We start from the raw sequence: 47,672 nt of genomic DNA, 5'->3' as shown, positions 1-47,672 counted from the left end.
TTTATGAAGGAAGTCTAATATTAAGCTTTAATATGCCATCGATCATTGGCAGAATAATGCATGTCATATAAGTATAAAAATATCACCTGCTTAGGAAGTTTATGTCTAATTTACGTAATGTCTATCTTATTTTGTTTTCATTATATTGGGCGCAAGGTTTACCAGTCGGTTTTATGACACATGCTTTGCCCGTTATTTTAAGAGCGCAAGGTGTTTCACTTGCACATATTGGTGGTTTTGGACTGCTGATGTTGCCATGGTCAATCAAAATATTTTGGGCACCCTTAGTCGATAAATTTGGATATCAAAAATTAGGTCATTACAGATCTTGGATTATTCCAACACAGTTACTTACTATTTTTGTGTTGATCACACTTTCGTTTATCCCAATAGAATCTTTAAATCAACCTGCTTACTTATTCATGTTCTTTGCTGTTTTACTGAGTATGAATTTAATTGGTGCAACGCAAGATGTCGCAACCGATGGATTAGCTGTAAATATCTTAAAAAATGAACAACAGCATTGGGGAAATACCTTTCAAGTGGTAGGTTCTCGCTTAGGTTTTATTGTGGGTGGGGGAGCAATTCTGTGGGCTTTAGATTGGTTCAATTGGCAAATGACTTTTCTAGTACTAGCAGGATTGGTCGCTTTGAATACACTTCCCATTTTATTCACAAAAGAACCTTTGCATACAAGCAAGCTCAATCAAAATAAAAAAATTCAATTTGATTGGGGCGGTATTAAAGCTTATCTCGCATATTTCACAAATACACCATTACTCTTTGCGTGGTTGATGGTGCTAATCACGTTTAAAATTGCAGATGGATTATCGGGTCCATTACTCAAACCTTTAATGGTTGATATGGGGTTAAGTTTTTCGCAAATAGGTATATATGTCACTATGCTTGGCGCATGTGCAGCCTTGTTAGGTGCGGGTTTAGCGGGATTAAGCTTAAAATTTATATCTCGTGCAAAAGCATTACTAGTTTTTTCAGTTTTAAAAATTTTAAGCTTAGCTGCGTATGCATGGTTGGCTGACCAGTATGAAGCAAAAGCACACATTTCATCGTGGATTATTTATCTCGTAAATGCTGTAGAAGATATGGTGTCTTCGATGCTTTTAGTGGTGATATTAACCTTGGTGATGCAATATAGCCGCAAAGAATATGCAGGAACAGATTTTACTTTTCAGGTTGCAATTATGGCTACGGTGAGTGGCCTCTTATATAGTTTTAGTGGTTTTTTTGGTGATGTATTTGGCTATAAGTCATATTTATGTTTAATATGCATTATTGCAGTGTTTGCAATTATTCCAATTATAAAATGGTTAAAACTAGATAAATCTCATAATTAAAAGATCATTCAGTTATCAGCATTTTTATAAAAATCAATCATTCTAATAATAGTTTATGTTTAAAAAATAAGTAAATTTACTATATTGCGATAAAACGAATATGTAATTTAAGTGTTTTTTAAGCTTTAAATATTAATGTAAGGCATTGGGTTTAACCCGTGATCTAACTGTTATGCAAAATTTAAAAGCAAAATTTAAAAATTTAAAAAATCAAATTAAGCCCATGAGTTTAAGTACATTTAATGTATGGGTGGCGTTATGGCTAAGTATTATCTTAAATATTGGTTTTTATGAAAAAATAAAAGAACTTACGCCGTATAGTGGCTTTAAAGCAGGATTGTTTTTAGCTGCCACAGTTTTTATTGTAATTGCAGCTTATAACTTACTTTTGCAAATTCTTGGATGGAAGTGGACTGCAAAAGTCACGGCCATTTCATTGATTATCATAGGTGGTTTTAGTTCTTACTTTGTGAATAGCTTAGGCGTAGTGATTACATCAGATCAAGTGCAAAATATGATGCAAACCGATCTTCGAGAAGCAAATGATTTATTGTCATTGCATCTTTTAAATTGGGTGTTTTTCATTATTATTTTACCCATTATGGTGATATTTTTTGTTCGAATAAAAGATGAATCTATAATTCGAATGATGCTTAAAAAAGTCATTTATAGCGTGGCATCATTGGCGATTATTGGTGGTTTATTATTTAGTTTCTATATCGATTTTGCTTCAATTTTTCGTGAAAATCGTGATTTGAAAGGGATGATCTCACCACAAAATTCCATTGCATCGACCATATCATATTTTCATAAAAAAGCGCCGAAGAAAGATTTACCTTTGGTGACTTATGGTGAAGATGCACAGCTCATTAAAAAATTCAGTGAAAAGAAAGTGCCTAAACTTATGGTTTTGGTGGTAGGTGAAACAGCACGTGCTGAAAGTTTTTCTCTTAATGGGTATGCAAAAAATACCAATCCTCAACTATCTCGACAAGATATCATTAATTTTAGCCAAGTCAGTTCTTGTGGTACGGCAACAGCCGTTTCAGTACCTTGTATGTTTTCTGGTATGCCGCGAACATCATACGATGAGCAGTTAGCAAGTCATCGAGAAGGTATGCTCGATATTGCGCAACGTGCAGGATATAAAGTTACTTGGATTGATAATAATTCTGGATGTAAAGGTACGTGTGATCGGGTTGAACAATATGAAATTCCAAAAGAATTAAGGGAAAAATGGTGTGATAGTTCAGGTGAATGTTTAGATGGGATTTTAGTCGATAGTCTAAAGCAGTTTTTATCAAATATTCCTGAATCAGATGAAACTCCTCGTTTAATTGTATTGCATCAAATGGGAAGTCACGGGCCTGCATATTTCAAACGCACGACGGATGAACTTAAACATTTCAAACCAAGTTGTGACACGAATGCAATTCAAGGGTGTAGCCAAGAAGCTTTAATTCATTCATATGACAATACTATTTTGTATACAGATTATATTTTAAGTGAACTCATCAATACCTTAAAAGAGAATAAAAAGTTTGAGACAGGTTTTTGGTATTTGTCTGATCATGGAGAATCTACGGGTGAAAAAGGCTTGTATTTACATGGTGCACCTTATGCCATTGCACCAAGTCAACAAACCCATATTCCAATGTTAATGTGGTTTTCACCTGAATGGAAACAGTCAAATTCACAGGAAATTGCTTGTTTAAATCAACAAAAAAATCAACAATTAAGTCAAGATAATTTATTCCCTTCAATGTTGTCATTATTGGGCATTAAAACAAAAGTAATCGATTCAAAAGTTGATATGTTGAATCTGTGTGATGGAAAACCTAGAGCATAAATTATGAGTAAAATTCTCATTATCGAAGATGATTTCATGATTGCAGAATCAACCATGACTTTATTGAAATATAATCAATATGAAGTCGAGTGGGTGAATAATGGCATAGACGGTCTAAAAAAACTGCAACAAGAGCTGTTTGATATTGTCTTGCTCGATTTAGGTTTGCCTATGATGGATGGTATGCAAGTTTTAAAGCAAATTCGTCAACATCATGGAAATTTACCCGTATTGATTATTTCCGCAAGAGATCAACTTAAAAATCGAGTAGATGGTTTAAATGAAGGTGCCGATGATTACTTGATTAAACCTTATGAGTTTGATGAGCTACTTGCACGAATTTATGCCTTATTACGACGTTCTGGTGTGGTTTCAACATCAGAAAAGAGCTCTATTCTCAGCTGTGGTGAATTGGTTTTAGATGTTGAGCAACATCTTGTAAAATTCAAAGGGGAGTATATTGAGCTTTCAAATCGAGAATGGGCGATATTATTGCCCTTAGTTAGCCATCCAAATAAAATTTTTTCTAAAAGTAATTTAGAAGATAAGTTATATGACTTTGACAGTGAAATTAACAGTAATACGATAGAGGTATACGTTCATCATTTACGTAATAAATTAGGTAAAGACTTCATTCGAACCATACGTGGTTTAGGTTATCGTTTAGGGCAATTTCAGGATAAATAAATGCAGGCTCATTATTCTTTAAAAAAGCGCCTTATTATTTATGTTTCAGTTTTTAGTGTTGTTTTAGGGTGCTTATTAATTTTTTCAGCCTATCGAATTGCACTTGAAGAAATTGATGAAATTTTGGATGCTCAAATGCAAAATTTAGCAGAAAGAGTGTCTGAACATCAGCCAAAGCCAACAAGAAGTGATTTCAATTCACATGAACATTACCATGAAGAAGATTTGTTTGTTGATGTCTGGGAGTACGCTCAACGAGACCACTTGAAAGATGAAGCAAATTTATTGGTGGGTCCAGTAAAAAAAGCAGGTTTCTATACACACAATACTGCTCATGATGAGTGGCATACATATATTTTACCATCGGAAAAATATCAAATTCAGGTCAGTCAACAAAATTCGGTTCGAAAAGGTTTGGCTTTCGAGCTGGCTTTGAATATGTTTATTCCGTATGTGCTTTTTTTACCTTTTGCCTTGTGGGGATTAATTTGGTTAATTCGTAGGAATTTAAAACCACTTGATGATTTTAAAGATGAGCTGATTAAGCGTGGGGCACATGAGTTAACTCCAATTCAAGCCAATCAATATCCTGAGGAAATCACCCCAACCATTCGTGAAATGAACCATCTTTTTGACCGAATTTTGCTGTCACAGCAAGAGCAGAAACAGTTTGTTGCAGATGCTGCACATGAGTTAAGAACACCTATTACTGCTTTAAACTTACAGACTAAAATTCTTTTGCAGCAGTTTCCAGAAGATCCGTCCATTAAAAATTTAAGCAAAGGTTTAACTCGCGTTCAGCACTTAGTCAGTCAGTTGTTGAGTTTAGCCAAACAAGATGCATCTGTGCATCATTTGGAAGAAAAACAAGAGTTTAACCTTGCTCAGGTTGCCGTGAATTGCATAGAACAGTTAATGCAATTTGCAATGCAAAAAGAAATAGACTTAGGGATGGAAGAGCAACACTCGATTATTCTATATGACCAAGAATCTACCGTTCATTCTATATTATTTAACTTGGTCGATAATGCGATTAAATATACCCCCGAAAAAGGGATCATCAATGTTTCTGTCATTCAGAATAATCAATTTGCATTTATGATTGTTGAAGATAGTGGTGCAGGTATTGATCCTTCACAATTCGAGAATATTCGAAAGCGATTTTACCGAATTCATAATCATGCTGAAATTGGCAGTGGTTTGGGTTTATCTATTGTAGATAAAGCGATTCAACACTTACACGGAACTTTAGAGTTCTCAAAAAGTGAAAGCTTAGGTGGCTTAAAAGTCATTGTAAAACTTCCAATAAGTATTTAATGACTATTGAATAAATAAAAAAATCGGGATTTCTCCCGATTTTTTAACTTAAATTTGCTTCAATTAGTGCTTCTGATCCAATATTTTTAATAGATAAATACATTTTTTAAGGCGCTTACCATCACTTCCGAGTTTTTCTGGTTTAAGTGCTAACAGCCACGTTAGTTTACGTCCAACACGACAAATATCATTGAATGCTTTTGGATGTAATTTTAAAGCATTTGCCAGTAAATCTGCTGCTTGATCAAGCTCGTGTTCTTCAAAACGGTGAGAAGTCGAAAAAATAAAGCATAGCCAATCACGTGTATGACAATCTTCTAAACTGAGATATTGACCAGGATCTGTTTCAAAATCGATGAATGAAAAGTTCTGTTCAGTATCGACTAGAATATTACGTGCAAATGCTTCACTTAAATAGCTATTTTGGAGGTGAATATCTTCAAGTGCATCAATGGCTTTGTGAAATAGGTCTAAGCGTTGTAGCGTTGTTGGCTGAATAGAAAGTGCATGCTCAAGTTGTATGACAGGCTCTCCATTTGGGGAAGCATCCTTTAGTAAAAAAGCATCATTTTGTGAAGCAAGAACATCGGGTGCATGAACACCTAATTTTTTTAAAGCAAGAATGCGTTTTACTTCACATGAAATAGCTTCTTCTCCACCTTGGTTGGGTACAGGTGCAAGCATGCTCAAACCAAGTAGCTTAGAAAACCATTGTAAAGGTAGATAAATCCAAGTTGAATGTCGTTTAGCTGCTTTTTTTAACCAAACTTTTTGACCATTAACTTCGTAAGATTCAACAGATTCTGTTTGTTTTAAAGCATTATCCTTTAAAAAATCAGCATAAATATTTGACACTATTTTGCTCTATATTTTTAGATTAAATACTATTCTAACGAAATTGTGCTTTCAGGTCATAGAAATATACAAACTCACTGTAGTTGACAGAGTGGCGATGTGAATTATTGAGTCTGACATTTATGCTTTAAAGCTTTGTACAATTGAATAGTTATATAGACCACAACATTAATAAACCAAGTGATCCAAGCTGTCCATAAGTTATGACTTAGGAAGTGAGCACCACGCATCATTTGGGCCCATCCCATAGTAAAACCTAAAATAAAACCTGAGATTAAGAAAAAATAAGCACGTTTAGTATTGGATTTTAAATATACAAAATAGCCAGTCATGAGTGCGAAACCAGAAGATGCATGTCCACCTGGGAAGCAATGACCATCTTGTGCTGAAAAGTCCCATATATAGCCAGTAGAGGTTGGAATGGTCATAGACCACGGGCAAGCTTGGCTTGAGTGCGATTTAATGAAGCCAATTGAAAGAGTACATAGCATTGAAACAAAGAAAAAATAGGCATACTCATAGCGTTGGGTTTGGGAGACCTTAAATTTAAATGATGCAAGCCAAGCAAAAAAATAAAATAAGTAAATATAGATAATAATATCTTTGACGTAGCTATGATTAAGCTTGGCAAGATACCAATTATCTTTAAAGGGAAAATCACCTGTTTTGTTTATCCATGGGGAAATGAGCGCTAAATCTATATGACCACCAACTGGAAAATAAAGATAAAGAAGTACAAAGCTTGTTAATAAAAATAGACATTGATTAAAGTAGAATTTCTGGAAAGTTTTCATAAGCGCCAATGAAAGAAACCTCAAAGCTTATTACACAAAACAAGGCTTAAAATTGGCTTAAAGATAAGAAATATCATTGATAAGAATATAGATATCAAACATCTAGAATTAGGAATATCTTCAGCAATGTTAAATTAAGATCGAATAAATTCGAGCACCTTATATGACGATTCAAGCGGTCTTATTCGACTTAGATAATACTTTAACGCATCGAGAAAAGAGCATCTTTGCTTATAGTCAGGCGCTAGCAAAAACATTTGAACAACTTCTACTTGATGTGGATTTGGCAAGAATTACATCAATTATTCATCGAATAGATAATGGCGGGTATCCGAAAAAGGAATTGCTCACACATCCAAGTATTGGGGCATCTGTTGCTTATGCTTTAATGAATGAACTGAACTGGAAAGAACAACCGAAACTTGATGATTTAACAGCATTTTGGTTTAACCAATTTGGTGAGCATGCCGTAGAAATGTCGGGTGCTCGAGAACTACTTACATCATTAAAAGAAAAAGGATATAAGCTTGCTGTGGTTTCAAATGGTGGGCATCAAACACGATTGAATATTTTAAATGGATTAGGTTTGAGTCAGTTTTTTGATGAAATTATCAGCTCGGAATGGGTAGGAGTAAGTAAGCCAGATCCTGAGATTTTTATTAAAACAAGTCAACGTTTAGGTGTGAAAGTTGAACATTGTTTATTTGTTGGAGATCATCCAATTAATGATATTCAAGGTGCAAAAAATGCAGGTATGAATGCTATTTTTATGGAGGGGTTTAATCAATCTGAAATGAGGATTGAGCATAAAATTCAACATTTAAATGAGTTATGGAAATTTCTTTAATTTGTCTCAAGCTTTTCAGTTTACTCATTTGCATAAAATGCTGAATATGAAAAAGGCAGATCAAGTGATCTGCCTTTTTCAGAAAAAATTCGATTAGTGAAGAATTTTATCTAAGAACTGTTGAGCACGATCACTACGTTTTGTTGTAAAGAATTCGTCTTTAGTACAGTCTTCTACAATTTTACCCTGATCCATGAAAATGACGCGGTTGGCAACTTGACGAGCAAAGCCCATTTCATGTGTTACACACATCATGGTCATACCTTCTTTAGCAAGTTGAACCATTACATCAAGTACTTCATTAATCATTTCTGGGTCTAATGCAGATGTTGGTTCGTCAAACAACATTGCAATAGGGTCCATACTTAATGCACGGGCAATAGCAACACGTTGTTGTTGACCACCTGAAAGTTGAGAAGGGAACTTATTGGCATGAGCGCTTAAACCAACACGGTCTAAATACGCCAAACCTTTTTTCTTCGCTTCTTCTTCAGAACGACCAAGTACTTTTACTTGAGCGATGGTTAAATTTTCCGTAATGCTTAGGTGAGGGAATAACTCGAAGTGTTGAAACACCATACCTACACGGCTACGTAATTTAGTAAGATCTGTTTTAGGGTCATTGATAGCAACACCATCTACCCAAATTTGACCTTCTTGAAATGGTTCTAATCCATTTACTGTTTTAATGAGTGTTGATTTACCTGAGCCAGATGGTCCACAAACAACAACAACTTCACCTTGACGGATTTGTGCTGTGCAATCAGTTAAAACCTGAAAGTCTTTGTTGTACCACTTGCTCACATTTTGGAGGTCAATCATTACTTTACTATCTGTCATACACTTAACCTCCTTTGTAATTTTTTAACGGCATAAGTTGCGATCATACTTATAGTGAAATATACCAAGCCCGCAAAAAGAATATATTGCGTAAGTAGTGCCATGAGGTCACCACGGACATAGTTTGTGCGGAAGAAATCAAGCAAGCCAATAGCATAAACCATTGTAGAATCTTGGAATAAAATGATGGTTTGCTGTAAAAGCAAAGGTGTCATTTTACGAAATGCTTGAGGGAGGATAATTAGACGCATAGATTGACCATAAGTCATACCTAATGCTTGGGCTGCTGCTGTTTGTCCACGTGGGATAGATTGAATACCTGCACGAACAATTTCAGAGAAGTAAGCAGCTTCAAATAGCATGAATGCGACAATACTAGATACCAAAGCGGTATCAATGGTTAAGTAATTTCCAGTAATTGCGGTGTATAAAAATGGAACTGCGAAGTAGAACCACATTAAGACCAAAAGTAATGGAATAGAACGGAAAATATTGACATAGCTTTGTGCAATAAAATTTAGCAGTTTATTGGAAGACAAGCGCATTAACGCAAGAATAGTACCAATAGCAATACCACCAATTGTTGCGATTACAACAACTTTTAGGGTAATAGATAAACCATGCCATAAAGCTGGTGCTGAAAGTTGAAGGTCAGTTAAAAATGCAGTGAGCCATTCCATTATTTATCTCCTGCAATTAGACCTGGTACACGCAAGCGCTTTTCAAGCATTAACATTCCGCGCAGAAGGCAAACATTAATTACAACGAAAATGATGGTGATAAAGGTATAAATTTCGATGGTATTTTGCGTGTATTCACTGATGGTTTTCATTTGAGAAATAATTTCAGATACACCAACCAAAGAAGCAACTGAAGTGTTTTTTACGCAGTTGGTAAGTTCAGAACTTAGTGGTGGCAAAATAGTACGAAATGATTGTGGGAGAATAACATAGCGGTACAACTGAAATGTACTGAAACCCATGGCATAACCAGCATTGATTTGACCCTGAGGTAAAGCTTCAATACCTGTACGCACTTGTTCGCATACACGAGCAGCCGTAAACAAACCTAAGCCAATACTGGCAGAAATAAGTGCAGTTGTATTTGCACCTAGGTCACTAACCCACCAAGAGTGAATTGGACCTGGTAAAAAATTTGGAACAACATAGAACCAAATAAATAATTGTATTAATAAGGGTACGTTACGAAAAATCGTGACATATGCCGTTCCGATATTTCGTGCAGTTTTATTGGGTAAAGTACGCATGATACCTAAAATGCTACCAAGCACCATAGCAATTGACCATGCAACAACAGCAATCACGAATAACCAACCAAGCCCTGTTAAAACCCAATCGAGATATGTTGTGTTGCCAATGCCAGTGGACTGAAATAAAACTCCCCAGTTCCAGCTATAATTCATAATGACTCCGAAAATAGTCAGGCAAAAATTCCTTTTTGCCTGAGGTCTTTATTTATTGTTTTAAAATTTATTCATCTCGGTCATGAGGATTGCTGATTAATGCTTTTAATTGATCAGACATTGCGAAGTTTAAGTTGATATTTTTTGGTGGCACAGCTGATTGGAACCATTTTTTGTACATGTCGTTAATTTCACCAGACTTGTACGTTTCAGTGATTGCACCATCAACAACTTTCTTGAAGCCTGTATCACCTTTACGAAGCATACAGCCGTAAATTTCTTGAATTGGTGCTGTACCTACAATTTCCCATTTTTCAGGATTAATTGCTTTAGATTTTTCACCAGCAAGTAAGATGTCATCCATCATAAATGCAGCAGCACGACCGCTTTGAAGCATTAAGAATGATTCAGCATGGTCTTTAGCAGAAATGATTTCGCCAATGCCTAACTCTTTTTCATGTTGACGGATATAACGTTCAGATGTTGTACCAGCCGTTGTAACTAACTTTTTGCCTTTAAGATCTGCGAAATCTTTAACACCTGAATCTGTTGCAGTAAGTAAACGTGAACCTACTTGGAAGAAACCTACAGAGAAATCAACTTGTTGTTGGCGTTCTTTATTGTTTGTAGTAGAACCACATTCTAAGTCAACAGTACCATTTGAAACCAAAGGAATACGGTTTTGGCTAGTTACAAGGTTGTAGCGTACTTTTAGATCAGGAAGATTCAGTTCTTTTTTAACTGCATCTACAACTTTTAATTGTAGGTCGTGTGCATAACCAACAGGTTGTGTTGGATTGTCTGCGATATATGAGAATGGAATAGATGAGTCACGGTAGCCAAGAACAATAGTTCCTGATTTTTTAATTTTTTCTAATGTACCTGATGTAGCAGAAGCATCTGATGCAGCTGATTCTGTTGCCGCTGGAGCTTTGTCGTTGCTACATGCGCTTAAACCAAGCATGAGTGCACTTGTACAAAGAACAGATAGTGTGGTGTGTTTGAACTTCATGTATAAACTCCGTTTCTATAATTATTGCTGTTTTGGTTTTAGAGTATTAAATACACTTTTTGTATAAAAGATGTATTTAATATTGCAAATAAGTAACCCGTATTTATCTTATGCGAGTTATAGCTCTTTGCTCAAGGAAAATAATTTCAAGGATTTTTCTGGGCTAAATAGTGATCAAGTTGTCATTTTGTTTGGTAATAACCCTTAATTTATATGCCTTCCGTGACAATTATTTTTCAAAGATTGTTATTAAAATATACATAAATTTGTGTATAAATACACCATTACAGTAGTGTGGTTACATTTTGTAACTATTATCTTTTTAACGATGACGCTGATTTGGTGAAGCAAAAAACAATATTTTTATCTGAAATTAGATAGATAGCTTTTTACTTAATGCTGTTGTTATCGTTTTTTAATATTAATAAAAGATTAAAAAGTATTGGAAATAGATGCTTTATTTAATATTTTTTACCAAGTTTGAGCTCTAAATTTTAAGTTTACTACCATTGATATCCTATTGAAGCAGCACCACCAGAATTTCGATTGCTGTCAAAAGACGCTCCTATTTTCCAAATTACTTTGTCATTTTCCGTTACAGAGCTAAAACCGAAAGCAGCCGCTGAGTGACCTTTATAGGTGCCCATACCGCCACTAATCATATTTTTTCCTGGCGTACTTGGTTGAGGGAGGTTACCAATAGCCATTGCACCAGCAATGCCTGCATATGCGCCTTCTTTTAGTTGATCTATATCTTGATTAATTTGTTTGATTTCTGAGTCATATCCAGCCATTTGTCTTTGATATATTGATTCAATTGCATTATATGCTGCATAAAGTTGAGAGCCGTTTATAGCATCGGTTGATGTTGCAGAAATTTGACCTGCTGCAACATTTTGTATAACACGCTCGTTGTTAGAGTTTCCAACAGAGACTGCATTGGTTGGATTTGAACCTGCATAGTTATAGGTAGTACCAGCTAAAGTTACAGGTGTGGATGAAGATACAGCTCGTGTTTTGGAATTGTTACCAAGTGCGACATCGCCATTATTCAGAGCTTTACTGTCTTTACCAAGTTCAATATATTCTGAAGTTATTTGTGCAATTTGATTTCCATTTATTGTGTCTTGAATAGTGCTACTAGATACAGAATGTTGTGAAGAAATTGTTAGGCCATTGGTTGTCGGTTTAATACATGTTGCTGTTGTTAAGCTAGGTGATGGTTGATCCGTAATACAAATAGAACCTTCTGATAGATTAGGGCCTCCTAAACTACTTAGTGGTCCTGTTTGAATTGCGGCATTAATTTCAAAATTTATAAATGCACAAAATGATAATACGATGATTCTTGTTATTTTAGATGCAATCATACTTCACCTTTCTTTTGTTTTTATGTGATTTAATTTTATTTATTAATACAATAAAAAAGATATCATATGCAATAATAATTGTTAAAAATAATTAATTGATTTGGAAGTAAATATTAATAAAAACCACTTTAATTATGCTCAACCCTAATGGTTGTAGGTATTTTCAATAAACTGGATTAAATCTGTACTGATCACTTGAATATTCTGACTATGTTTAAGTAGTTGATCTTGATGTATCAGCAATTTTGAATCATTCGGAAGTAATAGGTGTTGTTGCAGAATTTCTTCTGAATGGAAAAGTTCAAATGCGAGTTGATTGAGTTTTGCATCATAAATTTGGCTATGTACAAATATATGGAGTTCTTTTGCAAATACAGGAATGAGTTCTAAATATTCCGTTTCTAATGTATGCAAAATATTCTTTGTATTTACAGAATTTATTTGAAAATGCTGATTAAAATCTTGGCTATAGCGTTGCATACGATACAAACTTGGTAAGAGCGTTACGAAGTACTTTTGTTTTTGTTGCTCTTGTTGTGTTTTAGCTTGTTTTTGATCTAATCGATTTAAATACAATGGAATACTAATGGCGACAAAAATGGCAATGACTGAACCCACGCTGCCAATTCTTGATTAAAAATTAAATCTGCTTGTGTTGCCATTTGACTCATCCTTTAGTTAAAACATTGTTTTCCCTTAAGTAGCATAGCTAAACCGATTGTGGTTATCCGTAGCGATTTGTATGAGTACTTAGCTGTGGATTTTGTTAAAAAGCATTAAACTGAAGTGTATTTTTGAATATTTGCCGATTATGTCTTTTGAGCTTAAAACCACATTTCCAACTGTTCTTGAAGTTTCTCCACAGCATAAAAAGCTGAATGGTTTGATTGATGAAATTGAGCAGCAAAAGTTATTGCTTGAAGCTTGGAAACAGGCACAGCATGAGATTCGTGCATATAGTCAAAAAGCGCTAATGCCAGCATATCGAAATTTATATGCAACATTGTTTGACCAAATGCAGACGCTTTGGAATAGCCTAAGTATTTATGATTTAAATAAGACTGATAGTGCAAAAGTGGAAGAGAAAATTCAAGCCCTTGCTCGTTTGCTTCAAGGCTCACATCTATTAAATCAAATACAAATTGATGAAGTCGAAAAGATGCATGCTTATTATCAGCAGGCGAGCGAATATAACAATAAGAAGAAAGTGAAAAACAAAGAAGAGCGGTTTTTTGATGAGCCTGAAAATATCGAATTTCAAACTGATAATGATTTTGAAGATTGGAACAGCGATGAATATGCTCAAGCACGTGAGCAAGCCAAATTAAAACGTCAACAAGATAAACAAACTAAAGCTGAAAAGTTAGTGAATCAGTCGCTTAAAACTGTGTATTTAAAAATAGCCTCGATTATTCACCCTGACCGTGAACAGGATGAAGCGAAGAAAGCGGAAAAAACAGAGCTTTTGCAACGTGCCAATGAAGCTTATGAGCAGGAAGATTTATTCTTTTTACTGAAGCTTCAGCTAGAAGTAGAACAAAGTAGAAATGGTTCAAATAAAGGTTTAAGTACGGAGCAAGTAAAGTTCTACCAACAGGCGTTAGAAGCGCAAAGCCAAGCTTTAAAAAGCCAAATTCAGGAATTGATTGATTCATTGGTTTGGTCAAATAAAGCCAAAATTGCAGTGCAGAAGTCGAAAGGGCAACTGAATATTGAGCAACTCTATAAGCAGATTGATGCGGATGTATCTGCGGTAAAGCAACAGTTAAAAGCTGAAAAGCAACGGCTCAGTTTTATGGGTAAAGAGAGTGGGTTGGAGATGTTATTGGAGCATGGGGTGCTTTAAGGGTTTTCTCCCTCTCCCTATGGGAGAGGGTCGGGGTGAGGGTAATTTGTTAGATTTACTTCTCTAGTTTCACCTCTCCCTAGCCCTCACTTGCGCTTCGTTTTAAAGCAGTACTTTAAAACTTGCTCAGGAGAGGGAACCTCTTTGTGTATCGTATAATGACAATAAATTTTAAGAGGGCAAATAAAAATGAAAATAGACCCTGCATTATTAGAATTCGCTAAATCCATGCGGCACACGGCTACCGATGCTGAACACCTGATGTGGCAAATTCTACGTGCCAAGCGTTTTATGAATCTTAAATTTCGTCGTCAGCATGTGATTGCACCTTATATTGTGGATTTTTACTGTCATGAAATTGGTTTGGTGATTGAGTTGGATGGTGGTCAGCATGGAATGAATGATGCGATTGAATATGATGCTGAACGAACCAAGTTTTTAGAGGCTTTTGATTTAACTGTTGTGCGATATTGGAATCATGATGTGTTGGGGTGGACGGATGTAGTGTTGGAGGATTTGTGGCAGAAATGTATTGAACTAAAAAACACCTCTCCCTAACCCTCTCCTAAAAGGAGAGGGAATTTCCATTGAGTATCAAGCAACAGTGAAATTCATAAAGGTTGCTCCATCTCCCTATGGGAGAGGGTTGGGGTGAGGGAATTAGATACAGATGGACATAGCTCGAATTCTAACAGCAGGACCTTGAATCTTTAATTTAAGAACTTGATTTAATTTTTGCATAATAATTTCTTTTACAAATAAAAATTGAACAGCTTTTTGATGTTCTTGCCAAGCTATAAAACCTTGTTCAAGAATGCGAAGTAATGGAGAAATTAAACTACGTTGAATTAAATCAATTTCACCATCAGAGCTAACTATTTTTGTTATTTTTCCATAAATGTGAAAGTATCCATCAGTAAGTTGAGCTTTGATTCTTTTTGGGTCTTGATTGTTAATGTCTAAATCAACAATACCGATACATTTCCCTTGATCATCTAGAATCATCATTTCAAGTAAATTAGATTCTAAATAATTTTTTTCTAGTTCATTGATAACACCAGTTAAAATTTGAATACCATTTTTTGCATTTATGGCTTGATTATTTGGTTTATTACCTTTTTGAGGAAGTGTTTTATTACTAAAGATTTCGTTACCAAATAGATTGAAAATGGTTTCAAAGTGAGGTGTTAAAGACTTAATTATTTGTATAATTTCGAAAAAGTCTACAGGTTGTAAAACACCCTCAATTTTCTTGTAAGGTGTATCGCTTGCTATCTTAGTAAGGTCTTTAATTTCATGAACATATTCATTTAAATATAATTCCTTTAGAACTTTCATATGAATAGCACCGAGGGTTAAATACTTTGTTGAACTCTTAGAATAATTATTATGGCTTTGATTATCTAAGTTGCCCTCAAAATTTCCTTCAGCTTTCGCTAACCATTCAAGAATGCCATTTGTACCGATATTAGCAGTACCTTTTAGGCTCTTATTATTTTGATCAGAATTAGTCTGAGATATATTGGTTGAGGTTTCGACTCCATCAAATAAATATCCAGCACAGTTGAGAAGCATTTTTTCATTAAGATATATTGGCTCTAATAAGTCTTTCATATTTATAAAAATAAAGGGCTGAATAATCAGCCCTTTATACTATGAATTTAAGTGAGTTATCAACTTATTAAAGCGCTGCAATCTGCTCCATATTCGCCTTGATCTTCGCTAACTGATCAGCAAATTCAGCAAGTTTCACTTTTTCACCTTCAACCACAGCAGCAGGTGCTTTCGCCACAAAACCTTCATTACCTAGTTTAGTTGCAATTTGATCATGCTGTTTTTGAACTTTATCAAAGTCTTTCTGCAAACGACCAAGCTCCGCTTTCGGGTCAATTAAACCCTTCATTGGAACAAATACAGACGCATGACCCACAACACTTGAAGAAGACAAAGGTGGTTGTTCGTTATCTGCTAAGAACGTAATGTTTTCAACTTTAGCCAATGCTTTAAACAAAGGCTCAATACGTGAAATTTGAGCTTTTTCAGCATCAGTAATGTTCTGCATTAATACAGGAAGTAAACGTGCATTACCTAAGCCCATTTCACCACGAATATTACGAACCGCACCAATTAAACCTTGAAGCCATTGCATATCTGCTTCAGCTTGATCATTAATAAGCGCGTTATCTGCAACAGGGTAAGCCGCGGTCATAATCGTTTCGCCACCAAGACCAATCATTGGTGCAAGCGTTTGCCAAATTTCTTCAGTCAAGTACGGCATAATTGGGTGAGCTAAACGTAAAGACTCTTCCATTACAGCCAATAACACACGACGAACTTCAGCTTTACGCTCTTCAGAAACATTTTCATCATTTAGAACAGGTTTAGTTAGTTCTACATACCAGTCACAGTATTCATTCCAAATGAATTCATAAATGGCTTGAGCAGCTAAATCTAAACGATACGTTGCAAATGCTTGTTGAACCGCAGCAGTCGCTTTTTGTAAACGACTCACGATCCATTGTTCAGGCAATTCCCAAAGATCAGGACGAGCCGTTTGACCAACAGTTTGACCTTCAACATTCATAAGAACGAAGCGAGTACCGTTCCAAATTTTGTTACAGAAGTTACGGTAGCCTTCAACACGTTTCATATCAAACTTAATGTCACGACCTGTGTTTGCAAGCGCGCAGAAAGTAAAACGAACTGCATCTGTACCGTAAGATTGAATGCCTTCAGGGAATTCTTTACGAGTCGATTTTTCAATCTTCGCCGCTTGTTTCGGGTTCATTAAACCTGTAGTACGTTTTTGTACCAAAGTTTCTAAATCAACACCGTCAATTAAGTCTAATGGGTCAAGTACGTTACCCTTAGATTTAGACATTTTCTGACCTTCGCCATCACGTACCAAACCATGTACATACACAGTTTTAAACGGAACTTGTGGCGTACCATCTTCATTTTTCATGAAGTGCATGGTCATCATAATCATGCGGGCAACCCAGAAGAAGATGATGTCGAAACCAGTAACCAATACATCCGTAGAATGGAAAGTATTCAGGAAGTAGTTTTGTGCATCTTTTTCAGCGTCACCAGTCCAATCTAAAGTCGAGAATGTCCATAGACCAGATGAGAACCAAGTGTCTAATACGTCTTCGTCTTGTTTTAACGCAACGTCATCGGCAATGTTGTTTTCTGCACGAACTTCTGCTTCGTTACGACCTACATAAATGTTGCCATCTACGTCGTACCATGCAGGAATACGGTGACCCCACCACAATTGACGTGAAATACACCAATCTTGAATATTGTTCATCCAAGCCATGTACATGTTGCTGTATTGTTCAGGAACAAATTTGATGTCGCCATCTTTTACAGCTTTAATTGCAGGCTCAGCAAGCGGTGCAATTTTCACATACCATTGATCTGTCAATAATGGCTCAACGATTACGCCTGAACGGTCACCGCGAGGTGGCTTAAGCGTGTACGGTTGAATTTGATCTAACCAACCTTCAGATTCAGCTTGTTCAACCAATTGCTTACGAGCAGCAAAACGCTCTAAACCAATGTAGTCCGCAGGTGCAGGAATGGTTTTAGAAATTTGTTCGCCTGCTTTTGCGATGTATTCAAATTCAGCAAGAACTTCAGCATTTTTATTGAAGATGTTGATGATTGGTAATTCGCAACGTTTACCTACTTCATAGTCATTGAAGTCATGAGCAGGGGTGATTTTTACACAGCCTGTACCAAATTCTTTTTCAACATACTCATCTTTAACAATTGCAACAGCACGACCTGTAATCGGTAGAATAATGTTCTTACCAACAAGATGTGCATAACGTTCGTCGTCTGGTGCAACCGCAACAGCTGTATCACCTAACAATGTTTCAGGACGAGTTGTTGCAACAACGATGTAATCTTTACCATCGTGTGTACGAAGTGATTTGTCTTCAAAGAAATATTTGAAGTGCCATAAAGAACCTTGTTCTTCTTTATCTGACTCAACTTCTAAATCTGAAAGGGCAGTTTGTAATTTAGGATCCCAGTTTACAAGGCGTTTGCCGCGGTAAATTAAACCTTCTTTATGTAAACGTACGAAAACTTCTTTTACTGCATTCGATAAACCATCATCCATCGTGAAGCGTTCACGTGACCAGTCTACAGAAGAACCTAAACGACGAATTTGACGGGTAATGTTACCGCCAGATTGTTCTTTCCATTCCCAAACTTTTTCAATGAACTTTTCACGACCTAAGTCATGACGGCTAATGCCTTGAGCACCCAATTGGCGTTCAACAACCATTTGGGTCGCAATACCCGCATGGTCTGTACCCGGTTGCCATAAGGTGTTTTTGCCTGACATACGGTTATAACGGGTCAATGCATCCATAATGGCATTGTTAAAACCGTGACCCATGTGCAAGCTACCAGTGACGTTTGGTGGCGGAATCATGATAGAGAATGAATCGCCTTTTTGAGAAGGCTTAAAGTAGCCGTTTTCTTCCCAAGTCGTGTACCATTTTTTCTCGATCTCGGTAGGATCGTAGGTCGTAGCAATATTTTGCGCTGAATCAGTCATAGTTCAAACAGTTCAAAAGTGGATAAAAAATTAGCTCCATTGTAGCAAAAAAAATGACATTGTAGGCAGCTTCGCAAACGCAAAATTTATGCAATTGGAACAATTTAAAAATCGTTCTATGATGGTGTGAATGCAATGATGCGATTGTTTTATTTAAAACAAAAATATGAATGGATGATGTTGATGCAAAATTTAGTTTATCTAGGAATAGAAACCGAAACTTTTAGAAAATTTCAAAAGATTCATCAACAACTTAATGAAGGTCATACAGAATCTATTTCAAAGGAATTAGGTGAAGTTTTGGCGACCATTTCTTGTGGCGTGGTTGAGCAGGTTTTTGGTGAAATTGAGCGTTTAAGGTCGACCACAGAAATTGAAACTGAAAATACCTTGCAACAAATTAATGAGAGTTTGCAAAAATATATGCCTTGGTCTGTGTCATTATTTAATAATGATCGATTAAAACCAATCGTGAATTATCTCGACCAACACATCTATAAGCATGAACATCAAAGCTTTTTAACCTATAAAGTTGACCCAAATTTATTGGCAGAGGCGGAAAATTGTTTATTGCAAATCAAACAGGGCAATCGTGCATATATTCAGCCTGCATTTAAGGCTTTTACACAAATTGTCGATCAAGGGATTCATCAACTTATTATTGAACCAAAGAAAATGTTGAAGTTTAACTTTGTCGTAGATAAGACCTTAACGGGTGTGATTCACTTAACAACGCAGTTGGGTTATAAGCGTATTGAGAAATTAGCAACACAATTCGATTTAGCTCATTCAGAAAAAACCTTAGTACATTTTTTTAGTTTTTTAGATGAACCAAAACACGAGTGACGAGTGAATGTTGCTTAAAATAATGAGTATGGATGTAGTGCAATGACAAAATTAAATGATTTAGACAATAAAGTGGTGTGGATTACAGGGGCATCTTCAGGTTTAGGGAAAGCTTTAGCACTTGAGTGTGCAAATAAAGGCGCGCATATAGTTTTAACCGCACGACGTTTTGAAGAACTTGAAAATGTTCGTTTAGCTTTACCAAATGCTGAACGCCATTTATCTGTTGCTGCAGATATTAGTAATGAAAAGCAGGTGAACTCTGCTTACGAAACCGTTTTAAAAGAAAAAGGTAAAATTGATTGGCTGATTAATAACGCAGGTTTAAGTCAGCGTGCATTAATTAGCGAAACGACCATGCAAACTGAACGTGCCATTATGGAGTTAGATTACTTTTCTCAAGTGTATTTAACCAAAACAGTATTACCTACATTTCTTGCACAAAAATCAGGTCGCATTAGCTTTGTATCGAGTGTAGCAGGCTTGTTAGGAACGCAATATCGAGCATCTTATTCTGCTGCAAAAGCAGCTATTCACATGTGGGCAAATAGTTTACGTGCGGAAGTTGCAGATGAAGGTGTAGATGTTTCTGTTATTTTTCCGGGTTTTGTAAAAACCAATGTGTCGATTAATGCCTTAAATGGTGAGGGGAAAGCTCAAGGTTTTGATAATGAAGTCACGGCTAATGGCTTAGAAGCAGATGAGTTTGCCAAAATTGCAGTTAAAGCATTGTTGAATGGTCAGGAATATATTGTGATTGGTGGTCAAAAAGAAGTTCTAGGCACTTGGATTTCACGCTTATCGCCAAGCACTTTATACAAAATGATTCGTAAAACGAAAGTGAAGTAATATTTTTTAAATGAGGAATACTTCTAAAGCATGATGAGAAGTCGATTTTGAGCATGATAAAAATGAAAAAATTTAATTTTTTAGCAATATTTTTACAATTGTTTATTTCATCTTTCGTTTATGCATTTGATTGTAAAAATGAACAAAATATTGACCATGTGCTTAACCAAGTTGATTTAGAGTTTAATCTAAGTCATTTAATAAGTTGTAAGGTTAATCCTCAAAATGAAAATCAATTGTTAATAGCCTATGCAGTTCAGCAATATGATGAGGAAAGAGAAATAGGAGATTATCAACTTTATATTTTAGGTGTGAATCATAAAAATAGAAAAGTTGATTACTTTTATGCCATTGAAGATAGATTACCTTCAGATGCAGTTGAACTTTCTAGTATTACTTGGGATTTTGCTTCTTATTTTGTGAAGCCTAGTTATCGTGTTGTTGGATTGAGATTAAACTATTCTCTGAGATCTCAAGTTCATCCATATCATTCGACTGTCTTAAATTTATATGATTTAGATAATAAAAAACATATTCTAGATAATCTGATTGTGAATGAATATAGTGTGGATACTGATACGCGTTGTAATGCAGATATTGAAGAAAGAAATTCAGTCTTAGTTATGCGACCAACGACAACACATGGATATTTTGATATTCATGTTCGTAGTCGGCTAGAGCATTATGAAATGAGAGGGGATGAAAAAAATTGTTTTGAAATAAATAGAAAGACTTCAAAGCAAAATTTCTTACTCAAATTTAAAGGAGCAAGATATGTTATTCCAAAGTCTTATGAAAAAGATTATCAATATTAGATGTATTTCATTTTATTGGGATTTATTAAAAATTGCCGTTCCATAAGCAATGACTTCAACTATACCGCCTTGTTCTTTTAATGATGTGTTTGTGATACGAAAGCCTAAGATTTCCTCAGAATTTAAAAGCAATGCTTTTTGTTTTAAACGAACGATAGCCTCTTTCCTTGCAAGCTCAGTGATATTTAAATCATGGAGTGATTCTAAACCGAATATGCCTTTTGTCTGAGCTAATACGCTATTGAAATAGTTTTGGGATATGACCACACTTGCATGTATGAATTCAGAGGCTTGATTCGATGTTTGGAATTTACTTGTTGTTATAGATATATGAGATAGTTTTTTTTCAATTTCGATTAATTTAGTCAGCTGTTTAGTTGAATATTTTTTCCCAAAGAGCCAACCCAAGCCCAATTTGACTAAAAACTTAACAATTAACTCTCTATCTAGGTCGATTATATCAATAAGTTTCATAAATTATTCTTTAACTGGTTCAACAATAACAGCAGTCCCATAAACAAAAAGCTCAGATGCCTCATCAGCGATATTGGAGCTTGAAAATCGTATTCCAACGATTGCATTTGCGCCTAGTTTTTCTGCTTTTAAGATCAAGCGTTGTATTGCTTCTGTACGGGTTTCTTCCAATAAATGGGTATATGAATTGATTTCACCACCAAAAATATTTTTTATTGAAGCGAATGTATCTGTAATAATATCTTTTCCTCGAACTGTACTACCAGAAACTAGATTTAAATATTGAATTATTTTATGACCTGGAACGGTTTCTAAATTACTTAATAGCATTAAAATTATTTCTTAAAGTTGTTGTATTTGAAGATAGGAAAATTTGATTAAAAAAGCAATAAAAAAGCAATAAAAAAGCCCACCGAAGTGAGCTTTTATAACAGAACTAAAAATTACTTTTTATCTACTTTGTTGTATTTAACTTCTGAAGAAGAGGGTTGTTTTACCACTTCATCAGTTGTTTGAGTTTTTACACCGCCACCAAGCGTTTTATACAATTCAACTTGGTTGTTAAGGTTTGCTTGCTCTAGTAACAATAAACCTTGTTCAGCAGAATAAGATGTACGTTGTGCATCTAATACACTTAAATAGCTATCGATACCTGCACGGAAGCGAGCATTCGAAAGTTTATACGTTGTATTTGTTGCATCGACTAAGCGACGTTGAGCCGCTAAACGATCATCAATATTTTGACGAACGGCAAGTGCATCATTCACTTCACGGAAAGCAGATTGAATAGATTTTTCATAATCAGATAACGCGATTTGTTGATCTGTTTCTGAAATTTTAATATTCGCTTTACGTGTTCCCCAATCGAAAATTGGAAGATCTAGGCTAGGACCAATAGACCAAGCAAAATTACCAGATCTAAATAAATTATTAAGATCTGTTGATGCATAGCCAGCAGTGCCAGTCAAACTAATAGTAGGGAACAAACGCGCTTTTGCAGCACCAATATTGGCACCTGCAGCAGAAAGTTTATATTCAGCAGCACGAACGTCGGGACGATTATTTAACAAGTCACTTGGTAAGCCTGAACCAATTGAAGTTGTATTGGTAATACGTGTTACACGTTGAGTTGGTAGCAAGCTAGCAGGAACAGGTTCACCTACAAGTAGGTTTAATAAGTTCTTTGCTTGAGCAACTTGAGTTTTATAATTTGCAACATCGTTACGTGCAGTTTCAACTGAAATTTGTGCCTGACGAACAGGAATTTCACTGTCGATACCTACATCAAAACGTTTTTTGTTGAGGTTGTAAGACTCTAATTGTGCTTTTAACGTTTGGTCAGCAAGCTTTAAGTTTGCACTTGAATAAGAATGGTTTAACCATGCTTGAGCAACTTGACTAATTAAAGCAATTTGCGTTGCATCACGTGCACTTGCTGTCGCTAAATAAGTGTCTAAAGCATTGTCTTTTAAGCTACGAACACGACCCCAAAAGTCGAGTTCATAAGCAGTAACGCCTAAACCAACATTAAAAGATGAATACGGATTATTCGGATCTCTTGTTGGAGTTACTTGACGTAAAACACTGCCGCTTGCACCAATTGTTGGAAGCTGATTATTTTCTGTAATTTGATACTGTTGTTGAGCGCGTTGAATGTTCAAAGCAGCAGTACGTAAATCACGGTTATTTTCCAATGCCATATCTAACACTTGTAATAAGCGTTGATCTGCAAAGAAATTTTTATAACCTTGTTCAGCAACAGAAGTACCAGAAGCATTGGTATAGCTACTTGGAATGCTTGCTGAAACTACGGGCTCTGGGCCACGCATGCTTTGACATGCAGTCAAAGCAAGCGCAAGTGCAGATACCGCAATGCTACGACCTGAAATAGACCATACTTTTTGCATCACGATGATTGCTCCTGATTATTTTGTTGTTTTGGTTTGTACTTAAAGATACTTCGCACCCAAATAAAGAATACAGGGATAAAGAAAATACCAAGAAGTGTTGAACTGATTACGCCACCCAATACACCATAACCTACAGAGTGTTGGCTACCAGCACCAGCACCTGAAGCAAGTGCAAGAGGAAGTACACCAAAACCAAAAGCTAAGGTTGTCATAATGATTGGACGTAAACGCATTTTTGCTGCATGCAGAGTCGCATCGAAAAGTTCTTCACCTTTTTCTTGAAGTTCTTTTGCAAACTCAACAATCAAAATCGCATTTTTCGCAGAAAGACCAATAACTGCAATTAAGGCAACTTTAAAGTAAATATTATTCGAAAGGTTTGGATCTTTCGTTAATAGCATGCCAAGGAACGTCAGTACAACCGCACCAATAATACCAAGTGGAATAACCATAATCACAGAGAATGGAATAGACCAGCTTTCGTATAATGCAGCTAAGCAAAGGAATACGATAAGAATAGAAAGTGCCATAAGGAAAGGAGTCTGAGAGCCAGAATCACGTTCTTCTAAAGACAAACCAGTCCATTCATAGTCGAAGCCTTGTAAGCCCATAGATGGCAATTTAGCAGCGATCTCTTCCATTGCAAGCATTGCATCACCAGAACTGACACCAGGAGCAGGTGTACCTTGAATGTTCATCGATGAAATACCGTTGTAACGTTCAAGACGAGGTGAACCATATGTCCATTCGCCAGTAGCGAATGCTGAGAATGGAACCATCGTACCTTGATTATTACGAACGTACCATTTGTTCAGGTCTTCAGGCATCATGCGTGAATCTGCTTCGCCTTGAACATAAACCTTCTTAACACGACCACGATCGACGAAGTCATTAATGTAAGATCCGCTCCAAGCCATGCCCATAGTCGCATTGATTTCAGCAATACTAATTCCCATAGCACCCGCTTGCGCTTGATCTACAACAATTTTGTACTGTGGTGTATCTTCTTGACCATTTGGACGTACGCCCATTAAGCGTTTATCTTGTGCAGCCATACCTAAAATAGCATTTCGTGCAGCAAGTAAAGCATCGTGACCTTTACCACTTGAATCTTTAAGCTGGAAGTTAAAGCCGGCACTTACACCTAATTCAGGCATTGCAGGAAGCTGTAATGGCATGATGTAAGATGCATCTTTTACAATCATGTTGAGTGCCATACCACGTTGGATGATTGCACCCACTTGTGATTCTGGAGACGTACGTTCACTCCAATCTTTCAATTTAATGAAAGCAAGGCCCGCATTTTGACCAACACCTGTGAATGAGAAGCCCGCTACACTAAATACAGATTCGACATAATCTTTTTCATTGTTCATGAAATAGTTTGTCATTGCTGTAACGGTCTTATCTGTACGATCTAATGAAGCATTTGGTGGTAATTGAACTAAAGTCATTACAACGCCTTGGTCTTCATCTGGAAGGAATGAAGAAGGTAGTTTCGTGAACAATAGTCCCATGACTGCAATAACAGCAACATAGATCACGCCAGAGAATACTTTAGCGTGCGTTAAGCGGTTTACACCACCTTGATATTTAGTTGCAATTTTGTCGAAACATGTATTAAAGCCACGGAAGAAACGAGCAAAGATACCGTTGCTTTCAGCTTTGCTTGAATCATGTTCTTTCAACATGGTTGCACAAAGTGCAGGGGTAAATGTTAAAGCAACGATTAATGAAAGAATCATTGCTGTTACAAGTGTTACCGAGAATTGACGATAAATTACACCTGTTGTACCACTCATAAATGCCATAGGTACAAATACAGCAGTCAATACAGAGGTAATACCAATTAACGCGCTTGAAATTTGTTTCATTGATCGTTCTGTTGCAGTAACAGGGTCAAGATGATCTTCAACCATCAAACGTTCAACGTTTTCGACCACAACAATCGCATCATCCACCAATAGACCAATGGCAAGAACCATTGCGAACATGGTGAGCGTATTAATTGAGAAACCGAAAAGATTAATAACAGCAAATGTACCCAAGACAACAACTGGAACAGCCATTGTTGGAATAATGGTTGCACGCCAGTTTTGTAAGAATAAGAACATCACAAGGAATACAAGGATGACTGCTTCAATTAACGTGTGTACAACACTTTCAATAGAAAGTTGAATAAATGGTGTTGTATCAAATGCAAGTTGGTCTTTCATACCATCTGGGTAATTATGACGTAACTCTTTTAAACGAGCTTCAACAGCTTTTGCTGTATCAAGCGCATTTGCACCTGTTGCAAGTTTAATTGCAACACCACCGGCAGGTTTACCGTTAAATTTAGAATCAAATTGATAGTTATCTGCACCTAATTCAACACGAGCAACATCACTTAAGCGAACTTGAGCGCCATTTGCTGTGTTTTTAAGAAAGATTTTCTTAAATTCTTCAGGTGTTTGTAACAAGCTTTGAGCATTTACAGTTGCGTTAAGTACTTGACCTTCAACAGCTGGCGCACCACCTAATTGACCAACTGCAACTTGAGCATTTTGAGTACGTAAAGCAGTGGCAATGTCACTTGGTGTCACTTGCAAGCTTGCCATTTTGGATGGATCCATCCAAATACGCATTGCATATGAACCACCAAATACTTGTACTTCACCCACACCAGCAACACGACTAAGCGGTTCTGAAATGTTTGCGTTTACATAATCTTTAATGTCGTCTGCAGAAAGGCTGTCATTCGTAGAATAGAATGCTAAAACTTGTAAAAAGCTTGCGCCAGATTTCGTTACTTTTACACCTTGACGTTGAACATCTTCAGGTAAAAGTGCAGTTGCAGATTGTAATTTGTTTTGAACTTGAACTTGTGCAATATCAGGATCGACACCTTGTTCAAAGTTAATTGCGATAGACGCTTGACCATTACCTGCACTATTTGAAGAAATATAGCGTAAGCCATCAAGACCATTCATTTGTTGTTCAATGATCTGGGTTACGGTATTTTCAACAGTTTCAGCAGATGCACCAGGATATGTCGCAGAGATTGTGACAGTTGGTGGGGCAATCGTCGGATACTGTGCAATTGGCATTTTTGTTAGCGTAAGAATACCTGCCAACATAATGACCAATGCAATCACCCAAGCAAAAATTGGGCGATGGATAAAGAATTGAGCCATTCAGTCTACCCCTTATTTATTTGAAGTAGCTTTTTGTTCAGTTTCAGCCTTTGCCGCAGGTTGAGCACCTTGTGGTGCAGCAGCTTGTGGCTGATATGGTTTAGCAACAACAGCTTGTTCAGGTTTTACTTTCGCAATACCATCTACAATAACTTTGTCGCCAGCTTTTAAGCCTTCAGTAACAATCCAGTCTTTACCTTGTGTACCTGCAGTTGTTACAGGACGAGCTTCAACTTGTCCTTTTGCATTTACAAGCATTGCAATCGCTTGACCTGTTGGTGTACGAGTAAGCGCTGCTTGTGGAACAAGATAAGCATTTGGAATGACACCTTGTACAATTTGCGCATTGGCAAACATACCAGGAAGTAATAAATGATTTGGGTTCGGGAATACAGCACGTAAAGTTACAGTACCTGTATCTGGATTCACGCTTGCATCAGAGAATGCTAAACGACCTTCAACGCCATAATCACTGCCATCTTCAAGCTTTAACTTCACTTTTGTGTTGTTGCTGCTGTCTAGGCTACCTTTACTTAATTGTTGACGTAAACGAAGTAGTTCCGCACTTGATTGATTAATATCAACATAGATTGGATCTAGACGTTGTACAGCCACTAAAGGTTCAGCTTGATTTGCTGTAACCAATGCACCAGCAGTAACTGTTGAACGGTTTGTTTGACCAGAAATTGGTGAGCGAACTGTTGAATAACCTAAGTTAATTTCAGCATTTTTCACTTCAGCACGAGATGCAGCTACATCGGCTTCCGCTAATTTCACTTGAGCGACAATATCATCATATTCTTGTTTAGAAATTGCGTTTGAGCCAACAAGTTGACGGTAACGACCTTCTTTAACACGTAACATATTTAAGTTTGCTTGTTGACGTGTTAAAGCAGCACGAGCACTGTCAGCGTTAGCACGGTTTGTACGTGCGTCAATTTCATAAAGCGCCTGACCTTCACGTACATAGCTGCCTTCAGCAAATAAACGCTTAAGTACAACACCGCTTGTTTGTGGACGTACTTCTGAAATTTCAAATGCAGTTGTACGACCTGAAAGTTCTACAGACTGTTCTACGCTTTGAGGTTGTGCAATGATGACACCAACTTCAGTCGGTGGCATTTTTTGGGCTGCAGCAGCTTGCTGAGCATCCTTTGGATCTTTGCTACAACCAACAAGTGCAATACTTGTTGCTAATGCGCAAGCAGTCAGGGCAGGTGCCCAAAGCTTTGCAGACATCATTCTTCCACCTCTAGTAGATTTTCTATCTAAATTATAAATTTTCTTACACTACAATATTTGATGAAAATCAGATAAAGCAGCGATGTCCAAATTAAACCTATGCCCCAACCGGATAATACGTCCGAAGGGAAGTGCACACCTAGGTATACTCTAGATACGCCCATAATCATCATCCATAATAAAGCAAATGAAATAAATACTTTATATTTAGGATGTTGCAAATTGGTGTATATCAATAAGCAACCTAAAGTAGCAGCATATACGCTATGCGCACTTGGATACGAAGTACCAAAGCTTTCTACTAAATGTAATTGTTCGGGTGGTCGTGGTTTTGAAACTAAATATTTTAGTGTCCAAGCAATCACGATGCTCCCGAAAATTGCAGAAAAGAAGAAAATAATTTCAATGTATTTTTTAAACCATGCCATGTATATAGCACATAATGTGGTTATAAATAATACAAAAATTGTGCTTCCAATAGTTGATAAGCCGATTGAAATTTCACTCAATAGATCTGTTCTATAAGTACTTAAGCCTTTCAAAATGTAAGTTTCAAAATGATTGAGACTAGGTGTATTTATAACTAAGATACTGATAAATAAAAAATAACAACCGCAGATAGTCAACTTTTTGGGCATGTTGAAATCCTTGCTATTTCAACCGATTAAAGCGAGATTATTGAATGAAACAAAGTGTACCCGTCAGTACACTTTATTTCAAGCGCATATAATTTACGCTAATTTTATTTTCACTTTTTTATGATCTGTAAAAATAATTAATATTTAATGATGGTTTTTTTGGTGATCAGTAACATCATTAATTTCTAAATTTTGTTTGGGTGGCCAAAAGAAATCACTTGGACGAGTTAAAAAATGGGTTAATACAAGTTTCGCCAAGGGTTTCCATTGTTCAAATCGAACACGACGGGCACGTAAGGCAACAATAATTGTGAGTGTAAAACTCACAAATAAGTTGGTTAAACCAATTAGTAGTACACCTAAAAAGGACACAATAATTAAGCCAATTTCTGGCGTACCATTAATGAGCATTAAGCCTTGAATAAAGTTTGCAGAAGCAAAGGCAATATGGCGGATATCTAAAGGTAAGCCTAAAATATAACCAATGGTTCCCATGCTACCCAGCATAATACCAAACAAGAAGTTACCTGCTAAAGCACCTAAGTTACGCTCTATATAGTTGGCAAATTTATCTAAACGTTCCTTTTTAATGTATTTCTTTAGCTTAGGATGAGCTTGAATACGAGGTCCGACTTTACGATATACCGCCATATTGTCGAAGTAACCCGCCAATAAACCCGAAAAGAATAAGCAAATACCAGCAATGGCAGCATGTGGAACAGCTAAAGATGTAAACGGATTTAAATCATGCAAGGTTTTAGTTGCTTTATAATGATTCATTAATGGTTCATGTAAAGCGAAATCCCAAAACATAACAATAATTGCTGCAACAGGAATGGCAATAGAAATATTACCTAAAATTGCAACAAATTGAGTACGAATAATATTAATAATCAATGCTGCAAGTTCAGCAATTTGAGCTGTTTTAGAGCCTTTTTGATGCTGAACTGTAGAGGCAAGTGCTGCCGCCGTCATAGCAGGTTGTTTTGTTGCAACGGTAAAATGCAAAACATGAATGAGCATAAAACCTAGTGAATAGTTCATGCTATATGAAAAAGCTTGCATTAATGGTGCTAAAGCGGCACGCGCCATAAGGACTTTTAATGTTGCCATAATGGCAATAATGACACCTGCTCCAGCAGCAGACTTATACATACCGAAAAAACCTGCTTTATCGGTACTTACATAATGTTCACCTGTTTTACTCGCATTTTCAGTCACTTGTAGTGCAATAAGTTCACTGTTTGTGACCAATAATGATCGAACGCTTCGCTCACTATAAATGGCGGTCGTAATATCGTTAAGCAGCCAGCCTAAAGAGTTGTAACGTACATCATCTTTTTCAACTATAAAGTTAATAAGAATTTCAATTCGTTCTAGGCATTGTTCAAGTAATGAAAGTAAATAAGTTAAGCTGATACTGACCCCAATTCGTTTGGTTGATCTACGAATTTTTGCGGTAACATCTTTACATTGTTCAAGCATAACAAGTGCTTGAGCTGCATCGGGTGGGGTAATAGCCGTTAATTGATCGTCGTTTAAATCTAGAAGTTTGTATTGTTGAATAAACTCATTAATTTCACGGTTTTGAACAAGAAATGGCGACTCGTATTCGGTTAATTCTGGGTGTGCATTAATAAATTCAGGATATAAGCCAATACCGCTAACCCGATAAGATAAAACAGTAATCGATTTGATAATTTCACTTCGAATTAAACGTTTTTCTTCTTGGTTGCTATGCCCTTGATTGAGTAACCTAAAGAGTTGTTGCCATTGTTTGTCTTGAATACTGTCTAACCAATATTGATCTGAATATTGATGAAAAACATTTCGAACCAGTTCTTGAAGTTGGCTTTCATCATTAATCAGTGGAAGAAAGTGCGAACCTAAACGTTGAAAAATTTGGTTCCAAAAACCTTCTAAAGACAAAATACCTGTATCTGCATATAAACTTGTTTGCTTATATTGGCTTATCAGTTTTAAAACAAAGCTTTGTAAAGTAGATGCTGCATCTGGGGTAATTAAAATTGCTTGTATAAAGGCATTAAATTTTATTTGAACTTCGTCTTGATTACGTGTGTCATTAGGACGAATACGATTTACTAACTCAATCAGTAAGGTATCATCAAGAACAGCTTGATTTTGATCAAGCTGTTCTTGCATTTTTAGGAATAAGTCATTGAGTTTTAGATGCATAAGCAAGTGTTAAATCTTTTATTAAGTAAAATTTATGATTTGGCTATGCTTTATTGAATACGGTTTAAAGCCAATTTAGCCAAGTTTTCAAGTGCCTGACGATATTCCGTGTCAGGTAATGCAGCTAAAGCTCCAAGTGCGGCTTGAGTTTCTTCGGTTGCACGTTTACGGCAATAATCTAATGCGCCAGATGAATGAACAATTGAAATTACACGCTCTAAGTTTTCTGTTCCGCCTGTAGCGATACTTTTGCGAACAATTTCACGGTCTTCACCTGAAGTGTTTTGTAATGCTGAGATTAATGGCAAAGTTGGTTTACCTTCCATTAAATCATCACCAATATTTTTACCTAATGTTTCAGCATCAGATGTGTAATCTAAAATATCATCAATAATTTGGAATGCATTACCAAAGTGACCAGCGTATTTACGAAGTGGTTCGCGGAACTCATCTTTCCCACTTAAAATTGCAGCACCTTCAGTTGCAAGCTCAAATAATCGTGAAGTTTTGCCGTGGATAATACTTAAATATGTTTCTTCGGTTGTATCTGGTTGGTGTTGAGATTGTAATTGTAGTACTTCACCTTCAGCAATTTCACATGTACCCGTAGAAAAGTCTTTTAATAAAGTCATATTGTTTAAATCGACTAAAAGATCGAATGAGCGTGAAATAAGAAAGTCACCAACCAATACGGCTGTTTGATTGTTCCATGTTGCATTTGCAGTGGGGCGACCACGACGTAATCCAGATTCATCTACAACATCATCATGAACCAAAGTTGCGGTATGTAACATTTCAATAATAGCCGCAAGTTTTGTTGCCTGATCTAAGTTTGTTTCACCGCATGCTTTTGCTGCAAGTAAGCACATAATTGGGCGCATACGCTTACCACCAGCTTCCACAACATGTTTGCTTACAGCCATCACTAAAGCAACTTTAGAAGTAATCCCTTCATTAATAAATGTGTCCATCGCGGCAAAATCAGAAGCAACAGGAGCGAGAATATCTTGCTTAAAATCGATGGTCATGTGAAGAGAAACCTCATTTTTGAATTGAATCTTAGTTTAACAAATATCTGGTCGTATATAGGTGTAATTACCTATGTAAGCCTGCCAAATCATACTATTTTTTATCTACAACGTGAGAATAGTAACAGTAGTTGTTAGTGTAATTAAATATACAATTGAAAAAGACAACTTTTTGTTTATTTTACGATTCAGGAATAGATGTTTCTATAGTACTTTACTTTGTATAAAATACAGACAAAGCTAGAAAATCCATAGTGTTTATAAAATAATCAACAAACTCTACTATTATTTGTGGCAAATTGCTTGTTGTTTGATTGAATATCTATTAAAATCTTTGCCCTTGTATAACCCCCAGTGGCGGTCGTATTAAGATCGGTATATTCCTTTATCGGCACGACGACACGGGTACGTTGGAGTACAATATGTACGCAGTAATTCAAAGCGGTGGTAAACAGCACCGTGTAGTTGAGGGTGAAACCCTTAAAGTAGAATTGTTGAAAGCTGAAACTGGCTCAACTATTACGTTTGATGACGTATTGATGCTAGTTAACGGTGAAAGCATTCAAATCGGTGCTCCAGTTGTTGCTGGTGCTACTGTAACTGCTGAAGTAGTTAGCCATGGTCGTCACGACAAAATTCGTATTGTTAAAATGCGTCGTCGTAAACACTATCGTAAACAACAAGGTCACCGTCAATGGTTCACTGAGTTGAAAATTACAGCTATTTCAGGCTAATTACGAGGAGTAAATAGACATGGCAACTAAAAAAGCCGGTGGTTCGACTAAAAACGGTCGTGACTCGAATCCTAAAATGTTAGGTGTTAAAATGTACGGCGGTCAATCTGTGACTGCTGGTAACATTATCGTTCGTCAACGTGGTACAGAATTCCACGCTGGTCAAAACGTAGGTATGGGCCGTGACCATACTTTGTTTGCGACTGCTGATGGCGTAATCAAATTCGAAGTGAAAGGCCAATTCGGTCGTCGCTACGTATCTGTTGAAGCGTAAGCTTTGGTAGAAAAAGACCCGCTTTATTGCGGGTTTTTTTATGCTTAGAGATTGTGCAAATTAAAAATAATCTTCATCATGATGGATGAATTTCGACTTTTAATACTAATAACAATACAAAACTTCTTATTTACTCTAAATTTAGCAACATATTTTGGTTTAAGATAAAAGGATGAAAATGAATTGCGTTGAGCAAATATAAAAGGTGAATATATGAATATGCTTCGTAAAACGATCTGTGCTGTAGCAATTGGGGCTGCAACATTAGCACCTGTGGTAAGTACAACTGTTTTTGCGGCAACACCAGTTGCAGCTTCGGAGCAACAAGCAACTGCAAGTTTGGTCAAACAATTGGGTAGCTTAAAAAGTATTTCAGCAAATTTTGAGCAAAAAACAACAGTTGAAAATGCAAAAGCTGTAAAGAATAAAGGTCTTTCATCTCAACATATGAATCAGACTTTTAAAGGTGTAATGAAAGTTGCGACACCAGGTAAATTTTATTGGGAAATTACATCACCTGTAAAACAAACCATTGTAACTTCGGGTAAAACGGTATGGATTTATGATCCAGATTTACAGCAAGCTGTACGCCAAAGTCTAGATGAGCAAGTTGCGAATACGCCTGCATTATTGCTGTCTGGAAACACAAGTCAGATTATGAAGACCTATCGTGTAACTCAGCCGAATAAAGCAAAAACTTATTACACTCTATATCCAAAACAAAAAGATGGTGCTTTTCAAAGTTTAACCATTAGTTTTGGTGCGAATAGCGCGCCGACTTTAATGATTTTACAAGACTCATTAGGTCAAACGACCTATGTCCGTTTTAATAATGTAAAAGTAAATGCAGGTGTTTCTTCATCTGTCTTTGATTTTACGCCACCTAAAGGCACGGATATTATTGATCAATAATTGATTGTGAAAGTGAAAAAGCAACTGAAAAGTTGCTTTTTTTTATGTATTAGATGGGAAAATAGATCATTAATATAAACAATACTATTTCTGTCTATCAACCATGGCGTGTTGTTTGTATAGTATGAATGTTAAGACATAAAATAATAGCTAGGGGGGAGAAATGCAGAGTTCGCAATTTAAAGTCATTGGGCTTGTAACCGCGATGATGCTTGTTGGAGGTATTTCAGGGTGTAAGCCTGTGAATGAGCCTGTAGTCGATGAAAAAGCACCTAAAACTGAATCTGTAGCGACTGCTATTCCAACAATTCTTTCAAAAGTGGTTACTGTAGAACTACCAAATGCAGAAGCATGTAGTGTGGAAGGTTGTACTCAATATAGCGTACAAACGGTAGAAACCAATATTGATTGGATTAATGATTATTTCCTTGACCGAATTCATAAAGCAGATCCTGTTGCTTTTACTGAGAAGCCAACTGAAAAGATTGTGTTTAATGACAATGCTAATGTGGGTTTGAGTCAGAGTACAACAACGGTTCGCTATATTAGTCAATTTGGTTATATTGCGACATTTGCTATTGATAGTTATAGTTATAATGCAGGTGCAGCACATGGTATGTATCATACAGAATATGTAAATTTTGATTTAAAAAATAAAAAGCGTTTAGCACTTGAAGATATTGTGATGAAAGATGCACAACCTAAAATTTTAAATGCACTTTATGATGCAAATTCAATTTGGTTGGAGAATCATGTGATTGAGCGTGCGAAATTTCAACTGAGTGATAATTTTTATTATGGTGTAAATGGTTTGGTGTTTGTTTACCCATTATATGAGTTAGCAAGCTATGCAGAAGGAATGAGTGAGCTGACTTTGCCTTATCGATCTGCAAAAGCATTATTTAAGCCTGAATTTATGCCAAGTTTGCCAAAGTACGCAAATCAGTAAGTTTTCAATAAGATCTGTATTTTATTGTTCTAATAAGGTGCATGTGTAAGCTGTTTTACTATATTTTTTGCTGTTTAGAGCTTACACTATAGCCAGTTTTTTTCTTTCCAAAAGATTGGCTATGATCGACCCGAAATTACTCAGAAATAATATTGAGGCTGTAAATTTAGCCTTAGCTAAACGTGGTGTCCAACTGAATGTTGAAGAGTGGGCATCTTTAGAATCTCGCCGTAAAGAAATTCAATCGAAGACAGAATCATTACAAGCAGAACGTAATGCGGGCGCAAAACAAGTCGGTCAGATTAAAAAATCCGGTGGTGATGCATCTGAAATCATGGCTCGCATGTCTGCCATTGGTGATGAAATTAAAGCTGCTGAAGTTGCTTTAAACGAATTGCAAGCTGAAATCGAAGCCAAGTCTTTATCTATTCCTAATATGCCGCACGAATCTGTTCCTGAAGGTAAAGATGAAAATGATAATGTTGAAATCTTGAAATGGGGCACACCTCGTCAATTTGATTTTGAAGTGAAAGATCATACTGACCTTGGCGAAATGATGGGTGGTTTAGAGTTTGAAACAGCAACGAAGCTTACAGGCTCTCGTTTTAGTGTTTTAAAAGGACCTTTGGCTCGTTTACAACGTGCTTTAACTCAGTTCATGTTAGATACGCACACACTTAAAAATGGTTATACAGAAGCGTATGTTCCATATTTAGTGAATGCAGATTCTTTACGTGGCACAGGTCAATTGCCTAAATTTGAAGAAGATTTATTCAAACTTCAAGGCGAAAAAGAATTCTATTTAATTCCAACAGCTGAAGTGCCTGTAACAAACTTCGTGCGTGATGAAATTATCGATGCAGATCGTTTACCATTAAAATACGCAGCGCATACACCATGTTTCCGTAGTGAAGCAGGTTCTTATGGTCGTGATACGCGTGGTTTAATCCGTCAGCACCAATTCGACAAAGTTGAAATGGTTCAAATGGTTAAGCCTGAAACTTCTCTGGATGCATTGGAAGAATTAACAGGTCATGCTGAAGGTATTTTGCAAGCATTAGGTCTTCCATACCGTAAAGTTGTGCTTTGTGCTGGTGACATGGGATTTGGTGCAATTAAAACTTACGATTTAGAAGTTTGGGTTCCAAGCCAAAATACTTACCGTGAAATTTCATCTTGCTCATGTATGGGTGATTTCCAAGCGCGTCGTATGAAAGCACGTTACCGTGTAGACCAAAAGAAAACTGAATTTATTCATACATTGAATGGTTCAGGTTTGGCTGTTGGTCGTACATTACTTGCGGTAATGGAAAACTATCAACGTGCCGATGGTTCTATTGAAATTCCTGAAGTATTACGTCCATATATGGGCGGTACTGCATACATCGACTAAATTGTCTTTGTAAGTTCGATAAAGTGCACAAAATATTGTGCACTTTTGTTTTAAACAATCAGATGAAGTTTTGAGGTATTCGGTGGATATTTTTCCAATCTCTTTAAAGTTGCAGCAGCAACCTTGTCTGATTGTTGGTGGTGGACGAATTGCTTATCGAAAAGCAGTATTGCTTGCGAAAGCTGGTGCAAAAATTCATGTGATTGCACCTGAAATTGAACAAAGTTTGTTAGACATCGTTCAACAAAGCCAAGGGCAATTTGTTCAAGCACATTTCAGTTTAGATATTTCTTTGCGTGACTACAGACTTGTGATTGCTGCAACAAACAATAAGGCTGTCAATCAAGCTGTGTTTGAAGCATGTGAAGTTGAAAAAGTTCTAGTCAATAGTGTGGATGATCCACCACATTGTCGCTTTATGGTGCCTGCAATTGTAGATCGATCACCTTTGGTGATTTCTATTGCGACCAATGGAACATCTCCTGTTTTATCTCGTCAAATTCGAACTCAATTAGAAAGTACAATTCCGCATGGAATGGGAAAACTTGCTGAGTTTTCAGGAAAGTGGCGTGCAGCTGTAAAAGCAAAAATTGAAAATCCTGATGAGCGCCGTATCTTTTGGGAGGACTTGTATGCAAGTCCATTAAAAGAACAAGTATTTAATGACAATATTGCGGAAGCGGATCGCTTAATAGAGCAAGCATTAATTGAATGGCAAAAACCGAAAGGTGAAGTCTATTTAGTCGGTGCAGGGCCGGGGGATCCTGAGCTTTTAACGCTTAAAGCTTTGCGTTTAATGCAACAAGCAGATGTTGTTATTTATGATCGATTGGTTTCTGAACCGATTATGGATTTATGCCGTCGTGATGCGGAAAAAATTTATGTCGGGAAAGCGCGATCAAATCATGCAGTACCGCAAGAAGGAATTAACGCTTTATTGGTTAAGTATGCAAGTGAAGGTAAACGTGTTTGCCGCTTAAAAGGTGGTGATCCGTTTATTTTTGGTCGTGGCGGAGAGGAAATTCAAGAACTATTTGATGCAGGCGTTGCATTTCAAGTTGTACCTGGGATAACAGCAGCATCGGGTTGTTCTGCTTATGCAGGCATTCCATTAACGCATCGTGATTATGCGCAAAGTGTTCGTTTCTTAACGGGGCATTTGAAAGAAGGTTCGCCTGAATTGCCTTGGAATGAACTTGTTTATGAAAACCAAACGCTCGTTTTATACATGGGCTTGGTTGGATTGGAAAAAATTTGTGAAAGATTGATCTCTCATGGTCAAAGATCGAATATGCCTGTTGCATTGATTTCAAAAGGAACAACGCCAGAGCAAAAAGTGGTGGTTGGAACGTTGGCAGATATTGCATCTAAAGTTTCAGAACATCAAATACAAGCGCCCACACTCACTATTATTGGTGAAGTGGTAAGCTTGCGTGAACAATTACAGTGGCAAGGTTAAGCCTTGTTACATTGAAAGAGAAGAGAAAGCCTGTGATTCATGTAGTGTTATACGAGCCTGAAATTCCAAGTAATACGGGGAATATCATTCGTTTATGTGCGAATACAGGTGCACAATTACATTTGGTTAAACCGCTAGGTTTTGAGCTAGATGATAAAAAATTGAAACGTGCGGGTTTGGATTATCACGAATATGCACGTATGCAAATTTGGGAAAATTTTGATGAATGTCTTGTGAACTTAAAGTCACAGGGTATTGAGTTAGATGCGATTTATCCTTTAACCACAAAGGGTTCTGAAACACCGCATACATCAAATCTAAACCGTCCTATCGCCTTGTTAATGGGACCTGAAACACGTGGTTTACCTGAAAATGTCCGTATGATGTTCCCACAAGAACATTGGATTCGGTTACCAATGGCAGAGAACTCACGTAGTTTAAACTTGTCGAATGCAACGGCTGTTATATTATATGAAGCTTGGCGTCAGCAAGAATTTAAAGCATTAATCTAAATTAAATGACATTATTAAAGCCACCTTTGGGTGGCTTTTTTCATGCGAAACGTTAATATTTATGTAAAGCTTCTTTAACAAAACTATGGAAATCATTAAATTATGTGTATAAGGACGATGTTGTAAAAGTAGAGGGTGATTAAAGTTGATTATATTCTTAAAAAAAATGAATGTTCCAATGTTTTGTTTAGCATTGATGATGGGCACAGTGGCACATGCAGAGGAACTTGATGCTGATATTCAGCCATTTACTAAAGCTGAAATGCAACAAGGTATGCAAGCCATGAAGCAAGGTTTACATGATCGCATTGAAGCATGGGGTGCGAACTTAAAGCCTGAAGATTTTGAGCGAAGTTGGACAGGAAGACAGCTTAATAAGCAAAAGCGCCAAGAGGTTTGCGGTATTTTCCAAGATGTTATTGATCATACTTTTAAGCTTGCAGTAGATAATAAAGCTCGCCTTCCAGAAGTCGATCAAAACATAATAGAAGATCGTAATCTTTTTATTCAAAGTTTTGGCTATAAAGATAATATTGTGGATACCAAAATGGGCTTTAACTGTCGTTTACGTTAAGTAAAAGCTGAATTTAAGTAAATAAAAAAGGCGCATGAAGCGCCTTTTTTATTTTTAGAATAATTTGAAACAGATTATTCAAATTCGTTATGTTGAGGAGCAGGATGTTTGAAACCTTTAGTTTTATAACCAAGGTACATAATCCCGAACATCGCCCACCATAAGCCGTATTTCAGTGCGGTCTCTTCAATTTCTAGCCACATCGCGAAAATACTGATGAAACCTAAAAGAGGAATAATAACGAAACTGAAGATATCTTTAGCAGTCTTTGTGCGCCCATCACGTAATGCATAACGTGAAATTACAGATAAATTCACGAATGTAAACGCAGTTAAAGCACCGAAACTAATCATTGAAATAACAATGTCTAGATCCATAAAGCCAGCAGTTAATGCAACAGCACCAACAATCATAATATTGTATGAAGGCGTAAAGCTTTTTGGGCTAATATGACCAAAAATCTTTTTATTAATTACACCATCACGGCCCATTACATACATCAAACGTGATACGCCTGCGTGTGCAGAAATACCTGATGCCATAACAGTTACAATTGCAAATGCCAGAACATAAGCTTGGAATAATGATCCACCCACCAATAATAAAATTTCTGGTTGAGTTTCAGCAATATTTTTGAAATATGTACTTGGGTCATTTTGGAAGTAAAGCTGCATAAAGTATGTGCTGATAATAAAAATGACACCTGCAATGAGTGCAGTTAAGAAAATCGCTTTAGGCAAAGTTTTCTCAGTGTCTTTTGTTTCTTCAGCAAGTGAACTTAATGAGTCAAAACCTGTGAAGGAGAAGCACAGTAATGTTGCACCTGTAATCAGCGGGCCAACAGCCGTGAGCTGATTCCAAAATGGGTCTAAACTCCAAAGTTGGTAACGTGTTTCGGCTGTAATTGGGCCGTCAGCATTGAAACCAGCTTGTAGTTTTGTGAATATAAGATAAGTAAATGCAGCAATAACAATAAGCTGAATCAAGACGATCAAGCTATTAAAGTTTGCTACAAATTTAGCACCACGAAGGTTAATACCTGTCATGAATGCTGTTAATACAATTACCCATACCCAATGATTTACATCTGGGAATAATGCTTCAAGGTAAATTACCGCAAGGATAATATTGACCATTGGAGAGAGCAGGTAATCTAACCAAGAAGACCAACCCACCATGAAGCCTACGTTCGGGTGAATTGATTTTTGTGCATAGGTATATGCTGAACCTGATGATGGGTAACGGCGAATCATATGACCGTAACTAATCGAGGTAAATAGAATAGCAATCAAGGCAACAACATATGAAGTCGGCACGTGGTAGTGACTTTCTTCAGATACTAAACCAAACGTATCAAACAATGTCATTGGTTGGATATATGCCAAACCAATAATGATGATGTGCCAAAGACCAAGGGTCTTTTGTAGTTTAGCTGTCGATTGAGTCCCAGAGATATTTGTCAACGGCGTTATCCTCTTAATCGTTGATCAAGGATCAGTCATGTTTATAAGGATCGTTTGAGACGAACGATCCCCCCTACATTTGAAACAAAGTGCGCCAATCTACTCTAAATTGATGGCGTTTACTAGTAACTTTCTGATTTTTTTTAGCAATTTTTCTGCCAAGTTCTTTCAGAAAAATTAATAATTTGATAACACAGTGAAAAGCCTGATGTTTAAAAAAGCATCAGGCTTATTTTTCGCTATATTGTCTTATTTTTACTAAATTACCAAGCCTTTTTTAGAATAGATTTAAGCTCTTCTAAATTTGCTTCTTTAGGGTTGTAAATGATTGAACCATCATTTAATGCTTTTTCGGCCACTTCATCTAATTGTGCTTCAGAAACTTTAGCTGTTTCACGTAAATTACGCGGTAATTTTGTTAAAGCATAAAGTCTGTCGCGAATTGCTGAAATACTTGAAATGGTTTTTTCTGCACGTAAATGTGCTGGTGTTTGCGCATAAACATCTGCACCAGAAAGAGGCAGGAGTAGATCTGCAATTTTATCGCCATTTACATCTTTATTGTATTCCAGCACATAAGGCAAGAATAAGTTCATACATAAGCCATGAGGTAAATGTGCAACAGCACCTAAAGCATGCCCAAGTGAATGTACGAGACCTACCATTGAGTTTGAGAATGCAATGCCTGCCATTGTTGAAGCTTGCGCAAGCTCAAGTCGTCCTTCAGCATCAGAAGGATTATCTAAAACATTAAATAAATTTTTGCTGATTTTTTTAATTGCAGCAGTCGCATACGCATCAGAAATAGGGTTGGCTGCCATGCAAGTATAGGCTTCAATTGCATGTGTCATCGCATCCATCGCTGTCATAGCTGTTAAATGAGGTGGTAGCGTTTGCGTCATACGAGGGTCTAAAATGGCTGCATGTGGCATTAAATAGTATGATGCAAATGCAAGTTTCACATTTTTTTCAGGGTCAGATACAACTGCCACCATGGTCACTTCTGAACCTGTTCCAGATGTTGTCGGTACAACAAAAAAAGGTTTGAGCGGTTTTGGTAGATTGTGTGCGCCTGAATATTTTAGTAAATCATCACCACCTTCAGAAACCAAAATATTGGTTGCCTTAGATGTATCAATTACTGAGCCGCCACCGACAGCAATAATAGAATCGCAATTATTTTCGCGATAAAACTGTGCAGCTTTACGCACTGTTTCGAGGCTTGAATCTGGTGGTACATCATCAAAAATATAACCAATTTCTGTACTTGTAGATTCAAAAGCTGCTTCAATGGGTGAGAGTAGCTTGTTACTGCGAACGCCTTTATCGGTAATAATCATTGGGCGTTTTGAGCCTAATGTTGAAAGCTCAAAAGGGATGTGCTCAAGTGCAGCATGACCAGCAATGACTTTTACAGGGCAGAAAAATTCATAGTAGGATTTGGTCATGATTAAGCACTCCGTTTAAAATATGATTGTGCAACTTTTAAGTAAATATTGGCAGCTCCCACCAATTTGTCTTTTAAAGTTAAATTTGTTGGATATTCTTTAACTGCGAGTTCAGCAAGTAATTTAGGTAAAATCAGAGATTCCATTTTATTTAAGCAGCGAACTAATCGAATGGCATAAGATAAATCGCCATCTGCAATCATTCGGTCATTGGCAAAAGCTTGTGCTGTACTTTCTTGAAATGAAAATACAAGATAAGCATGACTTAAGTGCTTAAACGTGATTGTTAAATCTGGCTTGGTTTCACTTGATGATAGTAATACAAGTTGATGATTTTCAGTGACTTTAGCAATAAATGCAGGACCATTTGGAAATACATTCATTGAAAGTACAAAGTTTGCAGGAAATTTTGCAACTTCTTGTTTAACTTCTGCATCAACTTGACTTGCCATGACCAAGCCACGTCCAATCACATCCATCATGAGTTTAACGTAGGCTTGTTGAAAAGCGGGCTTTACGGATTTTGTTGAAATCACACTTGCATCCCATCTAACAATAATTATTTATTTAGAGTAAATACTCTAATTTATTTTAATCTGTAATGCAAAGCTATTCAATCAATATTGAATGACTTTCACGTCATTAAAGTAACCGCTGTTTTGGAAAGTTTCAATTACATCTGTACTTAACTTTGTGAATTTTGGGTAATCTTGCATTAAATCCATCATGCGAACCATTTCGAGTCCTGCGTAACCACAAGGGTTGATGGTGTGAAAACCCATTAAATCACAATCAATGTTCATTGCTAAACCGTGATAACTGCGACCTTTACGAATTTTAAAGCCTAAAGAACCAATTTTTCGCTCATTCACATAAACGCCAGGTGCATCGGGTTTGGCATATGCTGTTATGCCATATTTTTTAGCTAGATCAATCATTAGGTTTTCAGCATAAGACACTAATGTTCGAACATTCCAACCCAAACGATTTAAGTCAAACATAAAGTAAATCACCATTTGACCAGGGCCATGCCAAGTTACTTGTCCGCCACGGTCTGTTTGCACAACGGGAATGTTTGATGGAATTAAAATATGTTCAGGTTTACCTGCTTGACCTTGAGTAAGAACATCATGATGTTGCAAAATCCACAATTCATCAGGGGTAGATTCATCACGGTTTTCCGTTAAGCTTTTCATTTCATGAAAACGCGCTTCGTAATTGGTTAAATCATTGTATTGACGAATCACAAGATTTGGCTTTGAAACAGCATTCAATGTTGATGCGTCCTTAAATATTTTAAATACATTTTATTATAGTAAATTCAAAAGATCAGCGGGAGTTGTTCGTTATCTAATATGTATAAAAAAACACGCTCGAAAGCGTGTTTTAAAATTATAGTGCGGTTTTAATGAGCGGGCATGCAGCTAAATCTGCATAAAGCTTATGTACTTGTTCTAACTCTTCAAAGCGTAATTGTGCAGTCAAAGAATGATATTTTCCTGTACGTGATGGTTGAGTATCAAGATTTTTACCATCGAAGTCAGGGAAGTGTTTCACCAAAATATCGACAACAGCAACACGCAATTCATCACCTGCCAAACCAATGAGTTTGATAGGGTAGTCCATTGGGAAAACCCAAAGATGTTCTTGAAGTTCACGAGATGGTGTACGGTCTAACATTGTAGTCCCCCTTTATATCAAACGCCTGCAAGAGTGCAGGCGTTGTGTTGATCTCTTAAATACTTAATGGAGACGAGCAATTAATTTTCAAGTCTCCATTATGTAATCAAGAATTAGTCATTTTCTAAGAATGAACGAAGATGTTCAGAACGAGAAGGATGACGTAATTTACGTAAAGCTTTTGCTTCAATTTGACGAATACGCTCACGTGTTACATCAAACTGTTTACCTACTTCTTCCAAAGTATGATCTGTTGGCATATCGATACCAAAACGCATTTTTAAGACTTTTGCTTCACGTTCAGTTAAGTTTTCTAAAACTTCACGTGTTGCTTCTTTAAGGCCTTCAGAAGTGGCAGCATCAATTGGAGATGTGATGTTGCCATCTTCAATGAAGTCACCAAGATGCGAATCTTCATCATCACCAATTGGCGTTTCCATTGAAATAGGTTCTTTTGCAATTTTAAGTACTTTACGAACTTTAACTTCGTCCATTTCTAAACGTTCGCCTAATTCCTCAGGAGTAGGTTCACGACCCATTTCTTGAAGTAGTTGACGAGATACACGGTTGATCTTGTTGATGGTTTCGATCATGTGTACTGGAATACGAATGGTACGTGCTTGGTCGGCAATAGAGCGTGTAATTGCTTGACGAATCCACCAAGTTGCATAAGTCGAGAATTTGTAACCACGACGGTATTCAAACTTGTCTACGGCTTTCATTAAGCCGATGTTACCTTCTTGAATTAAATCGAGGAATTGAAGACCGCGGTTGGTATATTTTTTCGCAATCGAAATTACCAGACGTAAGTTTGCTTCAACCATCTCTTTCTTAGCACGACGAGCTTTCGCTTCACCAACAGTCATACGCTTAGAAATTTCTTTAATCTCTTTAACTGTTAGATTTAAGTCTTTTTCAAGATCAGCAATTTTTTGTTGGAACGCCAATACATCAGGACGAACTTTTTCTAAATAACCACGTAATTCAACAGGTGTTTTTTCAATTTGTTCATCTAACCAAGCAAAGTTTGATTCTTGACCTGGGAAAGATGTACGGAATTGGTTGCGATCCATACGACCACGACGAACTGCATAACGCATAGTTTCACGTTCAGATACGCGAATTTGCTCATGTGTGCCACGAATCATCTCTGAAATGATTTCAAATAAACGAGGTGTAAATTTGAACATCATAAACACGCTAGCAAGCGCTTCAAGGGCAGCAGCACCTTCAGTGCTATTACGACCATGTTTAGCAATTACAGCTTGTGTTGTTTGCCAAGCATTTGCTAATTCTGTGAAACGTGCTTTTGCAATTTCAGGATCTGGGCCAGATTCACCTTCAGATTCATCATCGCTATCAGATTCTTCTTCTTCCTCTTCATCATCTAGCTTAACGTTTTTCGCTGATTTAGTTGCTGAATCATCTTCTACTTCAATTTCAGCTTCTTCTATAACTTCAGGAATTTCTTCGTCGCTTTCAGGGTCTAAGTAACCAGAAAGAATATCTGCAAGGCGACGTTCGCCTGTTTCGTAATCTTTATATTCTTGAAGTACAACTTCTACAGCGTTTGGCCAGTAAGCAATTGAATGAAGAACATCTCGAATGCCTTCTTCAATACGTTTAGCAATACTGATTTCGCCTTCACGTGTCAAAAGTTCTACTGTACCCATTTCGCGCATATACATGCGAACAGGGTCAGTTGTGCGACCAGGCTCATTTTCTACAGAGGCTAGTACGGCTGCGGCTTCTTCTTCAGCAACTTCATCTGTTGCTTCATTGTTGCCTTCGAACATCGTATCATCAGATTCAGGCGCACGCTCATGCACAGGAATACCAACGTCTTGAAGCATTTGAATAATGTCTTCAATCTGTTCGCTCTCTGTGATTGAGTCGGGTAGATGATCGTTAACCTCGGCATAAGTTAAGTAACCTTGCTCTTTGCCTCGGCTAATCAGAGCCGCTACTTGAGAAGTAGGGGAAGTCATATCGCTCATCTTTGCTTACTCTTCATTGAATCTGTGGCAGGGAAAAACCGTGCATGATAGCACAATTTGCTTTAAATAGGTTCTGAATTGATCAATCAAACCAAAATTTATTAATGTGTCTGAATTAACAATTGTAAATAGATATGGGGCTAGACTGAATTTATTCAAGTCTTCACTCCTTTTACCGCTAAAATATTTTTTTAATTTTACCATAACAATAATATCAAACTAACTTGTTAATAAATACACAAATTTGAGGAATAATTACAAGTAGAAAATAGTAATAAAAATACAAAAAAACAAAAAAAACTTGACAAGATTTGTAAAGGACGATAAATAGCGCCTAGACCCATTCACTTTTTTATTCAGAGGTAGTTTAAGTGTCTTCAACAGATTTTGAACTAGATGATAGCTTCAGTGGAGATGATGACGTTAATTTTGATGAAGCATCGAGTAAAATTAGTGCGAAAGAGTCATTGGAAAAACGTCGTTTGATTGATGAGCTACTTGCACAACGTCGCTTAGAGCGCGAATTAAAAGATTTTGATTATGACTTCGACGATGATGACGATTTAGATGACTAAAATCTACAGTAAAGTAAATGTAAAATGTTATGCTATTAAGTCTTGAATATCTAAGTTTGGATTTGAAATGAGTGCTTTAGATTTAGACCAGTTGAGTGAATATCTAGATGGTGACCAAAACGAACATGGTCTAGACTTCGCAGCAACTCATGGTTTTTTATGTGCAGTTGCAGTTGGTCCCCAATTTAGTAAGTGGTTGGATGAACTTTTTGATAATAATCAGAAAAAAGTACCAGCTGAAATTATTGCACAAGTAAAAGCTTGGTTGGAATCACTTCGTCAAAATTTGGCGAACGAGGAAGGGATTACTTTTCCGTTTGAAATTGAAGAAGCAGATACTGAGTCTAGTCTTGGTGACTGGAGTGTAGGATTTGTTGATGCAATGTTTTTGAATGAGGATGCATGGTTTACACCTGAGTTTGAAGATCAATTGATTGACTTAACATTGCCAATGATGGTTTTCAGTGGTGTAGATGAAGAAGATCCACAAATGGAATCTTTCCGTCGCAATGGTCAATTGATGGATGAAATTGCGGAAGAAATTCCAGACAATTTGAATGAATTGTATCTTATGTATCACACGCCAAGTTAATTTATTGACGTTAAAAAAAGCACCTATCAAGGTGCTTTTTTTAAGCATTAGAGATTTATTTTTTTATAACTAAACCTTGCATACCAACCATAAGCAATATAAAAAATAGCACCGTGTATGGCAACCAGACATAGCATTACGACTGCTGAAAGCACTAAGCCTGCGTTGTCTGCAGATTTAATAATTTGTTCAGCATTTGGATTCATTAATATTAAAAAGAAAATAAAAATGCTTCCAATAATAAGCGCTACTGCACTTGAGCCCCAAATAAGTTGTATTTTTTCTTCGGGGAAAGGAAGGCGTTGTTGTTTTTTTACAAAATGTCCCGCACTTATAAATGCTGATGCGATAAGTGCAGGAAGAAGGGTAATTCCACCTAACTTTAGACCAAAAATCAATACTGTGATTACAAGCACCAAAGCAATACTATATACGGCAGCAAAGTGTTTTAAATAGCGTGACATAAATTCCCCGAATAAAAATAAAGCCGATCAATTTTTTCAAAAGCAAGATTCATGCTGATAGTGACGATATCATATTTAGACAAGAATATTACTGATGATCTCAATGATGAAATATCTTCCATCTTAAATATTTGATGAATAGAGTTTTTATATATCAATAGGAAAATTTATAAATCGTATGTCGCTTAAATTTTTAATAAATCTAATGAGGTGTTATTGGTTATATAGATCGTGATTTGTGAAAATTTACGATTATTACCTTTGTGAATAAGAGCTTATTTTATGCAGTTGAGTACTCTGCTGAAGGTATAATTATTTCATAATAAATGGATGAAAATTCATTTTTTTAGGAGTGTGGAAACGGCTATTCAAAGATAGCTAAGTTATTTTATGAAAGAAATAATGCATTTGGTTCATTGCATAATCTAATGAAGGGCTTAATTTTACGGGAATCTTTTTTACATAAGCTATTCAATTTTGATGATGGTATTGATGTAAATTTTTCGTAAAAGATATGCAAATCCAATGGGTAAAATAGTGAAAAAAATATAATTTAAAAAGTATATATCTACATGGTAAGCAACAAATAAAGAGAACACTCCACCAATTAAAGCACCTAAAAACACAATAAAAGCATGTGATTTTTGTTCAAGAATATTTTTTAGTTCAATATATTTTTCTTCTAGGGCGTGTCATCAATT

Annotated in this window: 45 protein-coding genes; 20 read left to right on the top strand and 25 right to left on the bottom strand. The window is 36.5% G+C overall.

Annotated features, from left to right (window positions below):
- Window positions 1-101: 101 nt before the first annotated feature.
- The 4 genes from A6M14_RS08010 to A6M14_RS07995 all read left to right on the top strand — a co-directional run bounded on the left by A6M14_RS08010 (window position 102) and on the right by A6M14_RS07995 (window position 5,208).
- On the top strand, window positions 102-1,355 hold the full coding sequence (locus tag A6M14_RS08010; protein WP_152874444.1) for an MFS transporter: 1,254 nt from the start codon (window positions 102-104) through the stop codon (window positions 1,353-1,355).
- 172 nt (window positions 1,356-1,527) lie between these two features.
- Window positions 1,528-3,204 (top strand): phosphoethanolamine transferase, encoded by a 1,677-nt coding sequence (locus A6M14_RS08005; RefSeq protein ID WP_152874443.1) that lies wholly within the window; start codon window positions 1,528-1,530, stop codon window positions 3,202-3,204.
- A 3-nt stretch (window positions 3,205-3,207) separates the two neighbouring features.
- Window positions 3,208-3,891, top strand: a complete 684-nt coding sequence (locus A6M14_RS08000) for a response regulator transcription factor (protein ID WP_152874442.1) — start codon at window positions 3,208-3,210, stop codon at window positions 3,889-3,891.
- Entirely contained in the window at window positions 3,892-5,208 is a 1,317-nt protein-coding gene (locus tag A6M14_RS07995; protein ID WP_152874441.1) for an ATP-binding protein, read from the top strand.
- A gap of 63 nt (window positions 5,209-5,271) precedes the next feature.
- Here A6M14_RS07995 and A6M14_RS07990 read toward each other — a convergent pair whose 3' ends face one another.
- Window positions 5,272-6,063: a serine/threonine protein kinase gene (locus A6M14_RS07990; RefSeq protein WP_228720303.1), complete on the bottom strand. Its 792-nt coding sequence runs from the start codon at window positions 6,061-6,063 to the stop codon at window positions 5,272-5,274.
- Window positions 6,064-6,167: 104 nt separating this feature from the next.
- On the bottom strand, window positions 6,168-6,857 hold the full coding sequence (locus A6M14_RS07985; RefSeq protein ID WP_152874451.1) for a phosphatase PAP2 family protein: 690 nt from the start codon (window positions 6,855-6,857) through the stop codon (window positions 6,168-6,170).
- 163 nt (window positions 6,858-7,020) lie between these two features.
- Here A6M14_RS07985 and A6M14_RS07980 point away from each other — a divergent pair, with 163 nt between their 5' ends.
- Complete coding sequence (locus A6M14_RS07980; RefSeq protein WP_152874440.1) at window positions 7,021-7,704, top strand: HAD family hydrolase; 684 nt, start codon at window positions 7,021-7,023, stop codon at window positions 7,702-7,704.
- A gap of 93 nt (window positions 7,705-7,797) precedes the next feature.
- Here A6M14_RS07980 and A6M14_RS07975 read toward each other — a convergent pair whose 3' ends face one another.
- The 6 genes from A6M14_RS07975 to A6M14_RS07950 form a co-directional block, all read right to left on the bottom strand.
- The gene (locus A6M14_RS07975; protein ID WP_171500260.1) at window positions 7,798-8,526 is read right to left on the bottom strand and encodes an amino acid ABC transporter ATP-binding protein; all 729 of its coding nucleotides are present in this window, start codon (window positions 8,524-8,526) and stop codon (window positions 7,798-7,800) included.
- A gap of 14 nt (window positions 8,527-8,540) precedes the next feature.
- Window positions 8,541-9,224 (bottom strand): ABC transporter permease subunit, encoded by a 684-nt coding sequence (locus tag A6M14_RS07970; RefSeq protein WP_152874438.1) that lies wholly within the window; start codon window positions 9,222-9,224, stop codon window positions 8,541-8,543.
- Window positions 9,224-9,967: an amino acid ABC transporter permease gene (locus tag A6M14_RS07965; protein WP_152874437.1), complete on the bottom strand. Its 744-nt coding sequence runs from the start codon at window positions 9,965-9,967 to the stop codon at window positions 9,224-9,226. Before A6M14_RS07965 ends, A6M14_RS07970 begins: the two co-directional genes overlap by 1 nt.
- 67 nt (window positions 9,968-10,034) lie before the next feature.
- Window positions 10,035-10,979, bottom strand: a complete 945-nt coding sequence (locus tag A6M14_RS07960; RefSeq protein ID WP_152874436.1) for a transporter substrate-binding domain-containing protein — start codon at window positions 10,977-10,979, stop codon at window positions 10,035-10,037.
- A gap of 503 nt (window positions 10,980-11,482) precedes the next feature.
- On the bottom strand, window positions 11,483-12,349 hold the full coding sequence (locus tag A6M14_RS07955; RefSeq protein WP_152874435.1) for a YadA family autotransporter adhesin: 867 nt from the start codon (window positions 12,347-12,349) through the stop codon (window positions 11,483-11,485).
- Window positions 12,350-12,493: 144 nt separating this feature from the next.
- Window positions 12,494-12,967 (bottom strand): hypothetical protein, encoded by a 474-nt coding sequence (locus A6M14_RS07950; protein WP_241678054.1) that lies wholly within the window; start codon window positions 12,965-12,967, stop codon window positions 12,494-12,496.
- 193 nt (window positions 12,968-13,160) lie between these two features.
- Between A6M14_RS07950 and A6M14_RS07945 the strand changes: the two genes are divergently transcribed.
- Entirely contained in the window at window positions 13,161-14,195 is a 1,035-nt protein-coding gene (locus tag A6M14_RS07945) for a molecular chaperone DnaJ (protein WP_152874434.1), read from the top strand.
- Between the two features lie 189 nt (window positions 14,196-14,384).
- Window positions 14,385-14,753 carry an endonuclease domain-containing protein gene (locus A6M14_RS07940; RefSeq protein WP_152874433.1) on the top strand — a complete coding sequence of 123 codons (369 nt, stop codon included), beginning with the start codon at window positions 14,385-14,387 and terminating at the stop codon, window positions 14,751-14,753.
- 102 nt (window positions 14,754-14,855) lie between these two features.
- On the opposite strand, the gene A6M14_RS07935 is transcribed toward A6M14_RS07940, so the two are convergent.
- Together A6M14_RS07935 and A6M14_RS07930 are read right to left on the bottom strand one after the other, a co-directional pair.
- Entirely contained in the window at window positions 14,856-15,809 is a 954-nt protein-coding gene (locus tag A6M14_RS07935) for a DUF6414 family protein (protein ID WP_152874432.1), read from the bottom strand.
- Between the two features lie 67 nt (window positions 15,810-15,876).
- The gene (locus tag A6M14_RS07930) at window positions 15,877-18,771 is read right to left on the bottom strand and encodes a valine--tRNA ligase (RefSeq protein ID WP_152874431.1); all 2,895 of its coding nucleotides are present in this window, start codon (window positions 18,769-18,771) and stop codon (window positions 15,877-15,879) included.
- 183 nt (window positions 18,772-18,954) lie between these two features.
- Between A6M14_RS07930 and A6M14_RS07925 the strand changes: the two genes are divergently transcribed.
- The 3 genes from A6M14_RS07925 to A6M14_RS07915 all read left to right on the top strand — a co-directional run bounded on the left by A6M14_RS07925 (window position 18,955) and on the right by A6M14_RS07915 (window position 21,281).
- A complete protein-coding gene (locus tag A6M14_RS07925; protein WP_152874430.1) occupies window positions 18,955-19,617 on the top strand; it encodes a hypothetical protein in 663 nt (220 codons plus the stop codon).
- A gap of 42 nt (window positions 19,618-19,659) precedes the next feature.
- A complete protein-coding gene (locus tag A6M14_RS07920) occupies window positions 19,660-20,466 on the top strand; it encodes an SDR family NAD(P)-dependent oxidoreductase (RefSeq protein WP_152874429.1) in 807 nt (268 codons plus the stop codon).
- 62 nt (window positions 20,467-20,528) lie between these two features.
- Entirely contained in the window at window positions 20,529-21,281 is a 753-nt protein-coding gene (locus A6M14_RS07915) for a PA3715 family protein (RefSeq protein WP_152874428.1), read from the top strand.
- A 12-nt stretch (window positions 21,282-21,293) separates the two neighbouring features.
- Here the strand turns inward: A6M14_RS07915 and A6M14_RS07910 are convergent, their stop codons facing one another.
- The 8 genes from A6M14_RS07910 to sdsA form a co-directional block, all read right to left on the bottom strand.
- Window positions 21,294-21,755, bottom strand: coding sequence for a YbjQ family protein (locus A6M14_RS07910; RefSeq protein ID WP_152874427.1), 462 nt, complete (start codon window positions 21,753-21,755; stop codon window positions 21,294-21,296).
- Window positions 21,756-21,758: 3 nt separating this feature from the next.
- Entirely contained in the window at window positions 21,759-22,085 is a 327-nt protein-coding gene (locus tag A6M14_RS07905) for a YbjQ family protein (RefSeq protein ID WP_152874426.1), read from the bottom strand.
- A 113-nt stretch (window positions 22,086-22,198) separates the two neighbouring features.
- Window positions 22,199-23,662, bottom strand: coding sequence for a multidrug efflux RND transporter AdeIJK outer membrane channel subunit AdeK (gene adeK, locus A6M14_RS07900; RefSeq protein WP_152874450.1), 1,464 nt, complete (start codon window positions 23,660-23,662; stop codon window positions 22,199-22,201).
- Complete coding sequence (locus A6M14_RS07895) at window positions 23,662-26,841, bottom strand: efflux RND transporter permease subunit (protein ID WP_152874425.1); 3,180 nt, start codon at window positions 26,839-26,841, stop codon at window positions 23,662-23,664. Before A6M14_RS07895 ends, adeK begins: the two co-directional genes overlap by 1 nt.
- A gap of 12 nt (window positions 26,842-26,853) precedes the next feature.
- Window positions 26,854-28,083 carry an efflux RND transporter periplasmic adaptor subunit gene (locus A6M14_RS07890; RefSeq protein ID WP_152874424.1) on the bottom strand — a complete coding sequence of 410 codons (1,230 nt, stop codon included), beginning with the start codon at window positions 28,081-28,083 and terminating at the stop codon, window positions 26,854-26,856.
- 26 nt (window positions 28,084-28,109) lie between these two features.
- The gene (locus tag A6M14_RS07885) at window positions 28,110-28,511 is read right to left on the bottom strand and encodes a phosphatase PAP2 family protein (RefSeq protein WP_241678053.1); all 402 of its coding nucleotides are present in this window, start codon (window positions 28,509-28,511) and stop codon (window positions 28,110-28,112) included.
- 354 nt (window positions 28,512-28,865) lie between these two features.
- Window positions 28,866-30,917: a site-specific recombinase gene (locus A6M14_RS07880; protein ID WP_152874449.1), complete on the bottom strand. Its 2,052-nt coding sequence runs from the start codon at window positions 30,915-30,917 to the stop codon at window positions 28,866-28,868.
- Between the two features lie 50 nt (window positions 30,918-30,967).
- On the bottom strand, window positions 30,968-31,945 hold the full coding sequence (gene sdsA / locus A6M14_RS07875) for an All-trans-nonaprenyl-diphosphate synthase (RefSeq protein WP_152874422.1): 978 nt from the start codon (window positions 31,943-31,945) through the stop codon (window positions 30,968-30,970).
- 422 nt (window positions 31,946-32,367) lie between these two features.
- Here sdsA and rplU point away from each other — a divergent pair, with 422 nt between their 5' ends.
- The 8 genes from rplU to A6M14_RS07835 all read left to right on the top strand — a co-directional run bounded on the left by rplU (window position 32,368) and on the right by A6M14_RS07835 (window position 38,752).
- Complete coding sequence (gene rplU, locus A6M14_RS07870) at window positions 32,368-32,679, top strand: 50S ribosomal protein L21 (RefSeq protein ID WP_152874421.1); 312 nt, start codon at window positions 32,368-32,370, stop codon at window positions 32,677-32,679.
- A 19-nt stretch (window positions 32,680-32,698) separates the two neighbouring features.
- Complete coding sequence (gene rpmA, locus A6M14_RS07865) at window positions 32,699-32,953, top strand: 50S ribosomal protein L27 (protein WP_005097774.1); 255 nt, start codon at window positions 32,699-32,701, stop codon at window positions 32,951-32,953.
- 213 nt (window positions 32,954-33,166) lie between these two features.
- Window positions 33,167-33,865: an outer membrane lipoprotein periplasmic chaperone LolA gene (gene lolA, locus A6M14_RS07860; protein ID WP_152874420.1), complete on the top strand. Its 699-nt coding sequence runs from the start codon at window positions 33,167-33,169 to the stop codon at window positions 33,863-33,865.
- A gap of 163 nt (window positions 33,866-34,028) precedes the next feature.
- Window positions 34,029-34,814 carry an RsiV family protein gene (locus A6M14_RS07855; protein ID WP_152874419.1) on the top strand — a complete coding sequence of 262 codons (786 nt, stop codon included), beginning with the start codon at window positions 34,029-34,031 and terminating at the stop codon, window positions 34,812-34,814.
- Between the two features lie 121 nt (window positions 34,815-34,935).
- A complete protein-coding gene (gene serS / locus A6M14_RS07850; RefSeq protein ID WP_152874418.1) occupies window positions 34,936-36,207 on the top strand; it encodes a serine--tRNA ligase in 1,272 nt (423 codons plus the stop codon).
- Between the two features lie 82 nt (window positions 36,208-36,289).
- The gene (gene cysG / locus A6M14_RS07845) at window positions 36,290-37,666 is read left to right on the top strand and encodes a siroheme synthase CysG (protein ID WP_188110879.1); all 1,377 of its coding nucleotides are present in this window, start codon (window positions 36,290-36,292) and stop codon (window positions 37,664-37,666) included.
- Window positions 37,667-37,698: 32 nt separating this feature from the next.
- On the top strand, window positions 37,699-38,178 hold the full coding sequence (locus A6M14_RS07840; RefSeq protein ID WP_163123010.1) for a tRNA (cytidine(34)-2'-O)-methyltransferase: 480 nt from the start codon (window positions 37,699-37,701) through the stop codon (window positions 38,176-38,178).
- A gap of 178 nt (window positions 38,179-38,356) precedes the next feature.
- Window positions 38,357-38,752: a hypothetical protein gene (locus A6M14_RS07835; RefSeq protein WP_241678052.1), complete on the top strand. Its 396-nt coding sequence runs from the start codon at window positions 38,357-38,359 to the stop codon at window positions 38,750-38,752.
- 74 nt (window positions 38,753-38,826) lie between these two features.
- Here the strand turns inward: A6M14_RS07835 and A6M14_RS07830 are convergent, their stop codons facing one another.
- The 6 genes from A6M14_RS07830 to rpoD form a co-directional block, all read right to left on the bottom strand.
- The gene (locus tag A6M14_RS07830; protein ID WP_152874417.1) at window positions 38,827-40,215 is read right to left on the bottom strand and encodes an APC family permease; all 1,389 of its coding nucleotides are present in this window, start codon (window positions 40,213-40,215) and stop codon (window positions 38,827-38,829) included.
- 263 nt (window positions 40,216-40,478) lie between these two features.
- Window positions 40,479-41,663: an iron-containing alcohol dehydrogenase gene (locus tag A6M14_RS07825; protein ID WP_152874416.1), complete on the bottom strand. Its 1,185-nt coding sequence runs from the start codon at window positions 41,661-41,663 to the stop codon at window positions 40,479-40,481.
- A gap of 2 nt (window positions 41,664-41,665) precedes the next feature.
- Window positions 41,666-42,199, bottom strand: coding sequence for an SCP2 sterol-binding domain-containing protein (locus A6M14_RS07820; RefSeq protein WP_163123016.1), 534 nt, complete (start codon window positions 42,197-42,199; stop codon window positions 41,666-41,668).
- A gap of 81 nt (window positions 42,200-42,280) precedes the next feature.
- Window positions 42,281-42,937 (bottom strand): lipoyl(octanoyl) transferase LipB, encoded by a 657-nt coding sequence (gene lipB, locus A6M14_RS07815; RefSeq protein WP_152874415.1) that lies wholly within the window; start codon window positions 42,935-42,937, stop codon window positions 42,281-42,283.
- Window positions 42,938-43,055: 118 nt separating this feature from the next.
- Entirely contained in the window at window positions 43,056-43,343 is a 288-nt protein-coding gene (locus tag A6M14_RS07810) for a YbeD family protein (RefSeq protein ID WP_152874414.1), read from the bottom strand.
- A gap of 113 nt (window positions 43,344-43,456) precedes the next feature.
- Window positions 43,457-45,340 carry an RNA polymerase sigma factor RpoD gene (rpoD, locus tag A6M14_RS07805; protein WP_152874413.1) on the bottom strand — a complete coding sequence of 628 codons (1,884 nt, stop codon included), beginning with the start codon at window positions 45,338-45,340 and terminating at the stop codon, window positions 43,457-43,459.
- Between the two features lie 371 nt (window positions 45,341-45,711).
- Here rpoD and A6M14_RS07800 point away from each other — a divergent pair, with 371 nt between their 5' ends.
- Window positions 45,712-45,915 (top strand): PA3496 family putative envelope integrity protein, encoded by a 204-nt coding sequence (locus A6M14_RS07800; protein ID WP_163123018.1) that lies wholly within the window; start codon window positions 45,712-45,714, stop codon window positions 45,913-45,915.
- Between the two features lie 67 nt (window positions 45,916-45,982).
- Window positions 45,983-46,507 (top strand): YecA/YgfB family protein, encoded by a 525-nt coding sequence (locus tag A6M14_RS07795; protein WP_152874412.1) that lies wholly within the window; start codon window positions 45,983-45,985, stop codon window positions 46,505-46,507.
- A 47-nt stretch (window positions 46,508-46,554) separates the two neighbouring features.
- Here A6M14_RS07795 and A6M14_RS07790 read toward each other — a convergent pair whose 3' ends face one another.
- The gene (locus A6M14_RS07790) at window positions 46,555-46,971 is read right to left on the bottom strand and encodes an ABZJ_00895 family protein (RefSeq protein WP_152874411.1); all 417 of its coding nucleotides are present in this window, start codon (window positions 46,969-46,971) and stop codon (window positions 46,555-46,557) included.
- Window positions 46,972-47,672 lie beyond the last annotated feature (701 nt).

Source organism: Acinetobacter portensis (assembly GCF_009372215.1).
Lineage (GTDB): Bacteria > Pseudomonadota > Gammaproteobacteria > Pseudomonadales > Moraxellaceae > Acinetobacter > Acinetobacter portensis.
The sequence above is the reverse complement of the archived record's forward strand: the minus strand, read 5'-3'. Positions and strand labels throughout refer to the sequence as shown.

Coding starts and splice junctions, on each gene's coding strand:
- A6M14_RS08010 (WP_152874444.1), top strand. CDS start 102: ATGTCTAATTTACGTAATGTCTATCTTATTTTGTTTTCATTATATTGG.
- A6M14_RS08005 (WP_152874443.1), top strand. CDS start 1,528: ATGCAAAATTTAAAAGCAAAATTTAAAAATTTAAAAAATCAAATTAAG.
- A6M14_RS08000 (WP_152874442.1), top strand. CDS start 3,208: ATGAGTAAAATTCTCATTATCGAAGATGATTTCATGATTGCAGAATCA.
- A6M14_RS07995 (WP_152874441.1), top strand. CDS start 3,892: ATGCAGGCTCATTATTCTTTAAAAAAGCGCCTTATTATTTATGTTTCA.
- A6M14_RS07985 (WP_152874451.1), bottom strand. CDS start 6,857: ATGAAAACTTTCCAGAAATTCTACTTTAATCAATGTCTATTTTTATTA.
- A6M14_RS07980 (WP_152874440.1), top strand. CDS start 7,021: ATGACGATTCAAGCGGTCTTATTCGACTTAGATAATACTTTAACGCAT.
- A6M14_RS07975 (WP_171500260.1), bottom strand. CDS start 8,526: ATGATTGACCTCCAAAATGTGAGCAAGTGGTACAACAAAGACTTTCAG.
- A6M14_RS07970 (WP_152874438.1), bottom strand. CDS start 9,224: ATGGAATGGCTCACTGCATTTTTAACTGACCTTCAACTTTCAGCACCA.
- A6M14_RS07965 (WP_152874437.1), bottom strand. CDS start 9,967: ATGAATTATAGCTGGAACTGGGGAGTTTTATTTCAGTCCACTGGCATT.
- A6M14_RS07960 (WP_152874436.1), bottom strand. CDS start 10,979: ATGAAGTTCAAACACACCACACTATCTGTTCTTTGTACAAGTGCACTC.
- A6M14_RS07955 (WP_152874435.1), bottom strand. CDS start 12,349: ATGATTGCATCTAAAATAACAAGAATCATCGTATTATCATTTTGTGCA.
- A6M14_RS07945 (WP_152874434.1), top strand. CDS start 13,161: ATGTCTTTTGAGCTTAAAACCACATTTCCAACTGTTCTTGAAGTTTCT.
- A6M14_RS07940 (WP_152874433.1), top strand. CDS start 14,385: ATGAAAATAGACCCTGCATTATTAGAATTCGCTAAATCCATGCGGCAC.
- A6M14_RS07935 (WP_152874432.1), bottom strand. CDS start 15,809: ATGAAAGACTTATTAGAGCCAATATATCTTAATGAAAAAATGCTTCTC.
- A6M14_RS07930 (WP_152874431.1), bottom strand. CDS start 18,771: ATGACTGATTCAGCGCAAAATATTGCTACGACCTACGATCCTACCGAG.
- A6M14_RS07925 (WP_152874430.1), top strand. CDS start 18,955: ATGCAAAATTTAGTTTATCTAGGAATAGAAACCGAAACTTTTAGAAAA.
- A6M14_RS07920 (WP_152874429.1), top strand. CDS start 19,660: ATGACAAAATTAAATGATTTAGACAATAAAGTGGTGTGGATTACAGGG.
- A6M14_RS07915 (WP_152874428.1), top strand. CDS start 20,529: ATGAAAAAATTTAATTTTTTAGCAATATTTTTACAATTGTTTATTTCA.
- A6M14_RS07910 (WP_152874427.1), bottom strand. CDS start 21,755: ATGAAACTTATTGATATAATCGACCTAGATAGAGAGTTAATTGTTAAG.
- A6M14_RS07905 (WP_152874426.1), bottom strand. CDS start 22,085: ATGCTATTAAGTAATTTAGAAACCGTTCCAGGTCATAAAATAATTCAA.
- adeK (WP_152874450.1), bottom strand. CDS start 23,662: ATGCAAAAAGTATGGTCTATTTCAGGTCGTAGCATTGCGGTATCTGCA.
- A6M14_RS07895 (WP_152874425.1), bottom strand. CDS start 26,841: ATGGCTCAATTCTTTATCCATCGCCCAATTTTTGCTTGGGTGATTGCA.
- A6M14_RS07890 (WP_152874424.1), bottom strand. CDS start 28,083: ATGATGTCTGCAAAGCTTTGGGCACCTGCCCTGACTGCTTGCGCATTA.
- A6M14_RS07885 (WP_241678053.1), bottom strand. CDS start 28,511: ATGGCATGGTTTAAAAAATACATTGAAATTATTTTCTTCTTTTCTGCA.
- A6M14_RS07880 (WP_152874449.1), bottom strand. CDS start 30,917: ATGCATCTAAAACTCAATGACTTATTCCTAAAAATGCAAGAACAGCTT.
- sdsA (WP_152874422.1), bottom strand. CDS start 31,945: ATGACCATCGATTTTAAGCAAGATATTCTCGCTCCTGTTGCTTCTGAT.
- rplU (WP_152874421.1), top strand. CDS start 32,368: ATGTACGCAGTAATTCAAAGCGGTGGTAAACAGCACCGTGTAGTTGAG.
- rpmA (WP_005097774.1), top strand. CDS start 32,699: ATGGCAACTAAAAAAGCCGGTGGTTCGACTAAAAACGGTCGTGACTCG.
- lolA (WP_152874420.1), top strand. CDS start 33,167: ATGAATATGCTTCGTAAAACGATCTGTGCTGTAGCAATTGGGGCTGCA.
- A6M14_RS07855 (WP_152874419.1), top strand. CDS start 34,029: ATGCAGAGTTCGCAATTTAAAGTCATTGGGCTTGTAACCGCGATGATG.
- serS (WP_152874418.1), top strand. CDS start 34,936: ATGATCGACCCGAAATTACTCAGAAATAATATTGAGGCTGTAAATTTA.
- A6M14_RS07835 (WP_241678052.1), top strand. CDS start 38,357: ATGTTTTGTTTAGCATTGATGATGGGCACAGTGGCACATGCAGAGGAA.
- A6M14_RS07825 (WP_152874416.1), bottom strand. CDS start 41,663: ATGACCAAATCCTACTATGAATTTTTCTGCCCTGTAAAAGTCATTGCT.
- A6M14_RS07810 (WP_152874414.1), bottom strand. CDS start 43,343: ATGTTAGACCGTACACCATCTCGTGAACTTCAAGAACATCTTTGGGTT.
- rpoD (WP_152874413.1), bottom strand. CDS start 45,340: ATGAGCGATATGACTTCCCCTACTTCTCAAGTAGCGGCTCTGATTAGC.
- A6M14_RS07795 (WP_152874412.1), top strand. CDS start 45,983: ATGAGTGCTTTAGATTTAGACCAGTTGAGTGAATATCTAGATGGTGAC.
- A6M14_RS07790 (WP_152874411.1), bottom strand. CDS start 46,971: ATGTCACGCTATTTAAAACACTTTGCTGCCGTATATAGTATTGCTTTG.